The sequence below is a fragment of the Streptomyces sp. NPDC088766 genome (assembly GCF_044750845.1).
In the GTDB taxonomy this organism is placed as follows: Bacteria; Actinomycetota; Actinomycetes; order Streptomycetales; family Streptomycetaceae; genus Streptomyces.
In genome coordinates, this window is record NZ_JBIVKQ010000004.1 from 381394 (window position 1) to 434479 (window position 53086).

General features: G+C 73.1%; 43 protein-coding genes and 2 pseudogenes. 27 read left to right on the plus strand and 18 right to left on the minus strand.

Annotated elements, in window-relative coordinates:
- Positions 1 to 296 precede the first annotated feature (296 nt).
- Positions 297 to 1346, minus strand: coding sequence for a rhamnogalacturonan acetylesterase (locus tag ACIP5W_RS08855; protein WP_401468838.1), 1050 nt, complete (start codon positions 1344 to 1346; stop codon positions 297 to 299).
- A 192-nt stretch (positions 1347 to 1538) separates the two neighbouring features.
- On the opposite strand from ACIP5W_RS08855, the pseudogene ACIP5W_RS08860 reads away from it, so the two are divergent.
- Positions 1539 to 1885: pseudogene (locus ACIP5W_RS08860) on the plus strand (polysaccharide lyase family protein); the annotation flags it as partial.
- 16 nt (positions 1886 to 1901) lie between these two features.
- Here ACIP5W_RS08860 and ACIP5W_RS08865 read toward each other — a convergent pair.
- Entirely contained in the window at positions 1902 to 3314 is a 1413-nt protein-coding gene (locus ACIP5W_RS08865) for an RICIN domain-containing protein (protein ID WP_401468841.1), read from the minus strand.
- Positions 3315 to 3568: 254 nt separating this feature from the next.
- Positions 3569 to 5092 carry an APC family permease gene (locus ACIP5W_RS08870; protein WP_401468844.1) on the minus strand — a complete coding sequence of 508 codons (1524 nt, stop codon included), beginning with the start codon at positions 5090 to 5092 and terminating at the stop codon, positions 3569 to 3571.
- Between the two features lie 129 nt (positions 5093 to 5221).
- On the opposite strand from ACIP5W_RS08870, the gene mmuM reads away from it, so the two are divergent.
- Positions 5222 to 6220, plus strand: a complete 999-nt coding sequence (gene mmuM / locus ACIP5W_RS08875; protein ID WP_401468847.1) for a homocysteine S-methyltransferase — start codon at positions 5222 to 5224, stop codon at positions 6218 to 6220.
- A 90-nt stretch (positions 6221 to 6310) separates the two neighbouring features.
- Here the strand turns inward: mmuM and ACIP5W_RS08880 are convergent, their stop codons facing one another.
- Positions 6311 to 8014 carry a carboxylesterase/lipase family protein gene (locus tag ACIP5W_RS08880; protein WP_401468850.1) on the minus strand — a complete coding sequence of 568 codons (1704 nt, stop codon included), beginning with the start codon at positions 8012 to 8014 and terminating at the stop codon, positions 6311 to 6313.
- A gap of 339 nt (positions 8015 to 8353) precedes the next feature.
- Between ACIP5W_RS08880 and ACIP5W_RS08885 the strand changes: the two genes are divergently transcribed.
- Positions 8354 to 9367 (plus strand): hydroxyacid dehydrogenase, encoded by a 1014-nt coding sequence (locus ACIP5W_RS08885; protein WP_401468853.1) that lies wholly within the window; start codon positions 8354 to 8356, stop codon positions 9365 to 9367.
- Between the two features lie 92 nt (positions 9368 to 9459).
- On the opposite strand, the gene ACIP5W_RS08890 is transcribed toward ACIP5W_RS08885, so the two are convergent.
- Positions 9460 to 9867 (minus strand): RidA family protein, encoded by a 408-nt coding sequence (locus ACIP5W_RS08890; protein ID WP_401468856.1) that lies wholly within the window; start codon positions 9865 to 9867, stop codon positions 9460 to 9462.
- 168 nt (positions 9868 to 10035) lie between these two features.
- Between ACIP5W_RS08890 and ACIP5W_RS08895 the strand changes: the two genes are divergently transcribed.
- The 3 genes from ACIP5W_RS08895 to ACIP5W_RS08905 all read left to right on the plus strand — a co-directional run bounded on the left by ACIP5W_RS08895 (position 10036) and on the right by ACIP5W_RS08905 (position 12331).
- Positions 10036 to 10419 carry a winged helix-turn-helix transcriptional regulator gene (locus ACIP5W_RS08895; protein WP_401468859.1) on the plus strand — a complete coding sequence of 128 codons (384 nt, stop codon included), beginning with the start codon at positions 10036 to 10038 and terminating at the stop codon, positions 10417 to 10419.
- A 251-nt stretch (positions 10420 to 10670) separates the two neighbouring features.
- Entirely contained in the window at positions 10671 to 11714 is a 1044-nt protein-coding gene (locus ACIP5W_RS08900; RefSeq protein ID WP_401468862.1) for a LacI family DNA-binding transcriptional regulator, read from the plus strand.
- Positions 11715 to 11932: 218 nt separating this feature from the next.
- Entirely contained in the window at positions 11933 to 12331 is a 399-nt protein-coding gene (locus tag ACIP5W_RS08905) for a VOC family protein (RefSeq protein WP_401468865.1), read from the plus strand.
- Here the strand turns inward: ACIP5W_RS08905 and ACIP5W_RS08910 are convergent.
- Both ACIP5W_RS08910 and ACIP5W_RS08915 read right to left on the minus strand, forming a co-directional pair.
- Positions 12292 to 13032, minus strand: coding sequence for a helix-turn-helix domain-containing protein (locus tag ACIP5W_RS08910; RefSeq protein WP_401468868.1), 741 nt, complete (start codon positions 13030 to 13032; stop codon positions 12292 to 12294). The two genes, ACIP5W_RS08905 and ACIP5W_RS08910, sit on opposite strands and share 40 nt — an antisense overlap.
- A 54-nt stretch (positions 13033 to 13086) precedes the next feature.
- Entirely contained in the window at positions 13087 to 14253 is a 1167-nt protein-coding gene (locus ACIP5W_RS08915; protein WP_401468871.1) for a YihY/virulence factor BrkB family protein, read from the minus strand.
- A 238-nt stretch (positions 14254 to 14491) separates the two neighbouring features.
- Here ACIP5W_RS08915 and ACIP5W_RS08920 point away from each other — a divergent pair, with 238 nt between their 5' ends.
- The 14 genes from ACIP5W_RS08920 to ACIP5W_RS08985 all read left to right on the plus strand — a co-directional run bounded on the left by ACIP5W_RS08920 (position 14492) and on the right by ACIP5W_RS08985 (position 28472).
- Positions 14492 to 16126, plus strand: coding sequence for an acyl-CoA dehydrogenase family protein (locus ACIP5W_RS08920; protein ID WP_401468874.1), 1635 nt, complete (start codon positions 14492 to 14494; stop codon positions 16124 to 16126).
- A 664-nt stretch (positions 16127 to 16790) separates the two neighbouring features.
- Positions 16791 to 18080, plus strand: coding sequence for a hypothetical protein (locus tag ACIP5W_RS08925; protein WP_401468877.1), 1290 nt, complete (start codon positions 16791 to 16793; stop codon positions 18078 to 18080).
- Positions 18081 to 18097: 17 nt separating this feature from the next.
- Entirely contained in the window at positions 18098 to 18670 is a 573-nt protein-coding gene (locus ACIP5W_RS08930; protein WP_401468880.1) for a GNAT family N-acetyltransferase, read from the plus strand.
- 127 nt (positions 18671 to 18797) lie between these two features.
- Positions 18798 to 18881, plus strand: a complete 84-nt coding sequence (locus tag ACIP5W_RS08935) for a putative leader peptide (protein ID WP_309486338.1) — start codon at positions 18798 to 18800, stop codon at positions 18879 to 18881.
- 183 nt (positions 18882 to 19064) lie between these two features.
- Entirely contained in the window at positions 19065 to 20762 is a 1698-nt protein-coding gene (locus ACIP5W_RS08940) for a nitrite/sulfite reductase (RefSeq protein WP_401468883.1), read from the plus strand.
- A gap of 94 nt (positions 20763 to 20856) precedes the next feature.
- A complete protein-coding gene (locus tag ACIP5W_RS08945) occupies positions 20857 to 21036 on the plus strand; it encodes a hypothetical protein (RefSeq protein WP_401468886.1) in 180 nt (59 codons plus the stop codon).
- Positions 21033 to 21743 (plus strand): phosphoadenylyl-sulfate reductase, encoded by a 711-nt coding sequence (locus tag ACIP5W_RS08950; protein ID WP_401468889.1) that lies wholly within the window; start codon positions 21033 to 21035, stop codon positions 21741 to 21743. The genes ACIP5W_RS08945 and ACIP5W_RS08950 overlap by 4 nt, the downstream gene beginning before the upstream one ends.
- Positions 21744 to 21829: 86 nt before the next feature.
- A complete protein-coding gene (cysC, locus tag ACIP5W_RS08955; protein ID WP_401468892.1) occupies positions 21830 to 22366 on the plus strand; it encodes an adenylyl-sulfate kinase in 537 nt (178 codons plus the stop codon).
- Complete coding sequence (cysD, locus tag ACIP5W_RS08960; protein WP_401468895.1) at positions 22363 to 23298, plus strand: sulfate adenylyltransferase subunit CysD; 936 nt, start codon at positions 22363 to 22365, stop codon at positions 23296 to 23298. The genes cysC and cysD overlap by 4 nt, the downstream gene beginning before the upstream one ends.
- A 2-nt stretch (positions 23299 to 23300) precedes the next feature.
- Positions 23301 to 24635 carry a sulfate adenylyltransferase subunit 1 gene (locus ACIP5W_RS08965; RefSeq protein WP_401468898.1) on the plus strand — a complete coding sequence of 445 codons (1335 nt, stop codon included), beginning with the start codon at positions 23301 to 23303 and terminating at the stop codon, positions 24633 to 24635.
- 303 nt (positions 24636 to 24938) lie between these two features.
- Complete coding sequence (locus ACIP5W_RS08970; protein ID WP_401469025.1) at positions 24939 to 26006, plus strand: aliphatic sulfonate ABC transporter substrate-binding protein; 1068 nt, start codon at positions 24939 to 24941, stop codon at positions 26004 to 26006.
- A gap of 36 nt (positions 26007 to 26042) precedes the next feature.
- Positions 26043 to 26831 carry an ABC transporter ATP-binding protein gene (locus ACIP5W_RS08975; protein ID WP_401468901.1) on the plus strand — a complete coding sequence of 263 codons (789 nt, stop codon included), beginning with the start codon at positions 26043 to 26045 and terminating at the stop codon, positions 26829 to 26831.
- A complete protein-coding gene (locus ACIP5W_RS08980; RefSeq protein WP_401468904.1) occupies positions 26818 to 27726 on the plus strand; it encodes an ABC transporter permease in 909 nt (302 codons plus the stop codon). Before ACIP5W_RS08975 ends, ACIP5W_RS08980 begins: the two co-directional genes overlap by 14 nt.
- Positions 27727 to 27731: 5 nt before the next feature.
- Entirely contained in the window at positions 27732 to 28472 is a 741-nt protein-coding gene (locus tag ACIP5W_RS08985) for a sirohydrochlorin chelatase (protein ID WP_401468907.1), read from the plus strand.
- Positions 28473 to 28515: 43 nt separating this feature from the next.
- On the opposite strand, the gene ACIP5W_RS08990 is transcribed toward ACIP5W_RS08985, so the two are convergent.
- A complete protein-coding gene (locus ACIP5W_RS08990; RefSeq protein WP_401468910.1) occupies positions 28516 to 29142 on the minus strand; it encodes a DsbA family protein in 627 nt (208 codons plus the stop codon).
- 221 nt (positions 29143 to 29363) lie between these two features.
- A complete protein-coding gene (locus ACIP5W_RS08995) occupies positions 29364 to 29912 on the minus strand; it encodes a DUF1697 domain-containing protein (RefSeq protein WP_401468913.1) in 549 nt (182 codons plus the stop codon).
- 448 nt (positions 29913 to 30360) lie between these two features.
- Here ACIP5W_RS08995 and ACIP5W_RS09000 point away from each other — a divergent pair, with 448 nt between their 5' ends.
- Positions 30361 to 32613, plus strand: a complete 2253-nt coding sequence (locus tag ACIP5W_RS09000; protein ID WP_401468916.1) for an MMPL family transporter — start codon at positions 30361 to 30363, stop codon at positions 32611 to 32613.
- A 177-nt stretch (positions 32614 to 32790) separates the two neighbouring features.
- On the opposite strand, the pseudogene mgt reads toward ACIP5W_RS09000, so the two are convergent.
- A pseudogene (gene mgt / locus ACIP5W_RS09005) lies at positions 32791 to 34030 on the minus strand (macrolide-inactivating glycosyltransferase).
- 462 nt (positions 34031 to 34492) lie between these two features.
- Between mgt and ACIP5W_RS09010 the strand changes: the two are divergent.
- Positions 34493 to 35347, plus strand: coding sequence for a phosphotransferase enzyme family protein (locus tag ACIP5W_RS09010; protein ID WP_401468919.1), 855 nt, complete (start codon positions 34493 to 34495; stop codon positions 35345 to 35347).
- Between the two features lie 87 nt (positions 35348 to 35434).
- Here ACIP5W_RS09010 and ACIP5W_RS09015 read toward each other — a convergent pair whose 3' ends face one another.
- Positions 35435 to 36373 (minus strand): alpha/beta hydrolase family protein, encoded by a 939-nt coding sequence (locus tag ACIP5W_RS09015; protein WP_401468922.1) that lies wholly within the window; start codon positions 36371 to 36373, stop codon positions 35435 to 35437.
- 459 nt (positions 36374 to 36832) lie between these two features.
- On the opposite strand from ACIP5W_RS09015, the gene ACIP5W_RS09020 reads away from it, so the two are divergent.
- Entirely contained in the window at positions 36833 to 38497 is a 1665-nt protein-coding gene (locus ACIP5W_RS09020; RefSeq protein WP_401468925.1) for a LuxR C-terminal-related transcriptional regulator, read from the plus strand.
- 89 nt (positions 38498 to 38586) lie between these two features.
- On the opposite strand, the gene ACIP5W_RS09025 is transcribed toward ACIP5W_RS09020, so the two are convergent.
- The 4 genes from ACIP5W_RS09025 to ACIP5W_RS09040 form a co-directional block, all read right to left on the minus strand.
- Positions 38587 to 39318, minus strand: coding sequence for a 3'-5' exonuclease (locus ACIP5W_RS09025; protein ID WP_401468928.1), 732 nt, complete (start codon positions 39316 to 39318; stop codon positions 38587 to 38589).
- 164 nt (positions 39319 to 39482) lie between these two features.
- Entirely contained in the window at positions 39483 to 40748 is a 1266-nt protein-coding gene (locus tag ACIP5W_RS09030; RefSeq protein WP_401469028.1) for an SAV2148 family HEPN domain-containing protein, read from the minus strand.
- 72 nt (positions 40749 to 40820) lie between these two features.
- Complete coding sequence (locus ACIP5W_RS09035; protein WP_401468931.1) at positions 40821 to 42164, minus strand: copper amine oxidase; 1344 nt, start codon at positions 42162 to 42164, stop codon at positions 40821 to 40823.
- A 91-nt stretch (positions 42165 to 42255) separates the two neighbouring features.
- Entirely contained in the window at positions 42256 to 43092 is an 837-nt protein-coding gene (locus ACIP5W_RS09040) for a Tat pathway signal sequence domain protein (protein ID WP_401468934.1), read from the minus strand.
- 190 nt (positions 43093 to 43282) lie between these two features.
- Here ACIP5W_RS09040 and glgX point away from each other — a divergent pair, with 190 nt between their 5' ends.
- The 3 genes from glgX (at position 43283) to ACIP5W_RS09055 (ending at position 49292) form a co-directional block, all read left to right on the plus strand.
- The gene (gene glgX / locus ACIP5W_RS09045; RefSeq protein ID WP_401468937.1) at positions 43283 to 45400 is read left to right on the plus strand and encodes a glycogen debranching protein GlgX; all 2118 of its coding nucleotides are present in this window, start codon (positions 43283 to 43285) and stop codon (positions 45398 to 45400) included.
- 76 nt (positions 45401 to 45476) lie between these two features.
- Positions 45477 to 47867: a malto-oligosyltrehalose synthase gene (gene treY / locus ACIP5W_RS09050; RefSeq protein WP_401468940.1), complete on the plus strand. Its 2391-nt coding sequence runs from the start codon at positions 45477 to 45479 to the stop codon at positions 47865 to 47867.
- 165 nt (positions 47868 to 48032) lie between these two features.
- On the plus strand, positions 48033 to 49292 hold the full coding sequence (locus ACIP5W_RS09055) for a M14 family zinc carboxypeptidase (protein ID WP_401469031.1): 1260 nt from the start codon (positions 48033 to 48035) through the stop codon (positions 49290 to 49292).
- An 89-nt stretch (positions 49293 to 49381) separates the two neighbouring features.
- Here ACIP5W_RS09055 and ACIP5W_RS09060 read toward each other — a convergent pair whose 3' ends face one another.
- The 3 genes from ACIP5W_RS09060 to ACIP5W_RS09070 form a co-directional block, all read right to left on the minus strand.
- Positions 49382 to 49855: an SSI family serine proteinase inhibitor gene (locus tag ACIP5W_RS09060; protein ID WP_401468943.1), complete on the minus strand. Its 474-nt coding sequence runs from the start codon at positions 49853 to 49855 to the stop codon at positions 49382 to 49384.
- Positions 49852 to 50127: a hypothetical protein gene (locus ACIP5W_RS09065; protein WP_401468946.1), complete on the minus strand. Its 276-nt coding sequence runs from the start codon at positions 50125 to 50127 to the stop codon at positions 49852 to 49854. The genes ACIP5W_RS09060 and ACIP5W_RS09065 overlap by 4 nt, the downstream gene beginning before the upstream one ends.
- 315 nt (positions 50128 to 50442) lie before the next feature.
- Entirely contained in the window at positions 50443 to 50994 is a 552-nt protein-coding gene (locus tag ACIP5W_RS09070; protein ID WP_401468949.1) for an FHA domain-containing protein, read from the minus strand.
- Positions 50995 to 51180: 186 nt separating this feature from the next.
- On the opposite strand from ACIP5W_RS09070, the gene treZ reads away from it, so the two are divergent.
- On the plus strand, positions 51181 to 52926 hold the full coding sequence (treZ, locus tag ACIP5W_RS09075) for a malto-oligosyltrehalose trehalohydrolase (RefSeq protein ID WP_401468952.1): 1746 nt from the start codon (positions 51181 to 51183) through the stop codon (positions 52924 to 52926).
- Positions 52927 to 53086 lie beyond the last annotated feature (160 nt).

A 53086-nucleotide genomic window follows, 5' to 3' on the forward strand; every position in this document is an offset into this window, starting at 1 on the left:
GACAGGGCGGACAGGGCGGACAGGGCGGACAGGGCGGACAGGGCGGACAGGGCGGACAGGGCGGACAGGGCGGACAGGGCGGACAGGGCGGACAGGGCGGACAGGACGGACGAGCGGGACCTGCGGCGCCGGCCCCCTGCCTTCGGTGCCGGCCGGCCGGTCGGGGGACCGGGGCCGACGGTGGCGGCGGCGCCCTTCCTTCCGTGCCGGCGGGCCGGGCCCGGTGGCGGCGGTCCGTCGGCCGCGGGGGCGGAGCCTGGGGGCGTCCCGGTTCCGGTCGGGGCGCCCCCAGGGGTCTATCCCACCCGTACGAGGCCCTCCGGCACCAGATGCAGGGCGACGAGTCCGTCACGGACCAGGCCGGCGTAGACGGTGGCGCCGTGCACCGAGGTGTGCGTGTTGTCCCGTTTCTCGTTGTAGAGGTACAGGGCCTTGGATCCCTCCACGCCCAGGGACTCCACCAGGGCCTTGGTCCTCGCCGTGAGGTCGATCAGCGGGACGTCGTGCGCCGCGGCGACCGAGCGGACGACGGCGGGGTGGTCGACACCGAGGCCGTTGACCAGCAGGGCGGTTCCGTTGTTCAGCGTGCCGTCGGCGTTGAACCAGCGGCGCACGATCGGGGTGAGGAGGACCGGCTCGCCGCCCCTCGCCCGGACGCCGGCGACCAGCGTTTCCAGGTTCGCCCGGTAGGTCGCCTCGTCGGTCGTCTTGTCGTTGTGGGCGAGCTGGATCAGCACCAGGTCGCCGCGGTGGATCCGCGGCTGGACGGTGGCCCACAACTGCGGGTTCCCCAGATAGGTGACCGTGCTCTCCCCGGAGTCCGCGTGGTTGGCGACGGAGACGCCCTTGCGCAGGTACTGCGGGAGTTGCTGGCCCCAGCCGGAGTACGGGTCGCCCGGCTGGTCGCAGACCGTGGAGTCGCCGACGAGGAAGATCTGGCGGGGGTGCCGGGCGGGGGTGACGCGGATGTCGGCGAGGGCGGGGGCCGAGCCGCCGAGGACGAGGTCCAGGCCGGGAGTTCCGTCGGCGCCGGTCGGTTCGCCCTCGGGTGTGCGGACGTTCACGGTGAAGCTGCGTGCGACGCGCCCGCCCGCCGCGACGGCGGTCTCGGGGAGCAGGGCACGCCGGGTCTCGCCGCCGACGGCGGTGCTCGACGCGGCCTCGCCGCCGAGGAGGACCTTCACGTCGTAGGTGCCGGGCGGTACGTCGAAGTGGCAGGCGGTGGTGGTGCAGCCGGCGATGCCGAGCGGCGGGCCCGCGGCGTCGTCGGCCCGGGCGGCGGGTACGGCCGTCAGGGCGGTGGCCAGGGCCAGCGCCGCCGGCACGGCGGGGGTGAAACGTCTCACTTGCGGCTCCTCGGTCGCGGCAACAGGACCTGGCGGAGGACCGTACCCCCTCCGGCAAGCGCTTTCTAGACCTCGGGACCATTTCGCGGGATTGCCAACTCCCTCCCGACGAAAGCCCTTTCGCGAAATCGATTCAACTGCCGCGCTGCCCCGTCACCCGCACCCCCACACCTCCCGAAGGAGGCACCCCCGAGCGGTCTGCTGGTGCACTTCCGGCTCACCGCGGCCCAGGCCGCCGCCGCGCACACCCTGCGGATCGGCGTGACGACGGCCTACGCGGACGGCCGCCCGCAGGTCGTCGTCAACGACACCCGGACCTCGGCCGTCCCCTCCCCGCTGGCCCGGCCGAACACGCGGTCGCTGACCAACGGTTCCCACCGGGGCGACAACCACACGTTCACCCACAGCGTCCGGCGAGCGCCCGGCGGACGGACACCGGTCAGTGCAACGTGCTGAAGATCAATGCGGTGAGCGGTTCGGGGACGACCGGCTTCCTCGGCGCGGGGACCGCCTTCGACGCGATCGACCTCCTGGCCTGACCAATCTGAGCGAACGTCAGGTGCCGGGCGTCCACTGCTGGTTCGTGCCTCCGTTGCAGATGTACGTGATGACGGCGGCGGAGTCGGCGGTGGACGCGCCGTTCACGTCCAGGCACTCGCCGCTGGCGCGGGACCTGACGTTGACGTAATTGCCCGACGCGGTGAGCAACCACTGCTGGGCGGTGGCCGTGGCGTCGCAGTCCTCCTGGGTGACGGTGTTCGCGTTCTCCCGCACGCAGAGGGAACTGTTCCTGACGACCAACTGGTAGTAGCCGCTTCCGACCGGCTTGAACCAGTACTTCTGGTTGCCGCCGCCGTTGCATTCGTACTGCTTGATCTGCGCGCCCTGCCAGAGGGACTGGCCGGTGACGTCGGCGCACCTGGCGGAGTGCCGGGCGATCAGCGTGTGGTACGTGGCGCTCGTGCCGGTGACCGTGCCCGCGGCCGTGTCGATCGTGACCTCCGGGGACCAGGTCAGGGACATCGAGGTCGAGGTCGGGAAGGTCACCGGCAGCCACACGGAGCGGGAGTCGTTGACGGTCCCGCCGAAGGAGTTCCCCCAGCGGTCGCCCAGGTAGAGGTAGGAGGTGCCCGAATTGCCCTGCACCGGCAGGACGTACGCCGTCTGCGAGCCGAACGCCGTCGGGTCGCCGACGTTCGTCATCGCGGACCAGGGCCCGGCCGGCGAGGTGGCGGTGGCGTACTGCTGCTGGTTGGGGCTCCAGCCGGTCGCGCCCGAGGTCAGCATGAAGTAGACGTTCCCGCGCTTGAACAGCGCCGGGGCCTCGCGGTGTCCGCCGTGCCAGGGGTCGGCGACCAGGCCGGCGACACCGGTGTAGTCGGCGGTGAGCCGGTAGATGTGGAGGTCGTAGTTCTCGCGGGCGGCGGAGACCATGTACCCGGCCCCGTCGGTGTCGACGAAGACGGTGATGTCGCGGGACATGTGCTGTCCGAGCGGGCGGAAGCTGCCCTGCCACGCGTAGTCGCCGTCCACGGTGTCGGAGACGGCGACGGCGGCGCGGGCCTCGCCGTAGTCGGTGCCGTTCTCCTTGTGCATCCACATGACGAACTTGCCGGTGGACGCGTTGTACATGACCTTCGGCCGCTCGATGTTGGCGCTGGCCAACTCCGGGTCGCTCGCCTCGGTCAGGACGTGGTTGCGGAACTCCCAGTTCTTCAGGTCGGTGGACCGGTAGGCGTCCACGTACCGGAACGTGTTGTCGGCGTTGCGGTTCTCGCCGAACCAGTAGTAGTGGGTGCCGACTTTGAGCACCCCGCCGCCGTGGGCGTGCACGGGGTTGCCCGAAGTGTCGCTGAAACGGGTGCCGTTGGCGATGGTCTGGGGGGCGGCCTGCGCCGGACCCGCGGTGGCGAGGGCGCCGGTCAGCGCCAGACAGAGGGCGAGCAGGACCGCGTACGCACGTCTCATGTCACGCACTTCCCTTCGAGGAAGCGGGGGCGGGCCGCATGCGGCCGCCTCTCGCCCGGGGGCCGTTGCCGCCACGAGCCGCCTCCGGGCGTCCGAGACCGCGAACGGCATGTGGAATGAAGAACGCCGAAAAGGTAAGGGCGCCCCGCGAGGAGGTCAACGGGTCCGACGGGACAAGGGGGAAGGCCCTTTCGGTCCGGTTCGGGCAGCGCTTCCACCACGCCCCTCCGCAGCCCTCCACACCGGTCCTCCGGTCACCCGGTCGGCGCGGTCGGCGCGGTCGGCGCGGTCGGCGCGGTCGGCGCGGTCGGCGCGGTCGGCGCGGTCGGCGCGGTCGGCGCGGTCGGCTCCGGCGTCTCCCGGCGGCCGCGCAGCCACACGTACACCGGGATGCCCGCGAAGAGGAACAGCGTGCCCTGGTAGACGGCGGCGTAACCGGCTCCCGCGATCAGCCAGAAGGAGAAGGCGAAGGAGAGGGCGGCCACGACGAGGTCACGGACCAGACCCGCGGGACGGACGCGTTCGCGGGTGCCGCGGGCCAGCCAGTACAGCTGGGCCGCGGCCGACAGCAGGTACGGGACGCAGCCGGTGAACGTGGTGATGAGGACCAGCACGCGGAACGTGGTGTCGGGGCCAGCCGTGTAGTTGAGGCCGATGAGCACCGTGCCGAGGACGGCCACGGCCCACACGCCGAAGCCGGGCACCCCGCCCTTGCCGACGCGGGCGAACGGCCGCGGGAACAGTCCGTCGCGGGCGGCGGCGTACGGCATCTGCGCGGCCAGCAGGATCCAGCCGTTGAGGCAGCCGACGATGGAGGCGACGGCGACCAGGGAGATGACGGTGCCGCCCCAACTGCCGCCCGTGATCGCGTTCACGGCGTCGGCGAAGGGAGCTCCGGAGTCGACGAGCCGCTCGTGCGGGACCAGGCCGAACACGGCGACCGTGCCCAGCAGGTAGACGAGCGCGGATCCCAGCGTGCCGAGGACGCTCGCCCGGCCGACGGTGCGTTCGGGGTCGTCGACCTCGCCCGCGCTGACGGCGGCCGACTCCACGCCGAGGAAGCTGTAGAGCAGGAGGGCGGCGGAGGCGGCGAGGGCGCCCGGAACGCTGTCCCCGGAAGCGTTGAACGGCCCGAAGTTGTCGGTGTCGACGAAGAACAGACCGACGGTGGCGACCACGAGCAGCGGGACGAACTTCAGGACGGTCGACACGATCTGCACCGCGCCCACCCAGCGGGTGCCGGCGAAGTTGGCGGCGGCCGGCAGCCACAGCGCGGCCAGCGCGACGGCCGCTTCGAGGGCGTGGCTGCCGTGCAGCGGCACCAGCACGTCGACGTAGCCGACGACGGCGACGGCCAGCGCGGCGATGCTGACCCAGCACATCGTCCAGTACGACCAGGCGGACAGGAAGCCGGCGAAGGGGCCGAACGCGTCGCGCGGGTACACGTACAGGCCGCCGGTGACGGGGCTGCGACGGGCCAGCCTGCCGAAGAGGAGGGCGAGCAGGAGCGCGGCCGCGGAGAGGACGACGAAGGCGAGCAGGCTGACCGTGCCGTACGGGGCGACCGTCGCGGGCAGCGCGAAGATGCCGCCGCCGATGATGTTGCCCATGACGAGGGCGGTGGCGGCGGCGAGGCCGAAGCGGCGACGGCGGGGAGCGGGCGCGGGGCCGAGGCCGGTGTCCGGGCCGGTGCCGGTGCCGGTGTTCGGCCCGGTGGGGGTGTCGGGGCCGGTGGGGGTGTCGGGGCCGGTGGCCTCGGTGGTGTCGGGGGAAGTCATGGCGGGTCCGTACGGGTGCGGTGGGGCGGGGAGGCCGTGATCGTAGCCCCGTGTCCCACATCGTGGGCGATCTGTTCACCTGATGGACATACTCGGCTCGCCCGTTCCGGGTTCGACTAGCGTCGGGGCATGACCAGCGACACCCCCTCCCCATCCGGTCCCTCCGCGCACGGCAGCTCGGCCCACGCCCCTTCGGCACCGGCTTTCGGCCCGCGCCGGCCCGCCCTCGCCGAGGCGCTCGCCGCCGGGACGGTGGTCCTCGACGGCGGCATGTCCAACCAGCTGGAGTCCGCCGGACACGATCTGAGCGACGAGCTGTGGTCGGCGCGACTGCTCGCGGAGCGGCCCGAGGCCGTCACCGAGGCGCACCTCGCCTACTTCGAGGCGGGCGCGAACGTGGCCATCACCTCCAGCTACCAGGCGACTTTCGAGGGCTTCGCGAAGCGCGGGATCGACCGTGAGGAGGCGGCCCGGCTGCTCGCGCTGAGCGTGGAACTGGCTCAGGAGGCAGCCCGGCAGGCCCGGGACGGGGGCGTTCGCCGGCCGTTGTGGGTGGCGGCGTCGGTGGGGCCGTACGGGGCGATGCTCGCGGACGGCTCCGAGTACCGGGGCCGTTACGGGCTGACGGTGGACGAGCTGGAGCGGTTCCACCGGCCTCGGCTCGAGGTGCTGGCGGCCGCCGGGCCGGACGTGCTGGCGCTGGAGACCGTGCCGGACGCGGAGGAGGCCGAGGCGCTGCTGCGGGCGGTGCGCGGACTGGGCGTGCCGGCCTGGCTGTCGTACAGCGTCGCGGGCGACCGCACTCGCGCCGGGCAGCCGCTGGAGGAGGCGTTCGCCCTGGCCGCGGGGGCGGACGAGGTGATCGCGGTCGGTGTGAACTGCTGTGCCCCCGAGGACGTCGAGGGTGCCGTGACGACGGCGGCACGGGTGACCGGCAAGCCGGTCGTCGTCTACCCCAACAGCGGCGAGGCCTGGGACGCCGGGGCCCGCGCCTGGAACGGCCGTTCCACGTTCGCCCCCGAGCAGGTCCTCGCCTGGCGGGACTCGGGCGCCCGGCTGATCGGTGGCTGCTGCCGGGTCGGTCCGGACGCGGTCGCGTCGATCGCGCGGACGCTGACCGTGGCGTGACCGGCCCGGAGCCGTGACCCCGGCGCGGACGGCCCGGCGGGGGCGTCCGTGGAGCGGTGCCGGCCGGGTCCCCGGGCGGGCGACCCGGGGTCAGTCCCGGCCGGCACCTCCGGCGCGGCGCAGACGGCGGACCACCGCGCGCACCTCCGTGCCGCGCAAGGTCCGGCCGGGCCGGATGCCCGAGGGGGGCGACGGCGGAGGTGTCCCGGCCTCGCGAACGTCCTCCGGCCCTCCTCGCCCTTCCGGCCCTCCTCGCCTCTCCGGCCCTTCCGGCCCTTCCCGCTCTTCCGCGGCCCGGCGGGCGTCGGTCGACCACAGAGCGAGCGCACGATCCCGTGGACCGCGTTCTGTGTACGCGATCCTGTCGCCCTCGCCGAAGACCCGCACCGGATGCGTCGAGTCCCACGGCTCCCAGCCGGGATCGCCCGTCGCGGCGAACCGCACCCACGCACCGTGCATCGCGTCGGCCAGGTCCTGCGGAGCGCCCTCCCCGGCCAGCCTCGCGGACTCGGGCAGGTCCCCCGTGCCGAAGACGAAGCCCAGCTCCAGGGCGTGGCAGGCGCCGAGGCCCGGTCGCAGCGACGGCCAGGCGAACTCGTACACGTACGACGAACCAGGGCGGGCGTCGGCCAGCCGGTGGAGCGGCAGCCGCAGCAGGTGGTCGGTGACCATCTGCCCGACCGTCTCGGCGGTCCCCGCCCCGGGGTACAGGGCCCGGTAGCCGCGCGGCACCTCGGGGCCGCAGCGGCAGCGGGCCATGGCTCCGGCCAGGGCGACGGCACCGAGACGGTCCACCCGCTCCAGCAGGCCGCCCGGGACGAGCCACAGCCGGTACTCGTCGCGGGTCCAGCCGAGCAGCAGGTCGGTGCCGCGGGCCGCGTCGCCGTCGACGAGGGCGTCGAGCGGGTGGCGCGGGACGAGGTCCCCGTCGACGACGATCCCGAAGGCGGGCCCGCCGAGCACCGGGCTGCTGAGCCGGCCGATCTCGGCCTGGGTGCGCAGCAGCAGGTCCCGGTCGACGGCGGCGAAGGCCTCGGCGGTGGCCGGGACCTTCAGCCGGTTCGCCATCCGGCGGACCATGCGCCGCACCTTGTCCCGTTCGGAGGCCTCCGGCGGCCCGCTCTGCAGCACCGCCCTGCGGAACAGGCCCTGGGCCTGCGGGGCGGCGATCAGGGCGCCGGCACTGATCGCACCGGCGGACTGCCCGGCCAGGGTGATCAGCGAGGGGTCGCCGCCGAAGGCCTCGATCGACTCGTGCACCCAGCGCAGCGCCGCGAGCTGGTCGCGCAGGCCCGGGTTGGCGGGAACGTCCGGGAACAGCCCGTAGCCCTCCACACCCAGCCGGTGGTTGACCGAGACGAACACGACGCCGTCGCGCGCGAAGTGCCGCCCGTCGTACACGGGCACCGCCGAGGATCCCCTGGTCAGCGCGCCCCCGTGGAACCACACCAGGACCGGCAGCCGCGCGCCCCGGCCGGGCTCGGGCGTCCAGACGTTCAGGTTGAGACAGTCGTCCCCCGGCACGACCGGGTCGGACAGGTACGCGGCGAAGGCCTCGGAGTACGGCGGTTTCGGCGCCGTGGGTCCGAAGGCGCCGGCGTCGCGCACGCCGTCCCAGGGCTCGGGCGGCTCCGGAGGTCCGAAGCGGCGGGGCCCGAACGGGGGCGCCGCGTACGGGACGCCCCGGAAGACCGCGACACCGCCTTCGTACCGGCCGCGCACCGCCCCGTACGGGGTGGGGGCCACGGGATCCCGCCACGTCCCGGTCCCGGGGTTCGCCTGGTCTGCCGTCATCTGCCCACCAGCCCTTCGCCGCGCTCTCGTGCTCCGGTATCACCAGAGCACCACAGCGGCACGCGGAATTCCGGCGCACGAGTCTCCCGCTGGGCCGTTCGGCGTACCCGAGGCTGTCCGGACCCGGCCGGCGCCATCCGGCCGGGGTCACCGAGGCCGCCCGGCAGACGGTGGCCGGCCCGACGGCGGACCGGACCGGCGGTGGCAGCCGGCACAGCGGCAGCCGGCGGCCGGTTCGGCGATCACAGGGCCGTGTCCAACCGATTGACCCCGTCAGACGGCCCCACCTACCGTAGAAGGCGCTTTCGGAACAGGTTTCCCGCGCACCCCAGGAGAGCCATGCCCAGCGCAGAGCCGCCCAGGGCCGTGTTCGCCATGGATCCGGTGCACCTCCCCCGGCTGTTCCCCGCTCCGCTCCTGAACCGGCTGCGGCGGACGGCCGACATCGACCCCTCGCTCGTCGTGCGGGACTTCAGCGATCCGGCCGCCGCGGCCGCGCTGGCGGAGGCCGAGGTCCTGATCACCGGCTGGGGCTGCCCCCGGCTGGGCGCGGAGGCGCTCACGGCGGCTCCCCGGCTGCGTTCCGTGCTGCACGCCGCCGGTTCCGTCCGCTCGCTGGTCGGGGAGCCCCTGTGGGACCACGGGGTCACCGTCTCCAGCGCGGTGGTGGGCAACGCCGTCCCCGTCGCCGAGTACACCCTCGCGATGATCCTGCTGGCCGGGAAGGACGCGTTCACCCACCGCGAGCGCTTCCGCCGCACGCACGCCCACCCCACCGCCGACGAGACGGCGCCCCTCGGCAATCTCGGCCGCCGGGTGGGCGTCATCGGCGCCTCGCGCGTGGGCCGCCGGCTGCTGGAACTCATGCGCCCCCACGAGTTCGAGGTCCTCCTGTACGACCCGTACGTCGTCCCCGCCGAGGCGGCCGGACTCGGCGCGCGGCTGGTGCCGTTGGAAGACCTGCTGCGCTACAGCGACATCGTCAGCCTGCACGCGCCCGACGTCCCGGAGACCCGGCACATGCTCGACCGGGACCGGCTGGCTCTCGTCCGCGACGGCGGCGTACTGATCAACACCTCCCGCGGCGCGCTGGTCGACCACGCCGCCCTCACCGACGAGCTGGTCTCCGGCCGGCTGCACGCGATCCTCGACGTCACCGAGCCCGAGCCGCTGCCCGCCGGCTCCCCCCTCTACCGGCTCCCGAACGTGTTCCTGACCCCGCACATCGCGGGTTCCCTCGGCAACGAGCTGGAGCGGCTCGGCCGCGTCGTCGTCGGGGAACTGGAACGGCTGGCCGACGGACTGCCCCTGGCCCACGAGGTGCGTCGCGCGGACCTGGCGCGGGTGGCCTGAGCCGGCCCGCCACCTTCGCGCGGACCGCCCGGGGAGTGCCCGCGGGCCACCGGCGGCGCGCCGCGGGACCCGCCCTTCGCCCCAAGAGCCGCTCAGTCGATGACGGCCACGGCCTCGATCTCGACCAGATGCTCGGGCACGTCCAGTGCCGCGACGCCGAGCAGGGTGCCCGGCGGCACCGGTGTGACCCCCAGCTTCGCGGCCGCCCGGGCGGCTCCCTCCAGGAACAGCGGCATCTTGTCGGGGGTCCAGTCGACGACGTAGACGGTGAGCTTGGCGACGTCGTCGAAGGAGGCGCCGGCACCGGCGAGGGCGGTGGCGACGTTGAGGTAGCAGCGTTCGACCTGGGCGGCGAGATCGCCCTCGCCGACGGTGACCCCGTCGGCGTCCCAGGCCACCTGCCCGGCGACGAAGACCAGCCGGGAACCGGTCCCGACGGACACCTGCCGGTAGGCGTCGATCTCCGGCAGACCGCTGGGGTTGAGCAGGGTGATGGCCATGTCGTCCGTCTCCTTCGTGAGCGCGTGCGAGCGCGGGTGAGGGCCGGGAGCGGGTGTCGGTGGAGTGCTCCACCGCACCCGTCCCGTGGTCACTTGTGGTTACTCGGAAACCGTAGGAGAGTATGGGCCGACAAGGAAGAACGCACTTTTCGGTGACTGGGGAACCAGATGGTGACCAAGCGGTACGAGGGCTCGCCCGAGGACGCGGACCTGACCCGCGCGGACTCGCTCGCGCGGGAGATCTTCTCGGACGTCGCCAACAAATGGGCGCTCCTGATCACCGAGGTGCTCGGTGACCGCACGCTGCGGTTCAGCGCGCTGCGGGACGAGATCGAGGGCATCAGCCACAAGATGCTCACCCAGAACCTGCGCATGCTGGAGCGCAACGGCCTGGTGGAGCGGACCGTCCACCCCACGGTGCCGCCACGGGTCGAGTACGCCCTGACCGAGCCGGGTCACGCCCTGCGCGTGACGATCGACGGACTGTGCGACTGGACGCACCGGTACCTCGGCCACATCGAGGCCTCACGCCGGCGCTTCGAGGAGACCTGACCGGGAACGCTCCCTACCGCCGGCCGCGGCGTCTCGTCGCGCCGCGGTGCCTGGTCGCGCCGCGGCAACCCCTGCCGCCGCCCCCACCGCACCCTCATCCGCACCGCGCGACCGTTCCCACGTCTTCACGCCACGCCGGGGCACACCTAGGATAGCAAGCGCTTTCTGCGAGCCGCCGGTCAGGGTCGGCTCCGAAAGGGCGGTGGTCGAACTTTCGCTGGCCCTCGGGCGGGCCGGAGAGGTGGTTCCCGATGGTCCGCACGGGCAGTGCGAGCGTGGCGGCCGGGCCGACCCTGGCGGTCGTGGCCCGCGAGGCGGGGGTGTCCGTGCCCACCGCCTCGAAAGTGGTCAACGGCCGCGAGGACGTGGCTCCCGAGACCCGACGCCGTGTCACCGAGGCGCTGGACCGGCTCGGTTACGTGCGCAGACCCCGTTTCGACCCGACGAAGCCGCCCCGGCTGGTCGATCTCGTGGTGCGCTCCCTGGCCAGCTCCTGGTCGGGTGCGGTGTTGCACGGCGTGGAGGAGGCGGCGCACGACGCCGGCCTGGACGTGGTCGTCTCGGCCACCCTGTCCCGTACCCGGGCGGGCCGTCCGGAGCGGGGCTGGCTGGACAAGATCATCGCGCGCGGTTCGGCCGGCGTGCTGTTCGACCTGGCCGAGCTGACGGAATCCCAGTACCTGTGGCTGGAGCAGCACCGGATCCCGTTCGTGATGATCGACCCGGTGCTGGAGCCGCCGCCGGGCGTGGTGTCGGTGGGCGCGGCGAACTGGCAGGGGGGCGTGACGGCGACCGAGCACCTGCTGGCCCTCGGTCACGAGCGGATCGCGGTGATCGCCGGAGCGCGCCGCAGGATGTGCAGCACCGCCCGCGTGGCCGGTTACCGTTCCGCCCTGGCCGCGGCGGGCCTCGGTCACCGCCAGGAGTACGTCCGCCACGCCGGCTTCGACGAGTCCGTGGCCCGTCACCGCATGCACGAGCTGCTCGACCTTCCCGAGCCGCCGACGGCAGTCTTCGTGTGCTCCGACCGGATGGCGCTGGGTGTCTACGAGGCCGTGGCGGAACGGGGATTACGGGTACCGGACGACATCAGCGTGGTCGGCTTCGACGATCTGCCCGAGTCCCGCTGGACCACGCCGGCCCTGACGACCGTCCGCCAGCCGCTGGCCGAGATGGCGGCGACGGCTCTGCGGCTGCTGGTGCGGATGATGGACGGCGAGCACCCGGAGGGGACCCGCACGGAGCTGTCCACACGGCTGGTGGAGCGAGCGAGCACCGCGCCGCCGGGTCGGTGACGCAACCGACGGGACTGTCCGCGCCCCGCTGACCACGCTCGGCACCGGCCTCGCCCTCCGCGAGGGGCCGGCGGGCCTGTCGTGCACGGTGGCCACGCCGAACGGCCCGGTCACCTTCACCTGGCGGGCGGGACGGGCCCGGCGGACAGGCCCCGCGCACCACGGCATGTCCGTTTCCTTCAAGACCCCTCGGACGGGCCCTGCCTACGGTGGGCCGCATGAGTCCACGATTCGATGCCATCGGCCTGGTCGTCTCCGACATGGCCGCCTCCGTCGTCTTCTACCGCCGGCTCGGCTTCGCGTTCCCCGAGGGCGCCGAGCGGGAGCCGCACGCCGAGGCCGTGCTGCCGGGCGGGCTGCGACTGCTGCTGGACACCGAGGAGACCGTCCGGTCCTTCCACCCCGACAGGCGGACCCCGGCCCGGGGCGGCCGGCACTCCCTCGCGCTGCGCTGCGAGGACCCGGCCGAGGTCGACGCGGTGTACGGGGAACTGGTGGGGGCCGGGTACGCGGGCGAGCTGAAGCCGTGGGACGCCTTCTGGGGGCAGCGGTACGCCGTCGTACAGGACCCGGACGGTCACGAAGTCGACCTGTTCGCACCCTTGACCGGTTCCTGACCGGTCCCTGACCCCTCGGCCCCGGCTCCCCGGCCCAGCAGCACCGTCGGCGTCATGCCGCTCAGCGCCTTGACGTCCCGGGCGAAGTGCGCCTGGTCGGCGTAGCCGGCGCGGGTCGCGGTGTCCGCGTACGGCACACCCCGCCGGGCCAGGGCCAGGGCGCGCTGCAGCCGCAGGACGCGGGCCAGCGTCTTGGGGCCGTAGCCGAAGGCGTGCAGGGAGCGTCGGTGCAGCTGCCGCGGGCCCAGTCCGAGTTCGTCCGCGACGGTGGCGACCGGGCGGCCCTTCGCGAGGGCGGCCACCAGTCGGCGCAGCTCGGGGTCGGGCGGGGCGGCCCGCTCCAGCGCCAGTTCCTCCAACGCGGCCGCCGGGTGCGTCGCGGCCTCGATCCCGGCGCGCAGCCGCCGTACCGTCGCCGCGGGCCACAGGTCGGTCAGCTCCACCCGCCGGTCGCGCAGTTCGTGGGCGGGCACGCCGAGGAGGGCGGGCGCGGTACCGGGGTGGAGGCGCACACCCGCCCAGGCCGTGGCCGGGCCGTCGGGGAGATGCGCACGGGTGTCGGGGCCGGCGACGATCAGCCTGCCCTCGTTCCACAGCAGGTCCATGCAGCCGTCGGGCAGCACGGGACGCGGGACACCGCCCGTCGGGGTGCTGGTCCACACCACCGCACCGGGGAGCCGGGAGGGCCGTTCCTCGTACACCGGACCCAGGCTACGCGCCGCCCCGCCGCGGTCCGCGGGCCGCGCGGCAGCGCCTCACCCCTCGGGGGGCCGGCACTCCTCCCCGCCCCCGCTCCCCTTCGGCGAGGTCTTCGCGTGGGTGCGCAGGCGGCCCGTGACGTCCTCCGGGGGCAGGAACCGGGACCACCGTTCGGGGAACTCGGAGGGCATGTCGGGGTCGTCGGGGTCCTCGTGGATGCGGGCGGCGGCCACCCGGGCGACGTACTCGGCGGCCTCCTCCTGCCGCAGCCGCTCGTTGGCGTCGCGGGCGGCGGCCGTCGCGGCGGCCGGCCAGACGCGGTCGATGGCGGCGTTCATCGCGGCGCCGACGAGCACGGCGAACGCGGACACACCGATCCACAGCAGGACGGCGACGGCGGCGGCGAGGGAGCCGTAGATGGTGGCCCCCTCGATGGTGTTCTCCAGGTAGATGCGGAGCAGGAAGCTGCCGAGCACCCACATGGCGAGGGCGACCAGCGCGCCGGGCACGTCCTCGATCCACGGGGAGCGCACCGGCACGGACACGTGGTAGAGCGTGGTCAGGAAGGCGATCGACAGGACGATCACGACGGGCCAGTAGAGGACCTGGACGACCGTCGCCGACCACGGCACGATCCGTACGACGGCGTCGGGTCCGGCGACCATCAGGGGCAGCGCGACCGCGCCGAGCAGCAGCGCGGCGACGAACAGCAGGAACGCCACCAGGCGGGTCTTGACGATGCCGCGCACGCCGTCGAGGCCGTACATGACGGTGATCGTGTCTATGAAGACGTTCACCGCGCGCGAGCCGGACCAGAGGGCGAACAGGAAGCCGATGGAGATGACGTCGGGGCGGCCGCCCTTCATCACGTCGTCGAGGATCGGCTGGGCGATCTGCGCGACGCCCTTCTCGGACAGGACGGTGCGCGAGGCGTCGAGGAGGTTGGCCTCCAGGCTGCTGATGGTGTCGGTGCCGGTCCAGTCGTCGACGTAACCGAGCAGGCCGATGAGGCTGAGCAGCAGCGGAGGCACCGACAGCAGCGTGAAGAAGGCGGCCTCGGCGGCGAGGCCGAGGATGCGGTACTCGATGCAGGAGTTGACGGTGTCCTTGACCAGCAGCCAGGCGGTCCTGCGCTTGGAGACGTTGCGGTAGAGGGCACGCGCCCGATGGAGACGCCCGCCGGGTGCCTCGGGTTGCTCGGGTGACTGACTTGCTGGCTGCACGCCTTAAAGGTATCCGCCGTGCGGGGCCGCGCTCACCTCCGGTGGGGTCGTCACCACAAGCCGGGCCGGCGACCCGTCCCCGGTCCGCCCCGGTCCGCCCCGATCCGCCCCGGTCCGCCTCTGATCAGCCCCGGTCCGCCTCTGATCCGTCCTCGTGCCGGGCCGGCGGGCGCGTGCCGTGCGGCGCGTTCCGGGCCCGCACGGCCATGACGGGTGTGCGCGCGGGTACCTTCCCGGTATGGCAGGCAGTACGCACACCGTGACCAACCAGCCCCCTCCCCTCCTCGGGCACGACGTCTACGGCACCGACCGGGCCCTGGTGGCCGCGGTGGAGCGGCACCTCGATCCGGAGCTGCTCGACGAGGCGCGCGGCGAGCTGTCGGGGCTGGGCCGGGCCGCCGGGTCGGCGCAGCTCCACGAGTGGGCGGTGCAGGCGAACGAGAATCCGCCCGAGCTGCGCACGCACGACCGCTACGGGCACCGCGTCGACGAGGTCGCCTTCCATCCCGCGTGGCACCGGCTGCTGGGCAAGGGGGTCGGCGCGGGGCTGACCGCGGCCTGGACGCGTCCGGGCGGACACGTGCGGCGGGCGGCGGCCTTCCTGGTGTGGACGCAGGTGGAGGCCGGCAACGGCTGTCCGCTGTCCATGACGCACGCGGCGGTACCCGCACTGCGCACCGACCCGGAGCTGGCGGCCGAGTGGGTGCCGCGGCTGACGTCCACGGTCTACGAACGGGAGCTGCGGCCCGCCCGGCACAAGGCGGGGGCGTTGTTCGGGATGGGGATGACGGAGAAGCAGGGCGGCAGCGACGTCCGGGCGAACACCACGTCCGCGCGGCCGCTGGCCGAGGCCGGAACCTATGTGCTGACGGGGCACAAGTGGTTCTGTTCGGCACCGATGTCGGACGGTTTCCTGGTGCTGGCGCAGGCCGCGGAGGGGGTGACGTGCTTCCTGGTGCCGCGGGTGCTGGAGGACGGCACGCGCAACCCGTTCCTGATCCAGCGCCTCAAGGACAAACTGGGCAACCGGTCGAACGCCTCCGCCGAGGTGGAGTTCGACGGGACGTGGGCGCGCCGGGTCGGCGAGGAGGGGCGCGGGGTGCGCACCATCATCGACATGGTGGCGGCGACCCGTCTGGACTGTGTGCTGGGGTCGGCGGGGCTGATGCGGGCGGCCGTCGCGCAGGCGGTGCACCACTGCGCGTACCGGGAGGCGTTCGGCGGGAAACTCCTCGACAAGCCGTTGATGCGCAACGTGCTGGCCGATCTCGCGCTGGAGTCGGAGGCGGCGACGGTTCTCGGCCTGCGGCTCGCGGCGGCCTGCGACGACGACGGCGAGCAGGAGCGGGCGCTGCTGCGGATCGCGGTGCCGGCCGCCAAGTACTGGGTGACCAAGCGTTGTACGCCGGTGACGGTGGAGGCCGCGGAGTGCCTGGGCGGCAACGGGTACGTGGAGGAGTCGGGGATGCCCCGGCTGGTGCGCGAGTCGCCGCTGAACTCGGTCTGGGAGGGCGCGGGCAACGTCCAGGCGCTGGACGTGCTGAGGGCGTTGCGGCGCGAGCCGCAGGCGCTGAACGCCTTCCTCCAGGAGGTGGGGCAGGCCCGCGGGGCGGATCACCGGCTGGACGCGGCGATCAAGGACCTGCTGACCGAACTGGCCGATCTGGACGGCGCGGAGGCGCGGGCGCGTCGCATCGCGGAGCGGTTCGCGCTGGTGTTGCAGGGATCGCTGCTGGTCCGGTTCGCGCCGCCGGAGGTGGCCGACGCGTTCTGCGCCTCGCGGCTGGGCGGCGACGGCGGCGCCGCCTTCGGGACGCTGCCCCACACGCTGGATCTGCGGGCGCTGGTGGAGCGGGCCCGGCCCGTGCCGTGACCGGCGGGAACAGGATCGCCGTGCCGTGACCGGCGGGAACAGGATCGCCGTGCCGTGACCGGCGGGAACAGGAGCGGGGGTGGTGCCGCGCCGACACGGCACCACCCCCGCGGCACGGCCCTGCGAGGCCGGGCACGCCGCTCGGGACGGCGTGCCACGAGTTCCGGACAGCCGGTGGACGTCGGCCAGGGCGGCAGGGGGTCGCAACGCGGGGGAACCCGCTGACCGGACTGTGCCCCTCCGCCACCGGTGGACGGCAGTACGGACTCCCGGCCGGACCGGAAACGGTCGGCGCGGGAGCTTGGCATCCGGTCCTCCGTCCGCGTGCTCACCGGGAGGCCCCGTGGTCACGGCTCCGGTGGGCCGGTGACCGGGAGCGGACCCGGCCCGTGTCCGGGAGCGGACCCGGCCGGTGTCCGGGAGCGGACCCGGCCGGTGTCCGCCCGTCGGAGGCCGGACGCGCACCCCGGCGTGGTCTCCGCCCGCCCGTGACCGGGGCTTTCACAGCCTGCGCGGGCGCGCGTCACAACAGCTTCCGTACAGATACGAAGTCTTCGCCCCCGGCGGACGCCGACTGCCGTAGCATCCCCCTACGGGTCACCCCACCTGCTCCTCGGGCAACGCAAGGATCGTCAGGCGCAGTTGGCCCGCCTCGGGAGGACGAATGAAGCAGCGTGGCCGACATCGCCGGCGCAGGCGGGGCAGGGTGCTGCGCGGTTTCCTGACGGGAACCGCCCTCGCGCTCACCGCGGCCGCCACCATGATCAGTGCTTCCCAGGCCACCGTCTCCGACGGCCCCGGCGCCCTGGAACCGCTCACGTCGTCCGCCGACACGGCCGCGTTGCGGCTGACGGAGGAGGCGGTGGCGCCGGCCTCCCTGGACAGGCTCGCCGCGGGGATGGGCCCGTCGATCGGTGTCGGCGAGGCGCTGAGCGGCGCCACCCGTTCGCTGCGCGACGCGGCCGACTGCACCGAGGGCGAGCGCGACGCGCTGCCCGTCTCCCCGACGGCCACCCGCGCGTACTGCTGGAACGCCGACGACACCGCCGGCTGGGAGCCGGGCGCCGTCACCACCTCCGGCGACGCGGACGACGACGGCCTGTGGGGCGCGCACCGGGTGGTCGTCTCCGGCTGGTCGCGCGGCTCCGGCCCGGTCGCCGACCGCGGTCTGGCCCGGGTGGCGTTCGTGGACGCGGACCACATGGACCGGCTCTCCTACACCTGGGCGCTGCTGGCCGTCCCCGTGGACGGGGGCCGCGACTACCGGGGCCTGGTCTCCCGGGTCTCCGGCATGGTCTGGTACCAGGACAAGCTGCTGGTGACCGCCGGCGACGGGGACCGGGCCGCGCTGTACGTGTACGACGTCAACCGCATCCACCGGGCCACGGTCGCCGGTGCGGCGGTCGGCCGGGTGCCCGGCGGCTGGTCGGCGCACGGCGCCCCGTACGTCCTGCCGGCCGTGGCCTCCTACCGGCTGAGCGGCGGCTCCGGTGCCCCGCGCCCGGCCACCGTGTCCCTGGACCGCAGCACCGCGCCGGACACCCTCGTCGCCGGGGAGTGGACTCTCGACGACGGCGACCGGGGCGCCCGGCTGTGGCGGTACGCCTTCGACACCGCGCCCGGCCGGGCCGGTCTCCTCGCCGGTGACCCGGCGGGGCGGGTCGGCGTGACGCAGGCGTACCGGACCGAGGCGAAGGGGGTGCGCGGTGTGCTGGCGTACGAGGACGGCTGGTACGTGAGCCGGGGCGGCGCCGAGGACGGGCGCGGGACGCTGTGGCGGCAGGACGAGGACGGCGCCCGGGCCGCGCGCTGCGGCGCCGACGACAGCCGGGACTGCTGGAGCCCGCGAACCGAGTCCCTGTCGTACTGGGCCCAGACCGGCGACGTGTGGACGCAGTCGGGCCGGGTGCTGTTCGCGCTGCCGCTGGCCTCGATCGACAGATCCGCGGAGTAGATGATTCCCTGACGGGCATGACCGACATCCCCGTGACCACCTGGTCCCTGGAGCAGACCGCGCCGGGCGACCTCCGGCCGGCCGCCGCGCCCGAGGGCGACGTGCGGATCGTGCGCTCCGCGGTGGCCTCGCCCGAGTTCAGCCGTTTCCTGTACGCCTCCGTCGGCGGTGACATCCGCTGGATCGACCGGCTGGGCTGGTCGTACGCGCGGTGGCAGGAGCACCTGGGCCGGCCGGGCGTGGAGACCTGGGTGGCGTACGACCGGGGGACGCCCGCGGGGTACGTGGAGCTGGAGCCGCAGGACGACGGGGCCGTCGAGATCGTCTACTTCGGGTTGATCCCGGCCTTCCGCGGGCGGCGGATCGGCGGCCATCTGCTGTCGTACGGGGCCGCGCGTGCCTGGGACCTCGCGGACCGCTGGCCGGGACTGCCGCAGACGAAGCGGGTGTGGCTGCACACGTGCAGCCTCGACGGCGAGCACGCGATGGACAACTACCGGCGCCGCGGGTTCAGGCTGTTCGACACCACGGTCGAGGAGAAGCCCGAGGTGGCCGCTCCGGGCCCCTGGCCGGGCGCATACCCCGTCTGAACTGCGTCGACAAGACATCACGCACGGCATGTGACCGACACCACCCTGGTCTCACATAACGGGACCAGGGTGTCCACATGACGGACGAAGCTGGACTGTGTCCAGATCGCCGTGACACGCTTCCGTCATGTCTGGAACTGGAATTGCCTTGGTGAGTCGGCGGCACGTCGATCTCGGCCGCATGTCCAGCGCCATCTGTCCGGCGAGCTGACGAGCCGAAGCCCCGCCGACAGCCCTCTCCAGCCTCCCCTCCGCGCAACGACGCGCACGCGTGCCCCCGTGCGCCCCCGCCTGCGCAGGTCAGGGCCGCCCGCCCGGCACCCGACCACCGTTCCTCATGGACGGCGCCACGCGCCGTCCCCTTCCCGTCACTGTCCCGAAGGACGTATTCACGATGGCCGCCACCCCCGACAACCCTGCCGCCTCAGCGCCCCGCCGCAAGGTGAGCCGTCACCGCGGCGAGGGTCAGTGGGCCGCGGGGCACTTCACCCCGCTCAACGGCAACGAGCAGTTCAAGAAGGACGACGACGGTCTCAATGTGCGGACACGCATTGAGACGATCTACTCCAAGCGCGGCTTCGACTCGATCGACCCCAGCGACCTGCGCGGGCGGATGCGCTGGTGGGGGCTCTACACCCAGCGCAAGCCCGGGATCGACGGCGGCAAGACCGCGATCCTGGCGCCGGAGGAGCTGGACGACGAGTTCTTCATGCTGCGGGTCCGGATCGACGGCGGCCGGCTCACGACGCGGCAGCTGCGGGTGATCGGCGAGATCTCGCAGGAGTTCGCGCGCGGCACCGCGGACATCACCGACCGGCAGAACGTGCAGTACCACTGGATCCGCATCGAGGACGTGCCGGAGATCTGGAACCGCCTGGAGGCGGTCGGTCTGTCCACCACCGAGGCCTGCGGTGACACGCCCCGCACCATCCTCGGCTCGCCCGTCGCCGGCATCGCCGAGGACGAGATCATCGACGGCACCCCGGCCATCGAGGAGATGCACCGCCGGATCGTCGGCAACCCGGCCTTCTCGAACCTGCCCCGCAAGTTCAAGACCGCCGTCTCCGGTTCGCCGCTGCTGGACGTGGCGCACGAGATCAACGACGTCGCCTTCGTCGGCGTCGAACACCCCGAGCACGGCCCCGGTTTCGACGTGTGGGTCGGCGGCGGCCTGTCCACCAACCCGAAGATCGGCGTCCGGCTCGGCGCCTGGGTGCCGCTGGACGAGGTCCCGGACGTGCACGAGGGCGTCGTCTCCATCTTCCGCGACTACGGCTACCGGCGGCTGCGCAACCGCGCCCGCCTGAAGTTCCTGGTCGCCGACTGGGGCCCGGAGAAGTTCCGCCAGGTCCTGGAGGACGAGTACCTGCGGCGCAAGCTCGTCGACGGCCCCGCCCCCGCCCAGCCCGTCGAGCGCTGGCGCGACCACGTCGGCGTGCACCGCCAGAAGGACGGCCGTTTCTACGTCGGTTTCGCACCGCGCGTCGGCCGCGTGGACGGCGCCACCCTGACGAAGATCGCGGAGCTGGCCGAGGCGCACGGCTCGGGCCGGGTCCGGACCACCGTCGAACAGAAGATGATCATCCTCGATGTCGAGGAGGACCGGGTCGAGTCGCTGGTCGAGGCCCTCGGGGCGCTGGACCTGACCGCCAAGCCCTCCCCGTTCCGGCGCGGCACGATGGCCTGCACCGGCATCGAGTACTGCAAGCTCGCCATCGTCGAGACCAAGCAGCGCGGTTCCACCCTGATCGACGAACTCGAGCGCCGGATCCCGGAGTTCGACGAACCGATCACCATCAACCTCAACGGCTGCCCGAACGCCTGCGCCCGCATCCAGGTGGCGGACATCGGTCTCAAGGGCCAGTTGGTCCTCAACGATGCGGGCGAGCAGGTCGAGGGCTTCCAGGTGCACCTGGGCGGAGCGCTCGGTCTCGAGGCCGGTTTCGGCCGCAAGGTCCGTGGTCTGAAGGTCACCTCGGACGAACTGCCCGACTACGTCGAGCGGGTGCTCAAGCGGTTCCAGGCGGAGCGCGAGGACGGCGAGCGGTTCGCCGTGTGGGCCGCGCGGGCCGGCGAGGAGGCCCTGTCGTGAGCGCGGCGAACGGAACCGAAGGACGCGGCGTGAGCGCGGCGAACGGAACCGAAGGACGCGGCGTGAACGCGGCGAACGGGACGAAGGGCGCGGCATGAGCGAGCGCGCCGCCCCCTTCCACTGCCCCTACTGCGGCGACGAGGACCTGCGTCCGGGCGAGCAGGGCCACGGCGCCTGGGAATGCGGCGCGTGCAACCGCGCATTCCAGCTGAAGTTCCTCGGGCTGCTCGCCCGGGGAGTCCGGCGCACCGACAACGGAGGGGAGGCGATATGACGACGGCTCAGGACACCCGTGCCGCCGAGGAGTTGAAGGCACTCGCCGAGCAGGCGGGCCGCGACCTGGAGGACGCCTCCGCGCTGGAGATCCTCCAGTGGGCCGTGGACACCTTCGGCGAGGAGTTCTGCGTGACCTCGTCCATGGAGGACGCGGTGGTGGCCCACCTGGCCTCCCGCGTGCGCAAGGGCGTGGACGTGGTCTTCCTCGACACCGGCTACCACTTCCCCGAGACCATCGGCACCCGGGACGCGGTCGAGGCCGTGATGGACGTCAACGTCATCACCCTCACCCCGCGGCAGACGGTCGCCGAGCAGGACGCCGAGTACGGCCCGAGGCTGCACGACCGCAACCCGGACCTGTGCTGCAAGCTCCGCAAGGTGCAGCCGCTGGAAGAGGGCCTGAAGGGCTACCGGGCCTGGGCGACCGGGCTGCGCCGGGACGAGTCCCCGACCCGGGCGGACACGCCGGTCGTCGGCTGGGACGAGAAGCGGCAGAAGGTCAAGGTCTCCCCGATCGCCCGCTGGAGCCAGGACGACGTGGACGCCTACGTCGCCGAGCACGGCGTGCTGACCAACCCCCTGCTGATGGACGGCTACACCTCCGTCGGCTGCGCCCCCTGCACCCGCCGGGTCCTGGAGGGCGAGGACGCGCGCGCCGGCCGCTGGGCGGGCCGCGCGAAGACCGAGTGCGGGCTGCACGGATGACGGGCGCCGAGACGATCCACACGACTCCCCCGGCTCCTGTCGCCACTGCTGTGACAGAAGCGATCACTGCGACCCAGGAGAATCACGTGACGACCGGAGCCACCGTCTGGCTCACGGGTCTGCCGAGTGCCGGCAAGACCACCATCGCGTACGAGCTGGCCGCCCGGCTGCGCGAGGAGGGCCACCGCGTCGAGGTGCTCGACGGCGACGAGATCCGCGAGTTCATCTCCGCGGGCCTCGGCTTCAGCCGCGAGGACCGGCACACCAACGTGCAGCGCATCGGTTTCCTCGCCGAACTGCTCGCCCGCAACGGTGTGAAGGCGCTCGTGCCGGTGATCGCGCCGTACGCCGACAGCCGCGAGGCGGTGCGGGGGCGCCACGAGGAGGGCGCGACGGCGTACCTGGAGGTGCACGTGGCGACCCCGGTCGAGGTGTGCAGCGAGCGGGACGTGAAGGGCCTGTACGCCAAGCAGGCGGCGGGCGAGCTGACCGGGCTCACCGGGGTCGACGACCCCTACGAGATCCCCGAGCGGCCCGATCTGCGGATCGAGTCCCAGAACCAGACCGTCAAGGAGTCCGCGGCGTCGGTGTACGCCCTGCTCAGCGAGAGGGGACTGGTGTGACGACCGTCGCACGGACCGAGGAGGGCACGGGCTCCCCGTACGCCCTCAGCCACCTGGACTCCCTGGAGTCGGAGGCGGTGCACATCTTCCGCGAGGTGGCGGGCGAGTTCGAGAACCCGGTGATCCTGTTCTCCGGCGGCAAGGACTCCATCGTCATGCTGCACCTGGCGCTGAAGGCGTTCACGCCGGCGCCGGTGCCCTTCGCGCTGCTGCACGTGGACACCGGGCACAACTTCCCCGAGGTCCTGCACTACCGCGACCGCACGGTCGCCAGGCACGGGCTGCGCCTGCACGTCGCCTCGGTGCAGGACTACATCGACCGCGGCATCCTCAGGGAACGCCCGGACGGCACCCGCAACCCGCTGCAGACGCTGCCGCTGACCGAGAAGATCCACACCGAGCGGTTCGACGCGGTCTTCGGCGGCGGCCGGCGCGACGAGGAGAAGGCCCGCGCCAAGGAGCGGGTGTTCTCCCTGCGCGACGAGTTCTCCCAGTGGGACCCGCGCCGCCAGCGCCCCGAACTGTGGAACCTGTACAACGGCCGGCACGCCCCCGGTGAGCACGTGCGCGTCTTCCCGCTGTCCAACTGGACCGAGCTGGACGTGTGGCAGTACATCGCCCGCGAGGGCATCGAACTGCCCGAGATCTACTTCGCGCACGAGCGGGAGGTGTTCCGGCGGGCCGGGATGTGGCTGACGGCCGGCGAGTGGGGCGGCCCGAAGGAGAGCGAGACCGTCGAGAAGCGCCTCGTGCGCTACCGCACCGTCGGCGACATGTCCTGCACCGGCGCCGTCGACTCGGACGCGCTGACGCTGGAACAGGTCATCGCCGAGATCGCCGCCTCCCGGCTCACCGAACGCGGCGCCACCCGCGCCGACGACAAGATGTCCGAGGCCGCGATGGAAGACCGCAAGCGCGAGGGGTACTTCTAAGCATGAGCACGATCACGACTGAGGAACTCGCGGCCACCACCCTGCTGCGGTTCGCCACCGCCGGCTCCGTCGACGACGGCAAGTCCACGCTCGTCGGACGGCTGCTGCACGACTCCAAGTCGATCCTCACGGACCAGCTGGAGGCCGTGGAGCGCGCCTCGGCGAGCCGCGGCCAGGAGGGTCCCGACCTCGCGCTGCTCACCGACGGCCTGCGTGCCGAGCGGGAGCAGGGCATCACGATCGACGTGGCGTACCGCTACTTCGCCACCGCGCGGCGCCGCTTCATCCTCGCCGACACGCCCGGCCACGTGCAGTACACCCGCAACATGGTGACGGGTGCCTCCACGGCCGAGCTGACGGTGATCCTGGTCGACGCCCGCAACGGGGTGGTGGAACAGACCCGCCGCCACGCCGCGATCGCCGCCCTGCTGCGCGTCCCGCACGTGGTGCTCGCCGTCAACAAGATGGACCTCGTCGGCTACGAGGAGTCCGTCTTCGCGTCGATCGCCGAGGAGTTCACGGCGTACGCCGGCGAGCTGGGCGTTCCCGAGGTCACCGCGATCCCGATCTCGGCCCTCGCCGGGGACAACGTGGTGGAGCCGTCGGCGAACATGGACTGGTACGGCGGGCCGACCTTCCTGGAGCACCTGGAAACGGTTCCGGTGAGCCACGACCTGGCGCACTGCCACGCCCGGCTGCCCGTGCAGTACGTGATCCGGCCGCAGACGGCCGAGCACCGCGACTACCGCGGTTACGCGGGCCAGATCGCCGCCGGCACGTTCCGGGTGGGCGAGCAGGTCACGGTGCTGCCGTCCGGCCGCTCCACGAGGATCGCGGGCATCGACCTGCTCGGCACCCCGGTCGACGTGGCCTGGACGACGCAGTCGGTGACCGTGCTGCTGGAGGACGACCTCGACGTCTCGCGCGGCGATCTGATCGTGCCCAGCAAGGACGCCCCGCCGACCACGCAGGACGTCGAGGCGACCGTCTGCCACGTCGCCGACCAGCCGCTGACCGTCGGCCACCGGGTCCTCCTCAAGCACGGCACCCGCACCGTCAAGGCGATCGTCAAGGACATCCCGTCCCGTCTCACGCTCGACGACCTGTCCCTGCACCCGCACCCGGGACAGCTCCTCGCCAACGACATCGGCCGGGTGAAGATCCGCACCGCCGAGCCACTGCCGGTCGACTCCTACGCCGACTCCCGGCGCACCGGCTCGTTCATCCTCATCGACCCGAGCGACGGCACCACGCTCACCGCGGGCATGGTCGGCGAGTCGTTCGCCTCCCCCGAGCCGGTCAAGGACCCGGCCGAGGACGACGGATGGGACTTCTGACGTGAACTCCACCGACTACTACTCCGCGTTCGCGAAGGAGGGCGGCCGCGTCGGCAGCGGCGCCGTCGGCAGTGGGCAGGGCGGAGTGGCGCGATGTGTGCGCTGACGTACGCGCACTGCCCGCGCGCCCGCACCCCCCACCGCCGTAGACGAAAACCTGCCGACCTCCCGGCCACGACCTGAGAGACCGTGACCGCCGGGCCGACGAGAGGAAGACCTCCCGTGCCTGCCAACCTCCCCCTCTCCCGGCTTCGTCCGGACGGGGGCAGCCCCCGTGGCCTGCTGCGCCGCGGCCTAGCCGTCATGGCCGCGCTTCCCCTGGTGACCCTCGCCGCCTGCGGCTACGGCTCCCAGGCCAAGGACGAGCCGGCCGGGCAGAAGGTCGCCGCAGGTGCGGAGAAGATCGACGGTCTCGACTCCGTCAGGATCGGTTACTTCGGCAACCTCACCCACGGGACCGCCCTCGTAGGCGTGAACAAGGGCTACTTCCAGAAGGCTCTCGGCGCCACCAAGGCGTCGTACCAGGTCTTCAACGCCGGCCCGTCCGAGATCGAGGCGCTCAACGCCGGCTCCATCGACATCGGCTGGATCGGCCCCTCCCCGGCGATCAACGGCTACACCAAGTCGGACGGCAGGAACCTGCGCATCATCGGCGGTTCCGCCTCCGGCGGCGTGAAGCTCGTCGTCGACCCGAAGAAGATCAAATCCCTGGACGACGTCAAGGGCAAGAAGATCGCCACCCCGCAGCTCGGCAACACGCAGGACGTCGCGTTCCTCAACTGGATCGCCGAGCAGGGCTGGAAGGTCGACGCCCAGAGCGGCAAGGGCGACGTCTCCGTCGTCCGCACCGACAACAAGGTCACCCCGGACGCCTACAAGTCCGGTTCCGTCGACGGCGCCTGGGTGCCCGAGCCGACCGCGTCCAAGCTGGTCGCCGAGGGCGCCGAGGTGCTGCTGGACGAGTCCGACCTGTGGCCCGACAAGAAGTTCGTGATCACGAACATCGTCGTGTCGCAGAAGTTCCTCGAGCAGCACCCGAAGGCCGTCGCGGCGGTCCTGAAGGCGTCGGTCGACGTCAACAAGTACATCGACGCCAACCCGGACGAGGCGAAGGCGGCGGCGAACGCGCAGCTGAAGGCGGACTCCGGCAAGGCACTGCCCGCAGAGGTGCTGGACCCGGCGTGGAAGTCCATCCGGTTCACCGACGACCCGCTGGCGGCCACGCTGAACAGCGAGGCCCGGCACGCGGTCGAGGCCGGCCTGCTGGAGGACCCGCGGCTGGACGGCATCTACGACCTCGCGCCCCTGAACAAGGTCCTTCAGGCCGCGGGTGAGCCCACCGTCGACGACGCCGGTCTCGGCGTCGGCTGACCACGCAACCACGAGAGTTCCCAGGAGGTGACGACCATGGCAACCATCCTCGCCAAGGCCGCCGACGGCACCGGGTCGGTGGACCACGCCGCCCGCATCGAGCATGTCTCCAAGTCCTTCGCCGGGCCCGCCGGGCCGCAGCTCGTCCTGGACGACATCACCCTCGATGTCGCGCCGGGCGAGTTCGTCACCCTGCTGGGGGCCTCGGGCTGCGGCAAGTCGACGCTGCTGAACCTGGTGGCGGGGCTCGACGCCCCGACCGCCGGCGAGATCAGCACCGCCGGGCGGCCGGCTCTGATGTTCCAGGAGCACGCCCTGTTCCCGTGGCTCACCGCGGGCAAGAACATCGAACTCGCCCTGAAACTGGGGGGAGTTCCCAAGAACGACCGGCGTGACCGCGCCGAGGAACTGCTCGAACTGGTCCGGCTGAAGGGTTCGTACGGCAAGCGGGTGCACGAGCTGTCCGGCGGTATGCGCCAGCGGGTGGCGCTGGCGCGGGCCCTCGCCCAGGACGCGCGGCTGCTGCTGATGGACGAGCCGTTCGCGGCGCTCGACGCGATCACGCGGGACGTACTGCACGACGAACTCACCCGGATCTGGGCGGAGACGGGCCTCTCGGTGCTGTTCGTCACGCACAACGTGCGGGAGGCGGTGCGGCTCGCGCAGCGCGTCGTGCTCCTGTCCTCCCGGCCGGGCCGGGTGGCGCGCGAGTGGACGGTCGGCATTCCGCAGCCGCGCCGCATCGAGGACGCTCCCGTCGCCGAGCTGTCCCTGGAGATCACCGAAGTCCTGCGTGGGGAGATCCGCCGTCATGGCCAGCACTGAGACCAGCGACCCGACGGCGAATGCCCCGGACCGCGACAACGGCATCGCGGGGGTGGAGGCGGGCCTCGACGCCCTCGAGACCTCGACAGCCGCCGGTACGTCCTTCCGGCAGACCTTCGTCAACAAGATCCTGCCGCCGATCGTCGCGATCGCGGTGGTCCTGGCGGTCTGGCAGGCGCTGATCACCTTCCGGATCGTCGACGACCCGGCGAAGCTGCCGTCCCCGTCCGACGTGGGCGCCGAGTTCCAGGACGCGTGGCTGGAGGGCAAACTCCTCGAGTACATCTGGACCAGCGTCTCGCGCGGTCTGCTGGGCTTCCTGCTGGCGCTCGCCATCGGCACCCCGCTGGGTCTGCTGGTGGCCCGGGTGAAGTTCGTGCGCGCCGCGATCGGCCCGATCCTGTCCGGTCTGCAGTCCCTGCCGTCGGTGGCGTGGGTGCCGCCCGCAGTGATCTGGCTGGGCCTGAACAACTCGATGATGTACGCGGTGATCCTGCTCGGCGCGGTCCCCTCCATCGCCAACGGCCTGGTCTCCGGCATCGACCAGGTGCCGCCGCTGTTCCTGCGGGCGGGCCGCACGATGGGCGCGACGGGGCTGAAGGGCGCCTGGCACATCGTGCTGCCGGCCTCACTGCCCGGTTACCTGGGCGGCCTGAAGCAGGGCTGGGCCTTCTCCTGGCGGTCGCTGATGGCGGCGGAGATCATCGCCTCCTCCCCCGACCTGGGCATCGGCCTGGGCGCGCTGCTGGAGAACGGCCGCAACGCCAGCTCCATGGCGATGGTGTTCGAGGCGATCATCCTGATCCTGTTCGTCGGCATCGCCATCGACCTGCTGATCTTCAGCCCGCTGGAGCGACGGGTGCTGCGCGGGCGCGGACTGCTGGTGAAGGGCTGACCCACATGCGCCGACAACCGGTCCTCCTCGTCATCGCCCACGGCAGCCGCGATCCGCGGCACGCGGCGACCGTCCACGCCCTCGTGCGGCGGGTGCGGTCGCTGCGGCCCGGGCTGCGGGTGGAGACCGGTTTCCTGGACTTCAACGTCCCTTCGGTGCAAGGGGTGCTGGAGTCGTTGGCGGCGGAGGGCGTGCGCGACGTGGTGGCGCTCCCGCTGCTGCTGACGCGCGCGTTCCACGCCAAGGCGGACATCCCGGCCGTCCTGCGGGACGCTCCGCGCCGGCTGCGGATCCACCAGGCGGAGGTGCTCGGCCCCTCCCCGCTGCTGCTCTCCGCTCTGGAGCGGCGGTTGTACGAGGCGGGGCTGACGCCCGCCGACAAGTCCTCGACCGGGGTCGTGCTGGCCTCGGCGGGGTCCACGGACCCGGAGGCGATCGCGGTGATCGCAGACATCGCGCGGGAGTGGTGGCACACCGGTTGGTGCGCCGTGCGACCCGCGTTCGCCTCCGCATCACTGCCGCGCACCGAGGACGCGGTGCGCGAACTGCGCGAGCTGGGCTGCTCCACGGTGGCGGTCGCCCCGTACGTCCTGGCCCCCGGCTTCCTCCCCGACCGCATCGCCCGGGGCGCGGCGCGGGCGGACGTCCTCGCCGAAGTCCTGGGCCCGTCGCCCGAGGTGGCCCGCGTCCTGCTGGAACGGTACGACGCGGCCCGCACCCCGATGCCGGCGGCGGTCGGGGCCTGAGGGTCCCGTCCGCGGGCGGGGGCGGGCCGGGCGGTCGGGACGGTCACGCGAAGGACAGGCCGCCCACCCGGGTCCGCTTCAGCTCGAAGAAGTCGGGTTCGGCCGCCAGCACGCGGAAGGCGTCGAAGAGTTCGGCCGCCCGCTCCCCGCGCGGGACGGCTCGCAGCACGGGCCCGAACCACACCGTCCCGTCCACGTGGATCGTCGGTGTGCCGACGTAGCCGCCGGAGTCCGGCTCGGCCCCCGCCGCGTGGGCGCGGCGGACGTCGTCGTCGTACGACGGGTCGTGGGCCGCCCCGGACAGGCCGGCGGGCAGGCCCAGTTCGGCGAGGGCGTCGGCGATCACGGCGTCGAAGTCCTTGACCCCGTGCACGTGGATGCGGGTGCCGAGAGCGGTGTGGAGGTCCCGCAGGATCGCGTCGCCGTGCTGCCGGGCCGCCGCGACGGCGACCCGGACCGGGCCGATCGAGCTGTCGACCAACGCGCGGTACCAGTCGGGCAGTTCGTTGCCCTCGTTGTGCAGGTACAGGCTCATGACCCGGAACCGGAGGTCGAGCGGGCGCTGCCGTTCGACCTCCAGCAGCCAGCGGGAGGTGATCCAGGCGAACGGGCAGGCGGGGTCGAACCAGAAGTCGACGCGGGGGCGGGCGGGGGCGGGCGTGTGGGTCATGCCGGCGACAGTAGTCCGCCATCGGGTCCTCGCCGTGGCCCGATCGGGAGCATCTTCAGTGGTCCACCCGGGTGCCCTGCCGCGGGTTCCGTCCGCTCGCCGCCGGTGCCCGTTCGAAGGGCGGCGCGTCGTCCGGCACGGGCACCGGACCGGCGAGGCCGTCGGAGCGGGGGTGGAGGGAGACGGGGCGCGGGGTTCCCCCCGAACGGACGCGGCAGGGCTCAGGGCCGGGTCATCTCGACCAGCTTGACCACGGTGTTCCAGTTGCGGGTGGTCGCGATCAGCCCCTTGGTCGTGCGGGGCCGGGAGAGCTGCTCGGCGAGCCGGGAGCGGCCGAGGCCCTCGGGGGCGTACAGGTACAGGGCGCGGTCGCCGAGCCGGAACTCCTCCGGCAGGAACGCGGCCGTGTCGATCCCCGCGAAGCGGTCGGCGTCGACGGCGGCGGAGAAGTACGTGACGTGGAGCTGTCTGGCCTCCAGGTCGGCGGCCGGGAAGGGACAGCCGTCGGCGATCGCCCTCAGGTACGCGTGGTCGCGCACGATCACGTCGACGGCGAAGCCGAACTGCTTCTCGATCGCCCGCGTCAGCTCCCGCGCGAGACCGTCCTCGTCGCCGTGGCCGGTGGCGAAGACGGCCTGGCCGCTCTGGAGGTACGTACGGACGCCGCCGTGGCCGAGGCCCTCCATCAACGTCCGCAGGGCCGCCATCGGGACCTTCCTGCTGCCGCCCACGTTGATGCCGCGCAACAGGGCGGCGTATGTCGTCGTCATCCGGACAGACTAGGCGGCCGTCGTGCCCCGTGGGGGTGGGCACGACGGCCGCGGTGGCCCGGTCCCGGCGGGGCAACGGGCCGCGGTGGTCCGGTCCGCGGATCGGGGCTGGGCGAAACTCTCGTCGATCGGCGGGGTCGGATCAACCGCTTCGCACGTTGGTGACTTGTTCAACAAGGTTGCGCAATCCCCTGCGCAGTCCCGTACGGGGACCGACCCGGCGGACCGGACAACGGGGCGTGACCCTGATCGTCGTCCCCGAGGCCCGGCGATAGATGTAGGGGGTCAGTGTCCTCCCCAGCGGTGAGACGGCGGGGTCCGAGGGGAGGAGCCGGGTGGCCCGCACCTCGTCGAACAGCACGACGAGATGGTTTTATACGCCCCCTACCTTCGAAGGGAGAGGTGGCGGCAGGGGGCTGCCACCGCACCTCGAGGGAGAAAGCCCGTCATGCGGAACGGAGATTCACGGGTGCGGGGCATCGCCGCGCGGGCCGGCGGCTGGAGTGCCCGGCACCGCTGGACGGCCGTCGGGATCTGGGTGCTGTTCGTGTTCCTGGCCATGGCGCTGGGTTCGGCGGCCGGCCGGGTCGACGTCAAGGACAGCGACCAGCTCAAGGGCGAGACGCACACCGCGGCCAGGATCATCGAGGACGCCGGGATCGAGGAGCCCGCGAGCGAGACGGTCCTCGTCCAGGCCAAGGACACGGAGCTGAAGGCCACCGACGCCGCGTTCCGCGAGGCCGTCGAGGCGGTCGTGGCGGCCGTGGAGGGCACCGGCGAGGTCACCGAGGTCACCTCGCCGTACGACTCGCGGACGATCTCGAAGGACGGCCGCAGCGCCCTGGTGCAGTTCGACGTGCGCGGCGACTCCGACACCGCCGGCGAGCGGATCGAGCCGGTCCTGAAGGCCGTCGAGGGCGTGCAGAAGGACCACAAGGCGCTGCGGATCGAGGAGATCGGCGGCGCCAGCATGATGAAGACGTTCGACGACGCGTTCGGCGACGACTTCCAGAAGGCCGAGTACTCCGCGGTGCCGGTGGCCCTCGGCATTCTGCTCATCGCGTTCGGCGCCCTGGTGGCCGCCCTGCTCCCGGTGCTGCTCGCGGTCACCGCGATCATGGCGACGATGGGCCTGATGGGCGTCGTCAGCCACGTCATGCCGATGAGCGACACCGCCAACTCCGTGATGCTGCTGGTCGGCCTGGCCGTCGGCGTCGACTACTGCCTGTTCTACCTGCGCCGCGAGCGCGAGGAGCGCGAGGCGGGCCGGGACGGGCAGACCGCGCTGCGGATAGCCGCCGCGACCAGTGGCCGGGCGATCATCGTCTCCGGCGTCACCGTGTGCGTGGCGATGGCGGGCATGCTGTTCACCGGGCTCGCCGAGTTCGAGGCGATGGGTCTGGCCTCGCTGATGGTGGTGGCGGTGGCCATGGTCGGCTCCGTGACCGTGCTGCCCGCGCTCCTGTCGCTGCTGGGCGAGCGGGTCGAGAAGGGCCGCATCCCCTTCCTGCGGCGCCGTGCCCGCAACCGCAAGGGCGGTGGCGAGAGCCGGTTCTGGTCGGCCGTCCTCAAGGGCGTCCTCGCCAGGCCCCTGGTCTCCGTGCTCGTCGCGGCCGGCGCGCTGCTGGCCATCGCGGCCCCCGCGCTCGGCATGAAGACCCAGAACCTCACCCTGGACCAGGAGTTCGGTGACTCGCTGCCCATCGTGCAGACCTACAACCGGGTCAACGAGGCCTTCCCCGGCGGCTCCGACCCGGCCGAGGTGGTCGTCCACGCGAAGGACATCAACGCCCCCGAGGTGAAGTCCGCGCTCGCCGACTTCCGCGAGCGGGCGATCAGTTCGGGCGCCTCCCGCGGCCCCGTCGAGATCAAGCTGCACGACGCGCAGAACATCGCCTTCGTGTACGTCCCGCTGGTCGGCGGTTCCGACCTGGACAAGGCGGGCGCGAGCCTGGACAAGCTGCGCGACGACGTACGTCCCGCGACGCTCGGGAAGGTGGACGGTGTCGAGGCGCCGATCACCGGGCAGGTGGCCGGTTCCAAGGACTTCAACGACCAACTGGCCGGAGCCGTCGTCCCGGTGTTCGCGTTCGTCGTCGTCTTCGCCTTCGCGCTGATGCTGCTCTCGTTCCGCTCGCTGACGATCGCGATCACCTCGATCGTGCTCAACCTGCTGTCCGTGGGAGCCGCCTACGGCATCCTCGTGGGGGTCTTCCAGCACGGCTGGGGCGCGTCCCTGGTGGGCGCGGAGGGTGTCGGCGCCATCATCACCTGGCTGCCGCTGTTCCTCTTCGTGATCCTGTTCGGCCTGTCGATGGACTACCACGTGTTCGTGGTCTCCCGGATCCGCGAGGCGCGGCTGCGCGGCCGGACCACGCGGGACGCCATCACCCACGGTGTCGTCACCACGGCCGGGGTCGTGACCAGCGCCGCCGTCATCATGGTCGCCGTCTTCGCGATCTTCGGCACGCTGTCCATGCAGTCCATGAAGCAGATGGGCGTCGGCCTGGCCGCCGCGGTCCTGATCGACGCGACGGTCATCCGGGGCGTGCTGCTCCCGGCGGTGATGGCGCTGCTCGGCGAGCGCAACTGGTACCTGCCGACGTGGCTGCACCGGCTGCCCGACCTGACGCACGACGAGTCGGCCGAGGCCTTCGAGCCGACGGCGAGGGACGACGAGGGCGAGCCGGTGCGGGTGTGACCCGCTGACCCGACCCGCACCGCCGGATCCCTGGATCCGCCGAGTCCGGGGGATCCGGGAGATCCGGGAGATCCGAGGGATCCGAGGGATCGGAGGGATCGGAGGGCCCGTTGACCACCGGGGAGTCAACGGGCCCTCACCCATGTCCGACCGGAGGTGGCTGCCTGCCGGGGACGGCTACCGGGCGCGCAGTTCGGCCTCGATGAGGTCGGCCGCCCGGTGGGTGCCGCCCTCCTCGGCCATGTCGGCCCGGATCGCCTTCAGGCGCCGGGCCACCTCGGGATCGTCGACCAGGGCCAGGGCGGCGGCGCGCAGTGTCCCGGCGGTGGCCTCCTCGGCGGGGACGTGGCGGGCGACCCCGAGCGCCTGGAGCACGTCCGCGTTGCCGAACTGGTCAGCGGCCTGCGGTACGGCGATCATCGGCGTCGCCGTCGCCATTCCCTCCTGGCTGCCCCCGGCACCGGCGTGGGTGACGAACAGGTCGGCCTGCCGCAGCACGGCCAACTGCGGTACCCAGGAACGTACTTCGACGTTCGCGGGGACATCGCCCAGCTCGGCGGGGTCGACGTGCCTGCCGATCTGGAGCACGAGGTGCCAGCCGGGCAGGCCGGCGAAGGCCCGGACGCAGGCGCGGTAGAAGTCCGGCTGCTTGGTGAAGGCGGAGCCCAGGGAGACGAGCACGACCTTCTCGGCGCCGGCCGGCCGGGTCCAGTCGCCCTCCGCGGTGCGGTCGCCCTGGCAGGCGCCGACGAAGGTGTACACGCTCTCGTCGACCCGGTCGGCGTTCGGCTGGAGCGCCTTCGGGATGAGCACCAGGGAGCGGGCGGGCCGGCCGGCGAAGTCGTCGGGGTGGGCGGTGATGCCGTTCTCCTCCAGCCAGGCGTGGAAGCGGGCGTAGTAGGCCCGGCCGCGTGCGGTCCTCCTGGGCTCGGCCCACATCGGTTCGGCGACCTCCTGCTCGTACCCCTCCCAGGCGACGAGGGCCGGGGAGAGGGAGACCGCGGGCACGCCCCAGCGGTGGGCGAGGACGCGGGCCGGGTAGGAGGCGATGTCGTGCAGGACGAGGTCGGGCTCGTCGCCCTCGTAGGCCTCGATCAGCTGGGGCAGCGCCTGGACGGCGTCGGCGAGGAAGGGCTCCACGTTGTCGAGGAGGGTGGAGCCCCAGGCCGAGGGGTCGGCGTCGGGCGAGGGCAGGGTGGAGTGCCAGGACCTCACCTCGGCGCCGGTCGCGGCGACCTTGTCGGCGAGGGCCGGCGGGATGGCGTAGGTGACCCGGTGCCCGCGGGCGACGAGTTCGCGGATCACCTCCAGGCTGGGGTTCACATGGCCGTGGGCGGCGATGGAGAACATGGCGATGTGCGCGGGTGCGGTCATGTGATCGACGATAGGCGAGACGAGACGTCTCGTGCAATGCAATAACGGCCGGTGCCGTCGGCGCCGGTGGTGGGCCGGCACCGGGTTCCCGTCGTCCTCGGGCCGGTGGCACGGCCCGTCCAGGCCGATCGTGCCGCTGCGGTGCTCCTGGCAGGCCAGGGTGGCCGCCTGGTCCTTCCACTCCGGGCAGCAGTGCACCGACTGCGCGTGGGCGGGGGCGGGGCGCAGGTGGGCGGCGGTGCCGGTGGCCGGTCGTGCCCGGTCGTGCCCGGTGGTGTGCGGCGCCGGGGCGGCGAGCGCCGTCGTACCGGTGGGCGGCATCCGGCCGCCCGGGGCCAGGCGGACCGTGTGCGTGGGGCGGCCCCGCCCCGGCCGCGGGGCGGCGGTGCGCCGTCGAGGCACAGCGCACACGGCCCGACCTGTGCGAATGCGAGACTGGGCGTCGGACGGCCGGTTCCCGACGCCGTCCCGGCAGGAGCAGACGGTCACGACAGGGAGGCGGACGATGGACGAGGCACGCGCGAGGGACGTACTGGCCGCGGCGGGGCTGCCGGCCGGCGAGGCGCGGCTGCTCGCCCTGGGTGAGAACGCGGTGTTCGCCGCCGGTGACCTGGTGGTGAAGGTCGGCCGGGACGCCGAACTGCTGGAGCGGGCCCGGCGCGAGCTGGACGTCGCGGCCTGGCTGGCCGGTGCGGGCGTCCCGGCGGTGCGGGCGGCCGAGGCGAAGCCCCTGCTGGTCGAGGGACACCCGGTGACGGTGTGGCACCGGCTGCCGGACCCGCTGCGGCCCGCCGAGCCCCGGGACCTGGCCGGACTCCTGCGTCTCGTGCACGCCCTGCCCTCCCCCTCCTTCACGCTGCCGCCGCGCGATCTGCTGGCCGGTGTGGAGCGCTGGCTGCGGCTGGCGGGCGACGCGGTCGACCCGGCGGACGCGGCGTACCTGCGCGAGCGGCGGGACGGCTTCGCGACGGCCGCCGCCGCGCTCGCACCACATCTGCCGCCCGGCCCGATCCACGGCGACGCGCTCCCCCGCAACGTGCACATCGGCCCGGACGGGCCGGTCCTGGTCGACCTGGAGACCTTCTCCGCCGACCTGCGCGAGCACGACCTGGTCGTCCTGGCTCTCTCCCGCGACCGCTACGGCCTGCCCGCCGAGGCCTACGACTCCTTCACCGCCGCCTACGGCTGGGACGTGCGGGAGTGGGAGGGCTGCGCGGTGCTGCGGGGCGCCCGCGAGACGGCGAGCTGCGCCTGGGTGGCCCAGCACGCGCCGGCCAACCCCAAGGCACTGGCCGAGTTCGGGCGCCGGGTGGCGTCACTGCGCGACGGGGACGAGTCGGTCCGGTGGCATCCGTTCTGAGCGGTCCCGCCGGGCCGGCCGGCCCGGCACGGGGCGCCGCTCGTCGGCCCGTCCCCGGTGGAGCCGGCCGGCGAGCGGCGACCGGGGTCACCCGGTGTGGGGGCACTCGCCCCGGTACTCCGCGATCGAAGGGCTCGGCTGCGGCGGCGGGCACAGGAACTGCTCGTAGCGGGTGTCGTTGTCGATGAACCGCTTCAACCAGCTGATGCTGTTCTTCGCGATCGTCGTGTTCGGCCTGTTCGGCGTGAAGTGGTTGGCGTTGTTCAGCTCCAGGTACGCCCGGTCCAGCGAGGACGGCAGGCTCTGGAAGAACGGCTCGGAGTGCGAGCGGACCGGGGCGATGGTGTCGCCGTCCGCTCCGACGAGAAGGGTGGGCGTCCGGACCTCCGGCCAGCTCTTGTCCAGGTTCCACGCGGTGAGCGGAATGGCTGCCCGCAGCGAGGGCCGGTCCTTGGCCGCCTCCAGCGCGCCGCCGCCGCCCATCGAGTGGCCCATGACCCCGAGCCGCGTGCTGTCCACCCGGCTGCGGACGCTGCTGGTCTTCGTTAGGAAGTCGAGCGCGGCCAGCAACTGGTCGCCGCGGGAGGCCGGCCGGTCGGAGGTGGTGTTGGTGTCGATGGTGAACACCACGAAGCCCTGGGAGGCGAGCCGCGGCCCCAGCCAGGCGATCGAGGACTGGCGCGCGGTGAATCCCGGGGCGATCGCCACGGCGCCGAACGTGCCTTGTTCGGTGCTGGTCGGGAAGTAGATCGTGCCCCCGCCGAACCCGGACACGCTGGAGCGGGAGACCGTGGTCCGGGAGACGGCGAACGGGCCGAGCGGGGCCGTCACGCTGGCCTCGGTGGGGGCCGGGCCCCGCTCGTGGGGGTTCTGGGCGGCGTTCGCCCCGCCGGAGAGCGTGGTCGCCAGACCGGCCAGCGCCGCCGCGGACGCGAGGACGCCCAGGAGCGGGCCGCGGGACCGGCGGCGGTGCCGCACGGGGCCGTTCTCCGGGGTGGGCGTGGACGACTGCGAAGTTGCCTGCATGAGCGGTTTCCTCTCACCTCGTCTCCCCCTGACGGCGGGTGCGGGCGGGCCCGGAAGCCGGGCGCCCAACGGCTGTCGACACGTGTCGTCGGCCGTGAGCCGTGTCGTCCGGAGGTCGAGGAGGACGGTGGTCCGTGGATCGTGCCGGCGTCCGGGCCGTATGCGGCGGCAGGAGTGTGGGGCGCTCCCGGACGGACACCGTGCGGCCGGTCTCCCCGGGCCGCCCCGGGGCGACCGGCCGCGCTCAGCGTAGGAGCCGGGACGCCTCCGGTGCATCGGTGGAACCACCGGTCTCACAGCTCGCACTCGGCAGGCTCTCGGCCGCGGCACCCCGGCCGCCTTCCCTCGCTTGTTTGAGAAGCGGCCGCCCGGGCTGCGTACTTCTGTGCGGTAAGACCACCCGATTCTCGCCAGGATGTCTTCAAACCGTCCGTCACCTCCGGAGAAGCAGGGCAGAAAGTGGCGTTGAACGTGTACGACCAAACAGCCGGCACGGTCGGTGACCGGACCTCGCAGTTGTTGAGCGCTGCTGACCGCGCCCGGCGCGGTGGGCGGACCCGCCGGGCCCTCGCCCTTCTCGCGGCCGCCCACAGCACGGCCGGTGACGACGCACCGCTGCGCGCCCGGACCGAACTGCTGCGCGGCCTGCTCCTGTTGGACGACGGCCCCGTGGCCGATGCCCACCAGAGCCTGCTGCTCGCGGCCGAGTCGTCGGGGTCGCACGACACCGAGGGCGCCCAGCAGGCCCTCGCCGCGGCGGCGGAAGCCGCCTGGGCCGCAGGCGACTTCACGGCTTACCTCCAGACGGTGCAACGCCCCGCCGGACGCCCCGCGGACGCGACGCCGCCGCCCGGACGCGCCGAGGCCCCGGGCACCGTGCCGGCCTCGTGGAGCGTCTTCCGCGCGGGCATGCGCCACGTCGTACTGGGCGACTTCGCCCGGGCGGCGCAGGAGCTGGAACCGCTGCTCGCCGCCGCGACGCACACCCAGCAGCCGGAGGAGCTGCTGCGCGCGGGCCGCGCGGCCCTGGTGCTGGGCGACATCACCGCCGCGCGGCGCCTGCTCGGGCGAGCCCTGGCGGCCGCCGGCGCCCGGGGCGTGTACGGGCCGACCGCCCGCATCCTGGAGTTCCTGGCCTACGCCGAACTGCGCGCCGGCTGCCACCAGCAGGCCCGTGCCCACGCCGAGGAGGGGCTGCGCGCCGCCCGACGGCTCGGTCAGCGCAACATCGCCGCGCAGCACCACGCCCTGCTGGCACTGGTCTTCTCCCTGGTGGGCACCGCCTCCGCCACGGAACACCACGCCGACGCCGCCCTGTCGGTCGCCCGGCCGCACGGGCTGATCCAGGTGAGCACCCTGGCGGAGTGGGCGCGCGCCCGCGCCGACCTGGGCCGCGGCCGGGCCGAACAGGCCGCGACCCGTCTCGCGCCGCTGCTCCGGCCGGGTCCCCGGCGCGGGCACTTCGGCGTGTGGATGCTGGCGGTGCCGTGCCTCGTCGAGGCGACGGTCCTGGCCGGGCTGGACGAGGACGTCACCGACATGGTCGACCTGTACGCCGGGTGGGCCGCCCTGGGCGCCGATCCGCAGGCTCCGGCCCAACTGAGCCGCTGCCGGGCCCTGACGGCACGGGAAGAGGACTGCGACGCGCTGTACCAGCGGGCTCTGGCGGAGCACGAGGCGGCCGACGGCCAGTTCGAGCACGCCCGCACGCTCCTGTCCTACGGCATGTGGCTGCGCCGCCGGCGCAGGCCCCTGGAGGCCCGGCAGCGGTTGCGGGCCGCCCTGGTCGGCTTCGAACGCTGCGGCGCCCTGCTGTGGGAGAAGCGGACCCGGTCCGAGTTGCGGGCCGCCGGGGACAGCGCGGCCGGCGACGCCGTCAGCGATCCTGGGCGGCTGACTCCGCACCAGCTGACTCCGCAACAACTGCGCGTGGCGGGGCTGGTGGCGGCGGGGGCCACCAACCGCGAGGTGGCCGCGCGACTGTCGCTCAGCCCTCGCACCGTGGACCACCATTTGCGCAACGTCTTCAGCCAGCTGGGCGTGCGCTCGCGGGTCGAGCTGGCACTGCTGATGAACGGCGGCCGAACGCAACGGAGCGGCGACAGCAGGAGCGGGGACGCATGAGCCGCGGCCGCTCGGCGGACGTGGTCTCCCGCCGAGGACGCACCGGCCCTCGCCGGCCGTCGGACACAGGTCCGTCGGGCTCGGGATCCTCAGGCCCGTCGGGTCCTCTGGTCCGCCGGCTCCCGCAGCGGCCACGTCCCGTCCACGACCGCATCCGCTTCGCCCTTGCGGCGCAGGAAGTCCTGGAAGTCCGCCGCCCAGGCCGCGTACCACTCGATCTGGCGGCGGTGCAGCTCCGCCGGGCCGAGGGAGGCGACCTTGGGGTGGCGCTCGGCTATCGCGCGGGCCAGGCGGGCGGCGGCGAGGGCGTCGGCGCGGGCGTCGTGCGCCGCGTCGAGGGTGACGCCGTACTCGGCGCAGACCGCTTCGAGGTTGCGCTTGCCGCGGCGGTAGCGGTCGGCCCAGCGGTCGATGGTGTACGGGTCGACGACCGGGGCGGGGTCGAGGCCGCCGAGGCGGTCACGCAGGGAGGGCAGGCCGTGTCTGCGCAGTTCGGCGGAGAGCAGGGTCAGGTCGAAGGCCGCGTTGTAGGCGACGACGGGGACGCCGGTGCGCCAGTGGGAGGTGAGGACGCCGGCGATGGCGTCCGCGACCTCGTCGGCCGGACGGCCCTCGGAGTTGGCCCGTTCGTTGCTGATGCCGTGGACCGCCACCGCCTCCGCCGGGATCTCCACGCCCGGGTCGGCCAGCCATTCCCGGCTCCCGAGGACCTGCCCGTCCCTGACCTCGATCACGGCGCCCGTGACGATGCGCGCCTCGCGCGGGTCGGTCCCGGTCGTCTCCAGGTCGAAGCCGATGAGCAGCTCGCGGTGCCAGGCCATGGTGGCCCCCCTTCTTGGTGGTGCTTCCCCCAGTGGTCTCCACCTTCGCATGCGCCACTGACAATCAGAGGAGCGCGTTCCGCTTACCTCCGGGACGTTCCGGACAACTGCCGCAGACCGCCCGCGGGCGATCCGGACAACCGACTCGGATCACCGGCGAACGGTCAGGACACCGGCCGTGAGTCCGTCCAGGCCAGCTCGAACTCCTCGCGGTAGGCGGCGAAAAGTCCACCTTCGTCGACTTCGTCGGACTTGACCACCCGGCTGCCGTTGCGCAGCACCAGCACCGGCGCCTCCATACCGCGCATGCGCCGCAGGTAGGACTGCACGACCGCGATCCCGTCGGTGCCGTCGCCGTCGACCAGGTAGGCGGTGAAGCGGGGCGTCTCGTCGTAGACCTGGATCTGGAAGGCTCCGGGGTCGCGCAGCCGGGAGCGGACCCGGCGCATGTGCAGGATGTTCATCTCCACGGACCGGCTCAGTTCGCCCCGCTTCATGCCGAGTTCGCGCTCGCGGCGCTTCACCGCGCTGGAGGCCGGGTTGAGGAACAGCAGCCGCACCCGGGCGCCCGCCTCGGCCAGCCGGACGAGCCGCCGGCCGGAGAAGTTCTGCACGAGCAGGTTGAGGCCGATGCCGATCGCGTCGAGCCGGCGGGCCCCGTCGAAGATGTCCTCGGCGGGGAACTGGCGCAGCAGCCGCACCCGGTCGGTGTGCACGGCGACCACGTCCGCGTACCGGTCGCCGACGAGGTCCTCGACGGCGTCCACGGGCAGCCGGCGCGCGGAGGGGACGTCGCCGCCGGTGCCGAGCATCTCCAGCAGGCGGGCGGAGGCGCGCTCGGCCTGGTTCAGGACGGCCTCGGACAGCGCCCGGTTGCGGGAGACGACGTTGCGGGTCACCTCCAGCTCGTCCAGGGCGAGTTCGACGTCCCGGCGGTCGTCGAAGTACGGCTCGAAGCAGGGCCAGTGCTGCACCATCAGTTCGCGCAGCTGCGGCAGGGTGAGGAAGGAGATCACGTTGTCGTCGGCCGGATCGAGCAAGTAGCCCTTGCGACGGCTGACTTCGCGGACGGCGACGGCGCGCTGCACCCACTCCTGGCCGGCGGGTCCGGCCGCGGCGACCACCCATTCGTCGCCGTGGACGGGTTCGTAGACGGGCCGCAGCACGGCGGCCACCACGGCGCGCAGCCGCTGTTCGACGAGGTTCAGCCAGATGTAGGCCCGGCCGGCCCGCTGGGCGCGGGTGCGCACCTCTCGCCAGGCCCCGGCGTCCCAGTCCAGCTCCGGCCCGATGGCGCCCTCCATCGGCCGGGCCAGGGACACCGTGCCGGGCGGGACGTCTGTGGAGCCCCCCTCGTGACCGTCGTCACCAGGGGGCAGCTCCAGCCCTCCCGAGCCCACCCGCGCACCGCCTTCCGCTCCCCCGAGCATCCCCGTCCCAACGATCAAGGAAGGGTACTCCGGGAGCGGTCGGCGGTGCAGCCGGATGGACAGGGTCGTTTCTCAACTTCCGGCGCGCGGGCGGCCGTTCTCACCGGCGAGGGCGGGCGGAGTGAGCGGGCTCATAGCGGTGACGTCCCTGGGGGCGATGGAGAATCCCTGCCAGTGCACCGGCATGGGCTGCTGGTCCTCGTCCCGCGCCACGTGGTGGAAGCCCACGTTCACCCAGGCCACGGGGTGGGTGAGGGCCTGTCCGTTCACCCACTTGTCGACGGTCGTGGGATGCCCGGAAGCGCACAGCCGGACGTTGTTGTTGGCGTACCGCTCACACTTGTCGTACTGCGTGAAGTAGACGTCGTGCCGGGTGAAGGCGCGGCCCGGGTACTTGCTGCTGACGCCGGGGACGATCTCGTACGAACGCGGGTGGCCGTCCTTGTTCTTGCCGGTGGTGCTGACCACGCGCCACCAGCGCATGTTCTTGGCGTCGCCCGCGAGTTCCTTGGTGACGGTGGTGCGGGTGGTCCTGTTGGTGGGGGCCTGGGCGCCGGCGGCGGGCGGCTTGACCACCGAGTCGTACTGCTCGACCTTGTTCTTCGATCCGTCGAGGCCGAAGTCGAGCCGCCAGAACACGTTGTGGTTGTGGCTGGTGGCGTAGGCCTTGGCGCCCTTGCCTATCGGCCAGCCGCGGCCGTCGCCCGCGTCGTAGTCGAAGGGCGAGAGGCTGCCGGTGGCGCCGACGTTCATGGAGACGGTGCCGTCGTCGGAGAAGCGCCACTCGGTGATGTACTCGTACCAGCTCACCTTGTTGACGGTGTAGACGAGCAGGTCCTTGCCCTGGGCCTGGTAGACCTTCCCGGAGTCGGTCTGCATCCGGTAGGCATGGCCGCGGGCCCGCGTGGTGGTGCACAGGCCCTTCACGTTGGGGTTCTCGGAGTTGTAGGCGTCGGGGACCTTCACCGTCTTGATGGTGCCGCCGGGGCACTCGGCGGGGCTCATGTTGACCAGGCCCGAGCCGAAGTTGTAGTCGGTGATGTCGTTGTACTCGTTGGAGCCGTCGTCGTACGGCACGTGGATCTGGGCGAGTTTGGCGCTGTTGAGGACCCTGATCGGGCGGGCCTCGCCGCGCGGCTGGTAGGAGACCTTCTCCAGGACGAGCCCGGACTTGGACTCGAAGCGCCAGCACATGCTCCAGGTCGTGCCGCCCGAGAGTTTCTGCTGGATGCGGTAGGCGGCGCTGCAGTCGGCGGCGGCCGCGGGGGCCGCCTTCGGCCGGGCGGCGGCCGGGGCGGTGCCGGTCGCGGACACTCCGGCGGCCAGCGCGGCCACGGACAGACCGAGGGCCGCGCTCCTGCGGGCACGGCTGATCACGGGCGGCCGGTGGCCGCCGTTCGGGTGGTTCAGGCGCATGCGGACATGACTCCCTGTGCGTCACCCTCCCGGGGCAGGCAGCGCGGCCGCGCGGGAGGTGCGGGTCGGAAAAGTGGACGGAATGGGGCGCTCAGCGGGTGAGCGCGGCCACCTTGCGGGTGCTGAGGTCGATCACCAGGGACCGGGTGTCGATCCACGGGCCGTTCTTCACCTTCAGCAGCAGCCGGGCGCAGCGGTGGATCCCGCATTGGTCGAAGGCGGCGGGCTGGGCGCCCGGCACCGCGCGGTACACCATGCTGGAGAGCTGCAGCTGCTCCGGTGAGGTGAGCTTCTTGCCGGTGGCGTCCTGGTAGTCGGCGCGCAGGCCCGCGCCGAGCGGGTCGGCGATCAGCAGCGCGGCCGCCTCGGTGTTCTCGGCGCGGCTGAGCGGCGGCTGGACGCCCCGTCCGCTGTCGGTGGCCTCCACCTTGCCGGTGTCCAGGTTGACGGTCCTGGTGACGAGCGTGTCGTCCTGGTAGTCGTAGAACGTCACCTCGGCGCGGCGGGGCGCCGAGGGGTCGTCGACCTCGTCCGCCTCGGGTTCGGCGAGGTCCACGCCGAGGCGCTGCGGGCCGCGGTCGCCGTCGACGTCCCGGCCCGCGTCGAGCAGCTGCCGGTTGAGCGCGATGCGCTCGACGCGGGCGATCTCGTCGTCGGTGAGCGGGTCGCGCCCTGTGCCGCGCTCGCCCTCTGCGGGCGCCCGCTCGACGACGCCGGGCGCCACCGCCGCCGCGCCGCCCTGCTGTCCCGCACCGTCCTGTGCGGCGCCCTGCCCGCCGGCCGCCACCCGGCCGGCCGATCCCCCTCCGGTTCCTTCCGCCCCCGCCGTGCCCGGCAGGGTGATCGCGATCATCGCGGCTGTCGCGGCCACCGCGACGGCCGCACCTGCCACCACCTTGCCCAGGTGGCGGCGCACTGTCGTGCGCACATCTTCCCCCTACTCCCCCTGTGCCCCGGGAGTACGTTGTAGGCCCCACTGGTTCGGCGTACGCCGAATGGGGCGTATGCACTGGTCGCCCGGTAAGAGGGACGTAAGTCACAGGTGGTTCCCTCACTTTCCTGGAGACTCGGTGCGAAGGCGGTCCCGGCGGAGCAGCACACCTGGAAGAGTCGTGTCCATGCAGGTCTGGCCTGGAGAGGCATATCCCCTCGGCGCCACGTACGACGGCGCCGGTACGAACTTCGCGGTCTTCACGGAGGCCGCGGACCGAGTAGAGCTGTGTCTGCTGCACGACGACGGCTCGGAGACGGCGGTGGAACTTCGCGAGAGCGACGCCTTCGTCCGGCACGCATACGTGCCGGGCATCATGCCGGGGCAGCGCTACGGCTTCCGGGTGCACGGGCCGTACGCGCCCGAGCGCGGGGCGCGCTGCAACTCGGCGAAGCTGCTGCTCGACCCGTACGCGAAGGCGATCAGCGGTTCGGTGCAGTGGGGCGAGGAGGTGTACGGCTACCACTTCGGGGCCCCCGACAAGCGCAACGACCTCGACTCGGCGCCCCACACGATGACGTCGGTGGTGGTCAACCCCTACTTCGACTGGGGCGACGACCGGCGCCCCCGCACCGAGTACCACCACACGGTGATCTACGAGGCGCACGTCAAGGGCCTCACGATGCTCCATCCGGGGCTGCCGGAGGAGCTGCGCGGCACCTACGCCGCCCTGGCGCACCCGGCGATCATCGAACACCTCACCGAGCTGGGCGTCACGGCGCTGGAGCTGATGCCCGTACACCAGTTCGTCAATGATCACCGCCTGGTCGACATGGGCCTCAACAACTACTGGGGCTACAACACGATCGGCTTCTTCGCCCCGCACAACGCCTACGCCTCCTGGGGCGACCGCGGGCAGCAGGTCCTGGAGTTCAAGTCGGCGGTGCGGGCGCTGCACGAGGCGGGCATCGAGGTGATCCTCGACGTGGTGTACAACCACACCGCCGAGGGCAACCACCTGGGCCCGACGCTGTCCTTCCGGGGCATCGACAACGCGCAGTACTACCGGCTGGCGGACGACCCGCGGTACTACATGGACACCACGGGGACCGGGAACTCCCTGCTCATGCGGTCCCCGCACGTGCTCCAGCTGATCATGGACTCGCTGCGGTACTGGGTCCTGGAGATGCATGTCGACGGGTTCCGCTTCGACCTCGCGGCGACCCTGGCCCGCCAGTTCCACGAGGTGGACCGGCTGTCGTCGTTCTTCGACCTGGTGCAGCAGGACCCGGTCGTCTCCCAGGTGAAGCTGATCGCCGAGCCGTGGGACGTGGGCGAGGGCGGCTACCAGGTGGGGAACTTCCCGCCGCTGTGGACCGAGTGGAACGGCAAGTACCGCGACACCGTGCGGGACGTGTGGCGGGGCGAGCAGCGCACGCTCGCCGAGTTCGCCTCCCGGCTGACCGGCTCCTCCGACCTGTACCAGGACGACGGGCGCCGGCCGCTGGCCTCGATCAACTTCGTGACCTGCCACGACGGGTTCACGCTGAGCGACCTGGTGTCGTACAACGAGAAGCACAACGACGCCAACGGCGAGGACAACCGGGACGGCGAGAGCCACAACCGGTCCTGGAACTGCGGCGTCGAGGGCGACACCGACGATCCGGACGTGCTGGAGCTGCGGTCCCGGCAGATGCGGAACTTCATGGCGACGCTGATGCTGTCGCAGGGCGTGCCCATGATCAGCCACGGCGACGAGGTGGCACGCACCCAGCACGGCAACAACAACGCCTACTGCCAGGACAGCGAGCTGTCGTGGGTGGAGTGGCCCGACCCCGAGGGGGAGGGCGACGAGATGCTCGACTTCACGCGGGAGATCGTGCGGCTGCGCAAGGAGCACCCCGTGTTCCGCCGCCGCCGCTTCTTCCACGGACGGCCCGTGGAGGGGACGCACGACGACCTGTCGGACATCGCGTGGTTCACCCCGGAGGGCAAGGAGATGGCCCAGCGGGACTGGAACTCGGCGCAGGCCTCGACGCTGACGGTGTTCCTCAACGGCAACGCGATCTCCGAGCCGGGCTCGCGCGGGGAACGGATCACCGACGACTCCTTCCTGCTGATGTTCAACGCCTCCCCCAGGACCCTGGAGTTCGTGGTGCCGGTCGACCACGGCCGGCAGTGGCAGGTGGTCGTGGACACGGCGAACCCGGAGTCCGTGCGGGGGGAGACGCCCGTGAAGGTCGCGGCCGGTGACCGGCTGACCCTGGTCGACCGGAGCATGATCGTCCTGCAGCGGCCCGCGTAGGCCGCCACCCGGTCGCAGGCCGCCACCCGGTGGCCGGGATGACACGAAAGGGGGCAGGGCGGGTACGTAGGTCTGCATGACCTCTGAGCGCCCTGCCCCCGTCGTGCCCACGGCCACCTACCGGCTCCAGCTCCAGCCCGCATTCCCGTTCGGGGCCGCGGCGGCGGCCGTGCCGTACCTGGCCTCGCTCGGCGTGTCGCATCTGCACCTGTCGCCCGTGCTGGAGGCCGTGCCCGGCTCCCCGCACGGCTACGACGTGGTCGACCACACGCGCGTGCGCGCGGAGCTGGGCGGCGAGGAGGGGCTGCGGGCCCTGTCGCGCACGGCGCGCGAGCACGGGCTCGGACTGGTCGTGGACATCGTGCCCAACCACATGGCCATGGCCCCGCGGCACAACCGCGCCCTGTGGGAGGTGCTGCGGGAGGGCCCGCGGTCGCCGTACGCACGCTGGTTCGACATCGACTGGGAGGCGCAGGGCGGCCGGGTGCTGCTGCCCGTCCTCGGCGGCCCGGTGGGCGAGGTGCTCGACGAGCTGCGCGTCGACGGGGACGTCCTGCGCTACCACGACCACGCGTTCCCGCTGCGCGAGGGGACCGCGGACCTGCCGCTGCCCGAGCTGCTGGACGCCCAGTGGTACCGGCCGGCGTGGTGGCGGCTGGCCCGCACGGAACTGAACTACCGGCGGTTCTTCAGCATCTCGGAGCTGATCGGGGTGCGGGTGGAGGACCCGGAGGTGTTCGACGCCACCCACGGCAAGATCCTCCAGCTGCTGGACGAGGGCGTGGTGGACGGACTGCGCGTCGACCACCCGGACGGGCTCGCCGACCCCGACGCCTACCTGGCCCGGCTGCACGGGGCGGGCGGGGGCCGCTGGACGGTCGTGGAGAAGATCCTCGCCGACGGCGAACGGCTGCCGGACGCCTGGCCGGTCGCGGGCACCACCGGCTACGACGCGCTGCGCCACGTCGACGGCCTGTTCACGGACCCCGCGGGCGCCGGGGAGCTGCTGGCGCTGTACCGGCGGTTCGCGGCCCCGCAGACGGACCGGGGCGGGGACTGGGCGGCGACGGTGCGGCGGGCGGCGTACGCGGTGCTCGGGCACGAGCTGGCGGCCGAGCTGGACCGGCTGACGCGGGCGGCCACGCGCGCGTGCGCGGCGTCGCCGGACCCGGCACTGCGCGACCGGGCGCCCTGGGCGCTGCGCACCGCGCTGGAGGAGCTGCTGGTGCGCATGGAGGTCTACCGGCCGTACGTCTCGGGCGACGCGGCCGCCGTCGTCACCGAGGAGGCCGCCGCGGAGGCCCGGCTGGCCTTCGTCGTACCCGAGGAGGCGGCCGCGGTGGACGTGGTGCGCGGCCTGGTGCTGGGCGGCGGGGACGGCCCGGAGGCGGTGGAGTTCCGCGCCCGGTTCGCGCAGACGGCGTCCGCGCTGCGGGCCAAGGCGGTCGAGGACACGGCGTTCTACCGGTACGTGCCGCTGCTCTCGGCGAACGAGGTCGGCGGCGATCCCGGCCGGCAGGGCGTCTCCCCCGCCGGTTTCCACGCGTACTGCGCGCGCGTGCAGCGCGACTGGCCGCTCACCGGGACGGCCCTGTCCACGCACGACACCAAGCGCAGCGCCGACGTCCGGGCGGCGCTGGCCGTGCTCACCGAGTGCCCGGGGCGCTGGGCGGAGGTCCTGGAGCAGGTGACGCACGCCGGGGAGAGCGTGCCGGACGGGCAGCTGGCGTGGGCGGCCTGGCAGACCGTGTTCGGGCTCGGGCCGGCCGCCCCGGAGCGCGTCCGGGAGGCGCTGCTCAAGCATGTGCGCGAGGCGGGCATGTACACGAGCTGGACGGAACAGGAGCCGCCGTACGAGGACGCCGTGGCGGCGTTCGTAACGGCGGGGCCGTGCGGGGTGCCGGGTGAGCGGGTGGCCGCCCTGCGGGAGGCGCTCGCGCCGCACGTCCGGGCGAACGTGCTGGGCGCGGCTCTGGTGCAGCTGACGATGCCGGGGGTGCCGGACGTCTACCAGGGCACGGAGGGCGAGTACCTGGCCCTGGTCGACCCCGACAACCGGCGTCCCGTCCGTTTCCCGTCGGCGGACGCCGGCACCGAGGCGATCGGCACCGAGGTCGCCGGCACCGAAGGCACGGGCGTCAAGGAGGCCGTGACGGCTGCGGCGCTGCGGCTGCGGCGGCGGCACCCGGACGTCTTCGGTCCGGCGGCGACGTACGAGCCGCTGCCCGCCGAGGGGCCGGCCGCGGACCACTGCCTGGCCTTCGCCCGCTCCGGCCGGGTCGTCACGGCCGTCACCCGGCTGTCCCTGCGCCTGGCGGAGGCGGGCGGCTGGGGGGACACCCGGCTGGCGCTCCCTCCGGGCAGGTGGGTGGACGCCCTGGAACCCGGCCGGGAGTTCACGGGGCACGCGCACGTGGCGGAACTGTTCGGGCGGCTGCCGGTGGTGCTGCTGGAGAGGGTGGGGTGAGACACGGAGCGGGGCCGGCGGCGGCCCCCGGCTGCCGCGGCGGTCGCCGGCTGCCGCTCGGGGAGTGCTTCCGGGCGCCCCCCGAAAGCATCCGTGGCGCGTTCTTGACAGGTCACCGAGTCCGTGGGGTACTGCGGAGGCGAAGGCCGGGCGGACATGACGGGGGTGAGTCTCCTGCCGGAGCTGCGCTACCCCACGGTGACGGAACTGACCTCGTCCGCCAGGACGTTGGCCGCGCTCCGACCTGGGCTGTGCAGGCTGCGGAAGGTGGGGCTCTCCCGCGCGGGGCGGCCGCTGCACCTGTTGTCGGTGGGGCATGCGCGGCGGGCCGTGCTGGTCGTCGCGGGGGCCCACGCGAACGAACCCGCCGGCGGTCCCGCACTGCTCGCCCTGGCCGAACGTGTCCTGTCCGAGAGGGAGTTGCGGGACGACACGTCCTGGCACTTCCTGCTGTGCGCGGATCCGGACGGGGCGAGCCTGCACGTGACGCCCGCGCCGCGCAGCCTGCTCGAGTACCACCGGGGCTTCTTCCGGCCGGCGGGCCCCGAGCAGCCCGAGTGGTCCCCGGCGCTGCTGCCGGCGGACCGGCTGCCGCCCGAGACCCGCGCGCTGACCGGCGTCATCGACGAGCTGCGGCCCTACCTCCAGGTGACGCTGCACGGTACCGATCTGGGCGGCAGCTGGGTGCAGTTGACGAGGGACATACCGGGCCTGGCCGAGCCGTTCGCCAAGTCGGCGGCGCAGTTGCACATCCCGGTGGAGACGGGCGCCTCCGACGCGGCGGGCTGGCCGGTGTCCGGACCCGGGGTGCATGTGATGCCGGAGCCCGGGGCGGGGATGGCGTACCCGAGCATGCCGGACGACGCACGGCACAGCACCTGGTACCACGCCCACCGCCACGGCGGCCTGACCGCGGTCGTGGAGGTGCCGATGTGGGCGAGCGACCTGGTCGGCGACCCGGCGCCGCACCCGGATCCCGCGGAGGCGATCCGGCGGCTGGCGGGGCGGCTGCTGCGGGACGCGCGGGAGGTGGAGCGGGTGCTGGCGGAGGCCTCGCCGCGGCTGGAGGGCGTCGACGGGCCGCTGCTGCGGGCGGCCCGCTGGGTGCTGGAGCTGGTGCCGGGGCTGGCCGACGACTGGACGCACACGCCCCCGGCCGACACCACGGTGGCGTACGTCGGGAGTGTGGACGCCTTCGCCCGCAGGCTGCCGTTGCGGGCGGCGGCGATGCTGTGGCGGGTGCTGCGGGAGCGCGAGGACCGGGCGGCGCCCCGGCTGGAGCGTCTCGTGGTGGGGTGGAGCGACGCGTTCGCCGAACGGTTCCGGGCCCGCTGGGTGCCGTTGGAGCACCAGGTCGAGCACCAGTCCCGCACGGTCGTCGCGGCGGCCCTGCACGCGCGCGAGGGGGCACCGCGGCAGCCGTAGGAGCGCCGGGGCGGGAGCAGGGGTGGGAGCGCAGGGGCGGGCCGGCTCCGGACACGCTCACGCGTGTGCCCGGAGCCGGCCGGCCGGCCTCAGACCTCGGGCAGCGTGGACAGTTCGGGGAGTTCGGGGAGTTCGGGGAGCTGCTCGTCGTCCAGGGCGAACACCGCGCCCGTCTCCGCGAGCATCACGCAGGTGTTGGAGAAGGTCCTCGTGTACTCGACGGAGCGGCCGTGCCAGCGGCCGCTCGCGCGGGCGGTCACGGGCGCGTACAGGAGGGAACAGACGGCGTCCCGCGGCGCGACGGCGTCGATGTCGCCGTTCGCCGCCGTGAGGTCGGCGCAGGCCTCGGCGGCGCGGGAGTGGCCCTGCGGCGGGTCGCACAGCAGGAGCGTGCCGCGGGTGTCGCCGGAGCGGGAGTCGCCCGTGGTGACGCTGAGCCGGAGCCCGTCGCCGGGAAGGGCGTGACCGGACGCCGATGCCCGGACGGGGGCGACGGCGGCGAGGAGGAGCGCGGCCGTGACGGGCAGGGCGCCCAGCAGGCGGGATGTGGGGAAGTGCTTCATTCCCGGTGCATCGGCACGGCGGCCCCGGTTCCCCAGTCCGGCTCACCCGATCGTGGGGGTGCGCGGGCCGGCCGCGCGACCGGTTCGAACGCGGCGGGGACGACCCCGCTCCGGTGCTCCACGCGGCGGGCGAGGGGGATCCAGCGGTCCCCGGACCCGTCGTGACGGTCGGCGCACCACGCGTCGACGCGCGCGGCCGGCTCCGGCAGCGCGCCGGCCGGATCGTGCCCGCATCCCGCGACGAGCCGGTGCGGCAGGCCCGCGGTGCGCACGGCGGGACGGCGACACGGCGGCCGGGGCGATGCGCAGGGCAGCCGGGTGGGCGGTGTCCGGGGGGCGGGGGGCGGGAGAGCCTTCGGTCCACCGGGAGTGCCGGTGCCCACGCGGCCGGTCGTGACCCGGAAGGTACGTCAACACCGCCCCGGACGAATCGACTTGCCGGGCGGGCCCGGGGTCTTTCCTGCGGGTCGGGCCGGCCCGCGGTCCCGTCCCTACCCGCACGGGAGTCCCTGGTTCGCCGGCACGGGAGCCCCTGGTTCGCCGGCACGGGAGCCCCTGGTTCGCCGGCACGGGAGCCCCTGGTTCACCTAGTTCACCGAGAGGCGGAACGCCATCCGTCCGAAGGCGACCTGGTCGCCCTCGCGGACCACGGCGGCGCCGATGACGCGCCGCCCGTTGACGGTCGTGCCGTTGGTCGAACCGAGGTCGCGCAGGATCCACATGCCGCCCTGGCGGCTGAGTTCGGCGTGCACGCGCGAGACGCTGTCGTGGGTCAGCCGGAGGCCGCTGGCGGGGTCGCGGCCGATGCGCAGCGCCCGCTCGGTGCCGGGGTGCGGCAGCAGCAGCTTGGGCAGCCGCTCGGCCTGCCAGGCCCTGCGCAGCCGTACGGTGAAGCCGGAGACGGCCTCGACGGTGCCGAACACGGCGCGCGAGAAGCGGCTCTCCCTGGGCAGGTCGGCGGTGAGGACCGCCAGTTCGTCCGGGCGGCGGGCGACGAGCGCCAGTTCCATGCGCCGGATGAACGTGTCGTGGGAGAGACGGCCCATGGCGACACCGTCACGAAGCACCTTCAGTGCCCTGTCGCGCTCCACGTCGGACAGGCGCGCGGGGTACGTGTTGAACTCGAATGACGACGTCACGCTCGTGATTGTCGGGCAGTGGACGTCGGGTGTCCAGAAAACGGGAGAACGGCGGCTCGGCGGGCGTGCCCGGAGCGGACCGCAACGACCCCGGCCTCGAAGGGAGTGTTCGTGCGGCGGATCGATCTCGTTTGGAGCACGATGGGTCGGGCTACATCACGGTGAGCAGACGAAGGGGAACCGTCCGTGCAGTTCGAGGTGTGGGCACCGCAGGCCGAACGTGTGACGCTCCAGTGCGAGGGCGTGACGCGCGCGTTGGAGCGCGACGCCGCGCGGCCGGGGTGGTGGACCGGTGAGGCGGAGGCGCGGGACGGCACCCGGTACGGCTTCGCGGTGGACGACGGCCCCGTGCGGCCGGATCCGCGGTCGCGCCGTCAGCCGGACGGGCCCGACGGGCTGAGCGCGGTCGTCGACCACGGCCGGTACGCATGGCGGGCGCGGTGGCCGGGGCGGCCGCTGCCGGGCGCGGTGCTGTACGAGCTGCACGTGGGCACGTACACCCCCGAGGGCACCCTGGACGCGGCGGCCGGCCGGCTCGGCCATCTCGTCGAACTCGGTGTGACCCACGTGGAGTTGATGCCGCTGTGCCCCTTCCCCGGCCGGCACGGCTGGGGCTACGAGGGGGTGTCGCTGTGGGCGGTGCACGAGCCGTACGGCGGTCCTGAGGCGCTGAAGCGGTTCGTCGACCGGGCGCACGAGCTGGGTCTGGGGGTGGTCCTGGACGTCGTGCACAACCACCTGGGCCCGTCGGGCAATTACCTGCCCGTCTTCGGGCCGTACTTCACCGACACCCACCACACCCCGTGGGGCTCGGCCGTCAATCTGGACGCGCCCGGCTCGGACGAGGTGCGGGCGTTCCTGCTGGGCAGCGCGCTGGCGTGGCTGCGCGACTACCGGATCGACGGGCTGCGGCTGGACGCGGTGCACGCGCTGGCCGACACGCGCGCGTACCCGTTCCTGGAGGAACTGTCGGAGTCGGTGGACGCGCTCGCCGAGGAGACGGGCCGGCCGCTGTTCCTGATCGCCGAGTCCGATCTGAACGACCCGCGGCTGATCACGCCCCGCCGGGAGGGCGGCCTGGGGCTGCACGCCCAGTGGAACGACGACTTCCACCACGCCCTGCACACCGCCCTGACCGGCGAGTCCCAGGGCTACTACGCCGACTTCGGGCGCGATCCGTTCGCCGCGCTCGCCAAGACCCTCACCGGCGGGTTCTTCCACGACGGCACCTGGTCCAGCTTCCGCGGCCGGTCCCACGGCCGGCCGCTGGACCGTACCCGGCTGCCCGCGCACCGGCTCCTCGGCTACTCCCAGACCCACGACCAGGTGGGCAACCGCGCCCAGGGCGACCGGCTCGCCGCCTCCCTCTCCCCCGGCCTGCTGGCCTGCGCGGCCACGCTGACGCTGACCTCCCCGTACACCCCGATGCTGTTCATGGGCGAGGAGTGGGCGGCGGGCACGCCCTGGCAGTTCTTCACCGACCACACCGACCCGGACCTCGCGGAGGCCGTACGGCGGGGCAGGCGGCGGGAGTTCGCGGAGCACGGCTGGGCGGAGGAGGACGTGCCGGACCCGCAGGACCCGGCGACCCGGGACCGCTCCTGCCTGGACTGGTCGGAGCCGGAGCGCGAGCCCCACGCGCGCGTACTGGCCTGGTACCGCCGGCTGATCGCCCTGCGGCACGCCCATGCCGACCTCACCGACCCCGACCTGGCCGACCTCAAGGTCGCCTACGACGCGCAGGCCCGCTGGCTGGCCTTCCGCCGCGGGGACGTACGGGTGGCCGTGAACCTCGGCAAGGCACCGGCGGCGATCCCGCTCGGCACCCGCCCCGCGCGCGTGCTGGCCGCCTGGGAGCCGGTGCAGACGACGGGCGCGGACGGGCTGCTGCGCCTGCCCGGGGAGTCCTGCGTGGTCCTGGAACAGGACTGAGGACCGCCGCACGGGGCACGGGCCGGCGGGTCCGGCCAGTGCTGCGACCGGAAAGGTCCACAGCACTAGTAGGACTCCGTTACGTCTGCCTGTCGGTCCTGTCTGGGGGAACGCTGAAGGTGTGGATGCACATGAAGTAAACCGTGCTCGGGTGAAGTTA

Excerpts from the sequence above, each read along its gene's own strand:
- ACIP5W_RS08950 (WP_401468889.1), top strand. The coding sequence starts at position 21,033 with ATGACGACGGCTCAGGACACCCGTGCCGCCGAGGAGTTGAAGGCACTC.
- ACIP5W_RS08870 (WP_401468844.1), bottom strand. The coding sequence starts at position 5,092 with ATGACTTCCCCCGACACCACCGAGGCCACCGGCCCCGACACCCCCACC.
- ACIP5W_RS08900 (WP_401468862.1), top strand. The coding sequence starts at position 10,671 with ATGGTCCGCACGGGCAGTGCGAGCGTGGCGGCCGGGCCGACCCTGGCG.
- ACIP5W_RS08925 (WP_401468877.1), top strand. The coding sequence starts at position 16,791 with ATGAAGCAGCGTGGCCGACATCGCCGGCGCAGGCGGGGCAGGGTGCTG.
- ACIP5W_RS08935 (WP_309486338.1), top strand. The coding sequence starts at position 18,798 with ATGTCTGGAACTGGAATTGCCTTGGTGAGTCGGCGGCACGTCGATCTC.
- glgX (WP_401468937.1), top strand. The coding sequence starts at position 43,283 with ATGCAGGTCTGGCCTGGAGAGGCATATCCCCTCGGCGCCACGTACGAC.
- ACIP5W_RS08965 (WP_401468898.1), top strand. The coding sequence starts at position 23,301 with ATGAGCACGATCACGACTGAGGAACTCGCGGCCACCACCCTGCTGCGG.
- ACIP5W_RS08990 (WP_401468910.1), bottom strand. The coding sequence starts at position 29,142 with ATGACCCACACGCCCGCCCCCGCCCGCCCCCGCGTCGACTTCTGGTTC.
- ACIP5W_RS08895 (WP_401468859.1), top strand. The coding sequence starts at position 10,036 with ATGGTGACCAAGCGGTACGAGGGCTCGCCCGAGGACGCGGACCTGACC.
- ACIP5W_RS09010 (WP_401468919.1), top strand. The coding sequence starts at position 34,493 with ATGGACGAGGCACGCGCGAGGGACGTACTGGCCGCGGCGGGGCTGCCG.
- ACIP5W_RS08975 (WP_401468901.1), top strand. The coding sequence starts at position 26,043 with ATGGCAACCATCCTCGCCAAGGCCGCCGACGGCACCGGGTCGGTGGAC.
- ACIP5W_RS08880 (WP_401468850.1), bottom strand. The coding sequence starts at position 8,014 with ATGACGGCAGACCAGGCGAACCCCGGGACCGGGACGTGGCGGGATCCC.
- ACIP5W_RS08995 (WP_401468913.1), bottom strand. The coding sequence starts at position 29,912 with ATGACGACGACATACGCCGCCCTGTTGCGCGGCATCAACGTGGGCGGC.
- ACIP5W_RS08865 (WP_401468841.1), bottom strand. The coding sequence starts at position 3,314 with ATGAGACGTGCGTACGCGGTCCTGCTCGCCCTCTGTCTGGCGCTGACC.
- ACIP5W_RS08905 (WP_401468865.1), top strand. The coding sequence starts at position 11,933 with ATGAGTCCACGATTCGATGCCATCGGCCTGGTCGTCTCCGACATGGCC.
- ACIP5W_RS08985 (WP_401468907.1), top strand. The coding sequence starts at position 27,732 with ATGCGCCGACAACCGGTCCTCCTCGTCATCGCCCACGGCAGCCGCGAT.
- ACIP5W_RS09030 (WP_401469028.1), bottom strand. The coding sequence starts at position 40,748 with ATGCTCGGGGGAGCGGAAGGCGGTGCGCGGGTGGGCTCGGGAGGGCTG.
- ACIP5W_RS09035 (WP_401468931.1), bottom strand. The coding sequence starts at position 42,164 with ATGCGCCTGAACCACCCGAACGGCGGCCACCGGCCGCCCGTGATCAGC.
- ACIP5W_RS09060 (WP_401468943.1), bottom strand. The coding sequence starts at position 49,855 with ATGAAGCACTTCCCCACATCCCGCCTGCTGGGCGCCCTGCCCGTCACG.
- ACIP5W_RS08945 (WP_401468886.1), top strand. The coding sequence starts at position 20,857 with ATGAGCGAGCGCGCCGCCCCCTTCCACTGCCCCTACTGCGGCGACGAG.
- ACIP5W_RS08885 (WP_401468853.1), top strand. The coding sequence starts at position 8,354 with ATGCCCAGCGCAGAGCCGCCCAGGGCCGTGTTCGCCATGGATCCGGTG.
- treY (WP_401468940.1), top strand. The coding sequence starts at position 45,477 with ATGACCTCTGAGCGCCCTGCCCCCGTCGTGCCCACGGCCACCTACCGG.
- ACIP5W_RS08890 (WP_401468856.1), bottom strand. The coding sequence starts at position 9,867 with ATGGCCATCACCCTGCTCAACCCCAGCGGTCTGCCGGAGATCGACGCC.
- ACIP5W_RS08940 (WP_401468883.1), top strand. The coding sequence starts at position 19,065 with ATGGCCGCCACCCCCGACAACCCTGCCGCCTCAGCGCCCCGCCGCAAG.
- ACIP5W_RS08980 (WP_401468904.1), top strand. The coding sequence starts at position 26,818 with ATGGCCAGCACTGAGACCAGCGACCCGACGGCGAATGCCCCGGACCGC.
- ACIP5W_RS09000 (WP_401468916.1), top strand. The coding sequence starts at position 30,361 with ATGCGGAACGGAGATTCACGGGTGCGGGGCATCGCCGCGCGGGCCGGC.
- ACIP5W_RS08930 (WP_401468880.1), top strand. The coding sequence starts at position 18,098 with ATGACCGACATCCCCGTGACCACCTGGTCCCTGGAGCAGACCGCGCCG.
- ACIP5W_RS09015 (WP_401468922.1), bottom strand. The coding sequence starts at position 36,373 with ATGCAGGCAACTTCGCAGTCGTCCACGCCCACCCCGGAGAACGGCCCC.
- mmuM (WP_401468847.1), top strand. The coding sequence starts at position 5,222 with ATGACCAGCGACACCCCCTCCCCATCCGGTCCCTCCGCGCACGGCAGC.
- ACIP5W_RS08920 (WP_401468874.1), top strand. The coding sequence starts at position 14,492 with ATGGCAGGCAGTACGCACACCGTGACCAACCAGCCCCCTCCCCTCCTC.
- ACIP5W_RS09025 (WP_401468928.1), bottom strand. The coding sequence starts at position 39,318 with ATGGCCTGGCACCGCGAGCTGCTCATCGGCTTCGACCTGGAGACGACC.
- ACIP5W_RS08970 (WP_401469025.1), top strand. The coding sequence starts at position 24,939 with ATGGCCGCGCTTCCCCTGGTGACCCTCGCCGCCTGCGGCTACGGCTCC.